Annotated in this window: 36 protein-coding genes and 2 pseudogenes (1 of these 38 running past the window's edge); 19 read left to right on the forward strand and 19 right to left on the reverse strand. The window is 72.9% G+C overall.

What is annotated here, in order from left to right:
* The first annotated feature begins 167 nt into the window (after positions 1–167).
* The 10 genes and pseudogenes from ACFYO9_RS36615 (at position 168) to ACFYO9_RS36660 (ending at position 12,906) form a co-directional block, all read left to right on the forward strand.
* Complete coding sequence (locus tag ACFYO9_RS36615) at positions 168–833, forward strand: HAD family hydrolase (protein ID WP_358710171.1); 666 nt, start codon at positions 168–170, stop codon at positions 831–833.
* 393 nt (positions 834–1,226) lie between these two features.
* Positions 1,227–6,176 (forward strand): NAD-glutamate dehydrogenase, encoded by a 4,950-nt coding sequence (locus ACFYO9_RS36620; protein ID WP_355816669.1) that lies wholly within the window; start codon positions 1,227–1,229, stop codon positions 6,174–6,176.
* 228 nt (positions 6,177–6,404) lie between these two features.
* Positions 6,405–7,481, forward strand: a pseudogene (locus ACFYO9_RS36625) (sugar phosphate nucleotidyltransferase); the annotation flags it as partial.
* A gap of 173 nt (positions 7,482–7,654) precedes the next feature.
* A complete protein-coding gene (locus tag ACFYO9_RS36630; protein ID WP_358778046.1) occupies positions 7,655–8,398 on the forward strand; it encodes a polyprenol monophosphomannose synthase in 744 nt (247 codons plus the stop codon).
* Complete coding sequence (locus ACFYO9_RS36635; protein ID WP_358778033.1) at positions 8,395–8,964, forward strand: GtrA family protein; 570 nt, start codon at positions 8,395–8,397, stop codon at positions 8,962–8,964. The genes ACFYO9_RS36630 and ACFYO9_RS36635 overlap by 4 nt, the downstream gene beginning before the upstream one ends.
* The gene (locus ACFYO9_RS36640) at positions 8,948–10,495 is read left to right on the forward strand and encodes a hypothetical protein (RefSeq protein WP_358778032.1); all 1,548 of its coding nucleotides are present in this window, start codon (positions 8,948–8,950) and stop codon (positions 10,493–10,495) included. The genes ACFYO9_RS36635 and ACFYO9_RS36640 overlap by 17 nt, the downstream gene beginning before the upstream one ends.
* An 84-nt stretch (positions 10,496–10,579) precedes the next feature.
* On the forward strand, positions 10,580–11,791 hold the full coding sequence (locus tag ACFYO9_RS36645; protein ID WP_355816677.1) for a helix-turn-helix transcriptional regulator: 1,212 nt from the start codon (positions 10,580–10,582) through the stop codon (positions 11,789–11,791).
* 94 nt (positions 11,792–11,885) lie between these two features.
* Positions 11,886–12,371 carry a hypothetical protein gene (locus tag ACFYO9_RS36650; protein ID WP_358778031.1) on the forward strand — a complete coding sequence of 162 codons (486 nt, stop codon included), beginning with the start codon at positions 11,886–11,888 and terminating at the stop codon, positions 12,369–12,371.
* 8 nt (positions 12,372–12,379) lie between these two features.
* Positions 12,380–12,643, forward strand: coding sequence for a hypothetical protein (locus ACFYO9_RS36655; protein ID WP_358778045.1), 264 nt, complete (start codon positions 12,380–12,382; stop codon positions 12,641–12,643).
* On the forward strand, positions 12,640–12,906 hold the full coding sequence (locus ACFYO9_RS36660; RefSeq protein ID WP_388667089.1) for a hypothetical protein: 267 nt from the start codon (positions 12,640–12,642) through the stop codon (positions 12,904–12,906). The genes ACFYO9_RS36655 and ACFYO9_RS36660 overlap by 4 nt, the downstream gene beginning before the upstream one ends.
* Before the next feature lie 15 nt (positions 12,907–12,921).
* Here the strand turns inward: ACFYO9_RS36660 and ACFYO9_RS36665 are convergent.
* The 7 genes and pseudogenes from ACFYO9_RS36665 to ACFYO9_RS36695 all read right to left on the reverse strand — a co-directional run.
* Positions 12,922–13,050 (reverse strand): annotated as a pseudogene (locus ACFYO9_RS36665) (GntR family transcriptional regulator); the annotation flags it as partial.
* The gene (locus tag ACFYO9_RS36670) at positions 13,047–13,559 is read right to left on the reverse strand and encodes a UTRA domain-containing protein (protein ID WP_358778044.1); all 513 of its coding nucleotides are present in this window, start codon (positions 13,557–13,559) and stop codon (positions 13,047–13,049) included. The gene ACFYO9_RS36670 and the pseudogene ACFYO9_RS36665, both read right to left, overlap by 4 nt.
* 377 nt (positions 13,560–13,936) lie before the next feature.
* Complete coding sequence (locus ACFYO9_RS36675) at positions 13,937–15,613, reverse strand: glycosyltransferase family 2 protein (protein ID WP_358778030.1); 1,677 nt, start codon at positions 15,611–15,613, stop codon at positions 13,937–13,939.
* On the reverse strand, positions 15,610–17,892 hold the full coding sequence (locus ACFYO9_RS36680; protein ID WP_358778029.1) for a CDP-glycerol glycerophosphotransferase family protein: 2,283 nt from the start codon (positions 17,890–17,892) through the stop codon (positions 15,610–15,612). The genes ACFYO9_RS36675 and ACFYO9_RS36680 overlap by 4 nt, the downstream gene beginning before the upstream one ends.
* On the reverse strand, positions 17,889–21,482 hold the full coding sequence (locus tag ACFYO9_RS36685; protein ID WP_358778028.1) for a bifunctional glycosyltransferase family 2 protein/CDP-glycerol:glycerophosphate glycerophosphotransferase: 3,594 nt from the start codon (positions 21,480–21,482) through the stop codon (positions 17,889–17,891). The genes ACFYO9_RS36680 and ACFYO9_RS36685 overlap by 4 nt, the downstream gene beginning before the upstream one ends.
* Before the next feature lie 101 nt (positions 21,483–21,583).
* The gene (locus ACFYO9_RS36690) at positions 21,584–22,408 is read right to left on the reverse strand and encodes an ABC transporter ATP-binding protein (RefSeq protein WP_358778027.1); all 825 of its coding nucleotides are present in this window, start codon (positions 22,406–22,408) and stop codon (positions 21,584–21,586) included.
* Entirely contained in the window at positions 22,401–23,342 is a 942-nt protein-coding gene (locus tag ACFYO9_RS36695) for an ABC transporter permease (RefSeq protein ID WP_358778026.1), read from the reverse strand. Before ACFYO9_RS36695 ends, ACFYO9_RS36690 begins: the two co-directional genes overlap by 8 nt.
* A 172-nt stretch (positions 23,343–23,514) precedes the next feature.
* Here ACFYO9_RS36695 and ACFYO9_RS36700 point away from each other — a divergent pair, with 172 nt between their 5' ends.
* On the forward strand, positions 23,515–24,135 hold the full coding sequence (locus ACFYO9_RS36700; RefSeq protein WP_358710181.1) for a TetR/AcrR family transcriptional regulator: 621 nt from the start codon (positions 23,515–23,517) through the stop codon (positions 24,133–24,135).
* Positions 24,136–25,959: 1,824 nt separating this feature from the next.
* On the opposite strand, the gene galE is transcribed toward ACFYO9_RS36700, so the two are convergent.
* The 4 genes from galE to ACFYO9_RS36720 all read right to left on the reverse strand — a co-directional run bounded on the left by galE (position 25,960) and on the right by ACFYO9_RS36720 (position 33,863).
* The gene (gene galE, locus ACFYO9_RS36705; RefSeq protein WP_358778025.1) at positions 25,960–26,943 is read right to left on the reverse strand and encodes a UDP-glucose 4-epimerase GalE; all 984 of its coding nucleotides are present in this window, start codon (positions 26,941–26,943) and stop codon (positions 25,960–25,962) included.
* 87 nt (positions 26,944–27,030) lie between these two features.
* Positions 27,031–28,692 (reverse strand): glycosyltransferase family 2 protein, encoded by a 1,662-nt coding sequence (locus tag ACFYO9_RS36710; RefSeq protein WP_358778024.1) that lies wholly within the window; start codon positions 28,690–28,692, stop codon positions 27,031–27,033.
* A 93-nt stretch (positions 28,693–28,785) separates the two neighbouring features.
* On the reverse strand, positions 28,786–30,351 hold the full coding sequence (locus ACFYO9_RS36715; RefSeq protein ID WP_358778023.1) for a hypothetical protein: 1,566 nt from the start codon (positions 30,349–30,351) through the stop codon (positions 28,786–28,788).
* Positions 30,348–33,863 carry a CDP-glycerol glycerophosphotransferase family protein gene (locus tag ACFYO9_RS36720; RefSeq protein WP_358778022.1) on the reverse strand — a complete coding sequence of 1,172 codons (3,516 nt, stop codon included), beginning with the start codon at positions 33,861–33,863 and terminating at the stop codon, positions 30,348–30,350. Before ACFYO9_RS36720 ends, ACFYO9_RS36715 begins: the two co-directional genes overlap by 4 nt.
* A 148-nt stretch (positions 33,864–34,011) precedes the next feature.
* Here ACFYO9_RS36720 and ACFYO9_RS36725 point away from each other — a divergent pair, with 148 nt between their 5' ends.
* Complete coding sequence (locus tag ACFYO9_RS36725) at positions 34,012–36,132, forward strand: bifunctional glycosyltransferase family 2 protein/CDP-glycerol:glycerophosphate glycerophosphotransferase (RefSeq protein WP_358778021.1); 2,121 nt, start codon at positions 34,012–34,014, stop codon at positions 36,130–36,132.
* Here the strand turns inward: ACFYO9_RS36725 and ACFYO9_RS36730 are convergent.
* From ACFYO9_RS36730 to ACFYO9_RS36755, 6 genes are all read right to left on the reverse strand, one after another.
* Positions 36,099–38,936 (reverse strand): stealth conserved region 3 domain-containing protein, encoded by a 2,838-nt coding sequence (locus tag ACFYO9_RS36730; RefSeq protein WP_358778020.1) that lies wholly within the window; start codon positions 38,934–38,936, stop codon positions 36,099–36,101. The genes ACFYO9_RS36725 and ACFYO9_RS36730 overlap by 34 nt on opposite strands.
* Positions 38,933–39,940: a hypothetical protein gene (locus tag ACFYO9_RS36735; protein WP_358778019.1), complete on the reverse strand. Its 1,008-nt coding sequence runs from the start codon at positions 39,938–39,940 to the stop codon at positions 38,933–38,935. Before ACFYO9_RS36735 ends, ACFYO9_RS36730 begins: the two co-directional genes overlap by 4 nt.
* Positions 39,941–40,101: 161 nt before the next feature.
* The gene (locus ACFYO9_RS36740; protein ID WP_358778018.1) at positions 40,102–42,354 is read right to left on the reverse strand and encodes a bifunctional glycosyltransferase family 2 protein/CDP-glycerol:glycerophosphate glycerophosphotransferase; all 2,253 of its coding nucleotides are present in this window, start codon (positions 42,352–42,354) and stop codon (positions 40,102–40,104) included.
* 124 nt (positions 42,355–42,478) lie between these two features.
* Positions 42,479–43,360: a carbohydrate ABC transporter permease gene (locus tag ACFYO9_RS36745; protein WP_358705834.1), complete on the reverse strand. Its 882-nt coding sequence runs from the start codon at positions 43,358–43,360 to the stop codon at positions 42,479–42,481.
* An 88-nt stretch (positions 43,361–43,448) separates the two neighbouring features.
* Complete coding sequence (locus ACFYO9_RS36750) at positions 43,449–44,729, reverse strand: sugar ABC transporter permease (protein ID WP_355816972.1); 1,281 nt, start codon at positions 44,727–44,729, stop codon at positions 43,449–43,451.
* 70 nt (positions 44,730–44,799) lie between these two features.
* Positions 44,800–46,194, reverse strand: coding sequence for an extracellular solute-binding protein (locus ACFYO9_RS36755; protein WP_358778017.1), 1,395 nt, complete (start codon positions 46,192–46,194; stop codon positions 44,800–44,802).
* A 114-nt stretch (positions 46,195–46,308) separates the two neighbouring features.
* Here ACFYO9_RS36755 and ACFYO9_RS36760 point away from each other — a divergent pair, with 114 nt between their 5' ends.
* Positions 46,309–46,431 carry a hypothetical protein gene (locus tag ACFYO9_RS36760; RefSeq protein ID WP_358705679.1) on the forward strand — a complete coding sequence of 41 codons (123 nt, stop codon included), beginning with the start codon at positions 46,309–46,311 and terminating at the stop codon, positions 46,429–46,431.
* On the opposite strand, the gene ACFYO9_RS36765 is transcribed toward ACFYO9_RS36760, so the two are convergent.
* Positions 46,410–49,964 (reverse strand): FHA domain-containing protein, encoded by a 3,555-nt coding sequence (locus ACFYO9_RS36765; protein ID WP_358778016.1) that lies wholly within the window; start codon positions 49,962–49,964, stop codon positions 46,410–46,412. The genes ACFYO9_RS36760 and ACFYO9_RS36765 overlap by 22 nt on opposite strands.
* A gap of 437 nt (positions 49,965–50,401) precedes the next feature.
* Here ACFYO9_RS36765 and ACFYO9_RS36770 point away from each other — a divergent pair, with 437 nt between their 5' ends.
* The 4 genes from ACFYO9_RS36770 to ACFYO9_RS36785 all read left to right on the forward strand — a co-directional run bounded on the left by ACFYO9_RS36770 (position 50,402) and on the right by ACFYO9_RS36785 (position 56,128).
* The gene (locus tag ACFYO9_RS36770) at positions 50,402–52,087 is read left to right on the forward strand and encodes a serine/threonine-protein kinase (RefSeq protein WP_358778015.1); all 1,686 of its coding nucleotides are present in this window, start codon (positions 50,402–50,404) and stop codon (positions 52,085–52,087) included.
* 146 nt (positions 52,088–52,233) lie between these two features.
* On the forward strand, positions 52,234–53,469 hold the full coding sequence (locus ACFYO9_RS36775) for a serine/threonine-protein kinase (protein WP_355816736.1): 1,236 nt from the start codon (positions 52,234–52,236) through the stop codon (positions 53,467–53,469).
* Between the two features lie 597 nt (positions 53,470–54,066).
* Complete coding sequence (prfB, locus tag ACFYO9_RS36780; RefSeq protein ID WP_355816739.1) at positions 54,067–55,173, forward strand: peptide chain release factor 2; 1,107 nt, start codon at positions 54,067–54,069, stop codon at positions 55,171–55,173.
* Positions 55,174–55,456: 283 nt separating this feature from the next.
* Positions 55,457–56,128, forward strand: a complete 672-nt coding sequence (locus ACFYO9_RS36785) for a hypothetical protein (protein WP_358778014.1) — start codon at positions 55,457–55,459, stop codon at positions 56,126–56,128.
* Between the two features lie 143 nt (positions 56,129–56,271).
* Here ACFYO9_RS36785 and ACFYO9_RS36790 read toward each other — a convergent pair whose 3' ends face one another.
* Positions 56,272–56,463, reverse strand: coding sequence for a hypothetical protein (locus tag ACFYO9_RS36790; protein WP_355816744.1), 192 nt, complete (start codon positions 56,461–56,463; stop codon positions 56,272–56,274).
* A 264-nt stretch (positions 56,464–56,727) separates the two neighbouring features.
* On the opposite strand from ACFYO9_RS36790, the gene ftsE reads away from it, so the two are divergent.
* On the forward strand, positions 56,728–57,417 hold the full coding sequence (ftsE, locus tag ACFYO9_RS36795; protein ID WP_055569411.1) for a cell division ATP-binding protein FtsE: 690 nt from the start codon (positions 56,728–56,730) through the stop codon (positions 57,415–57,417).
* A gap of 71 nt (positions 57,418–57,488) precedes the next feature.
* Positions 57,489–57,671: the start of a permease-like cell division protein FtsX gene (gene ftsX / locus ACFYO9_RS36800; protein WP_358705669.1), read on the forward strand. The gene runs 735 nt beyond the window's last position; only the first 183 of its 918 coding nucleotides appear in the window; it begins with the start codon at positions 57,489–57,491; its stop codon lies beyond the right edge, outside the window.

A 57,671-nucleotide genomic window follows, 5' to 3' on the forward strand; every position in this document is an offset into this window, starting at 1 on the left:
ATCCACTGTTCGCCACGCCTCGCGGACAACATTGCTACAGCGTGCTCGGTGCTCCGTGCGCACATACCCCCACGTCCCCTCCCGTCTCGTACGCGCGTGCCGGCCGGTGGATTCCGAGGCGCCGGGGCACCCCCCTCCTCGGGGGCGGGAGAGGGTAGCGTTTTTGTATGAAGATGCTGCGTGGGGCGCATATCGTGTGGGACTGGAACGGGACGCTGCTGCATGACATTCATGCGGTGATCGACGCCACGAACGCGTCCTTCGCGGAGCTCGGGCTCGAACCGATCACGTTGGAGCGGTACCGCGATCTGTACTGCGTGCCCGTGCCCCGGTTCTACGAGCGGTTGATGGGGCGGCTGCCGAGCGACGCCGAGTGGCAGGTCATGGACACCGTCTTCCACAAGCACTACTGGACGCGGGTGGACACCTGCTCGCTGGCCGAGGGGGCCTGTGAGCTGCTGGCCGGGCGGCGGGCCGACGGGCGGACGCAGTCGTTGCTGTCGCTCGCCCCGCACGAGCACCTGGTGCCGATCGTGCGCAGGCACGGCATTCACGAGTACTTCGTACGGGTCGACGGGCGGACCGACGCGTCCCACGACGGCAAGGCCGAGCGGATGGTGCGCCACCTCGCCGAGCTGGAGGGGGTGGACGTCGACCGGGTCGTGGTGATCGGGGACGCCCTCGACGACGCCGTCGCCGCCGCGCACGTAGGTGCGCGCGCCGTGCTCTACACCGGCGGATCGCACAGCCGGGCGAGCCTGGAGCTCGCCGGGGTGCCCGTCGTGGACAGTCTGGCCGAGGCCGTGGATGTGGCGGAGCGGCTGGTCGGCTGAGGGGTGCGGGCCGAGCGGGCGGGCGCACTGTGCAGACTGTCAAAGTTCGCCCCCTGCTTTTGTACACATACGGCTCATGACGGCTGCCCGGTGCGGAGCGATAGCCTTGTCCCGTGATCAGCGCGATATCCCGCGGAGGCATCGACGCCTCCGCCCTGCGCCCGGGGAACACGGACCACCGTGCCCGGGCCCTCGCTGACGCTTCTTCGCGGTGCGGCCGACCGGGCCGGGCGAGCCATCGGTCAGTGGAACCGCTGAAAATGGCGGAAAGCTGTCCGCTCTCCCATCACCGCGGCATAACGTCGAAGACGGCCGGAGACCCCGTGCCGCGGCGTTACGGCACATCACTTCCTTCTACGTCACGCAACGGCGCGCGACAGGAGTCAGAGGACAATGCAGACCAAGCTGGACGAAGCCAAGGCCGAGCTGCTCGCACGGGCCGCCCGGGTAGCTGAGAACAGCCCGGCCGGGGGACACCTCCCGACCGGGACGACGAGCGAGGCCACGCCGGACCAGGACATGGCTCTCGCGTTCCTCCAGCGCTACTACCTGCACACCGCCCCCGAGGACCTGGCGGACCGCGACCCGGTCGACGTCTTCGGAGCCGCCTTCTCCCACTACCGCCTCGCCGAGAACCGCCCCCAGGGGACGGCCAACGTGCGGGTCCACACCCCGACGGTCGAGGAGAACGGCTGGACGTGCAGCCACTCCGTCGTCGAGGTGGTCACCGACGACATGCCCTTCCTCGTCGACTCCGTGACGAACGAGCTGTCCCGGCAGGGGCGCGGGATCCACGTCGTCATCCACCCGCAGGTCGTGGTGCGCCGTGATCTGACCGGAAAGCTCCTGGAGGTGCTGGGCCGCGAGGCCGGCGCCGAGCTGCCGCACGACGCCCTCGTCGAGTCGTGGATCCACGTCGAGATGGACCGCGAGACGGACCGCGCGGACCTGAAGCAGATCACCGCCGATCTGCTGCGGATCCTCAGCGACGTCCGCGAGACCGTCGAGGACTGGGAGAAGATGCGCGACGCCGCGCTGCGCATCGCCGACGAGCTGCCCGCCGAGCCCACCGCGGGCGACCTGCCCGACCAGGAGGTCGAGGAGGCCCGCGAGCTGCTCCGCTGGCTCGCCGACAACCACTTCACCTTCCTGGGCTTCCGTGAGTACGACCTCACGGACGACGACTCGCTCGCCGCCGTCCCCGGCACCGGTCTCGGCGTCCTGCGCGCCGACCCCCAGCACGACGGCGACGACCACCACCCGGTCAGCCCGTCCTTCAACCGGCTGCCCGCCGACGCCCGCGCGAAGGCCCGTGAGCACCGGCTCCTCGTCCTGACCAAGGCCAACAGCAGGGCCACCGTCCACCGGCCCTCGTATCTGGACTACGTCGGCGTGAAGAAGTTCGACGCCGAGGGCAACGTCGTCGGCGAGCGGCGCTTCCTCGGGCTCTTCTCGTCCGCCGCGTACACCGAGTCCGTGCGGCGCGTGCCGGTCATCCGCCGGAAGGTCGCCGAGGTGCTCAAGGGCGCCGGCTTCTCCGCCAACAGCCACGACGGGCGCGACCTGCTCCAGATCCTGGAGACCTACCCGCGCGACGAGCTCTTCCAGACCCCGGCGGACGAGCTGCGGTCCATCGTCACCAGCGTCCTGTACCTGCAGGAGCGCCGCCGGCTCCGGCTCTACCTGCGCAAGGACGAGTACGGGCGCTACTACTCCGCGCTCGTCTACCTGCCGCGCGACCGCTACACCACCGGCGTCCGGCTGCGGCTCATCGACATCCTCAAGGAGGAGCTGAACGGCGCCAGCGTCGACTTCACCGCCTGGAACACCGAGTCGATCCTCTCCCGCATCCACTTCGTCGTCCGGGTGCCCAAGGGCGGCGAGGTCCCCGACCTCTCCGACGCCGACGTCGAGCGCATCGAGGGACGGCTCGTCGACGCCGCCCGCTCCTGGGCCGACGGCTTCGCCGAGGCGCTCACCGCCGAGTGCGGCGAGGAGCGCGCCGCCGAGATGATCCGCCGGTACGGCCACGCCTTCCCCGAGGGCTACAAGGCCGACCACACGCCGCGCGCCGCCGTCGCCGACCTCCAGCACCTGGAGCAGCTCAGCCAGGGCGAGCAGGACTTCGCGCTCTCCCTGTACGAGCCGGTCGGCGCCGGACCCGGCGAGCGCCGCTTCAAGATCTACCGCACCGGCGAGCAGGTCTCCCTCTCCGCCGTGCTGCCCGTGCTGCAGCGCCTCGGCGTCGAGGTCACCGACGAGCGTCCGTACGAGCTGCGCTGCGCGGACCGTACGCATGCGTGGATCTACGACTTCGGGCTTCGCATGCCCAAGTCCCCGCACGGCAACGGCGACTACCTCGGCGACGACGGCCGCGAGCGCTTCCAGGAGGCCTTCGCCGCCGCCTGGACCGGCGCCGCCGAGGTCGACGGGTTCAACTCGCTGGTGCTGCGCGCCGGGCTCAACTGGCGCCAGGCGATGGTCCTTCGCGCCTACGCCAAGTACATGCGCCAGGCAGGATCGACGTTCAGCCAGGACTACATGGAGGACACCCTCCTCAACAACGTCCACACCACCCGGCTGCTCGTCTCGCTCTTCGAGGCGCGGATGTCGCCGGACCGCCAGCGCGCCGGCACCGAGCTGACCGACGGACTCCTGGAGGAGCTGGACGGCGCGCTCGACCAGGTCGCCTCGCTGGACGAGGACCGCATCCTGCGCTCCTTCCTCACCGTCATCAAGGCGACGCTGCGGACGAATTTCTTCCAGAAGACGGAGAGCGGGAAGCCGCACAACTACGTCTCCATGAAGTTCGACCCGCAGGCCATCCCCGACCTGCCGGCGCCCCGCCCCGCGTACGAGATCTGGGTGTACTCGCCCCGCGTCGAGGGCGTCCACCTGCGCTTCGGCAAGGTCGCGCGCGGCGGTCTGCGCTGGTCCGACCGGCGCGAGGACTTCCGCACGGAGATCCTCGGCCTGGTCAAGGCGCAGATGGTGAAGAACACCGTCATCGTGCCGGTCGGCGCCAAGGGCGGCTTCGTCGCCAAGCAGCTCCCCGACCCCTCCGAGGACCGCGACGCGTGGCTGGCGGAAGGCGTCGCCTGCTACAAGACGTTCATCTCGGCGCTGCTCGACATCACCGACAACCTGGTGGCCGGCGAGGTCGTGCCGCCCGCGGACGTCGTGCGCCACGACGAGGACGACACCTACCTGGTGGTCGCGGCCGACAAGGGCACCGCGACGTTCTCCGACATCGCCAACCAGGTCGCCGAGTCCTACGACTTCTGGCTCGGCGACGCCTTCGCCTCCGGCGGCTCGGCCGGCTACGACCACAAGGGCATGGGCATCACCGCCCGCGGCGCCTGGGAGTCCGTCAAGCGGCACTTCCGTGAGCTCGGCACCGACACCCAGTCCGAGGACTTCACGGTCGTCGGCGTCGGCGACATGAGCGGCGACGTGTTCGGCAACGGCATGCTGCTCTCCGAGCACATCCGCCTGGTCGCCGCCTTCGACCACCGGCACATCTTCATCGACCCGAGGCCGGACGCCGCCACCTCGTACGCCGAGCGCCGCCGCCTCTTCGACCTGCCGCGCTCCTCCTGGGCCGACTACGACAAGGAGCTGCTCTCCGCGGGCGGCGGCATCTTCCCGCGCAGCGCCAAGGCGATCCAGCTCAACGCGCAGATCCGCGAGGCCCTCGGCATCGAGGGCAAGATCGCCAAGATGACCCCGGCCGACCTGATGAAGGCCATCCTGCAGGCGCCGGTCGACCTGCTGTGGAACGGCGGCATCGGTACGTACGTGAAGTCGTCGGCCGAGTCCAACGCGGACGTCGGCGACAAGGCCAACGACGCGATCCGCGTGGACGGCCAGGACCTGCGCGTGAAGGTCGTCGGCGAGGGCGGCAACCTCGGTCTGACCCAGCTGGGCCGCATCGAGTTCGCGCGCGCGGGCGGCCACGCTTCTCATGGACGCTGCAACACCGACGCCATCGACAACAGCGCGGGCGTGGACACCTCCGACCACGAGGTGAACATCAAGATCCTGCTCAACGCGGTCGTCACCGACGGCGACATGACCGTCAAGCAGCGCAACAAGCTGCTCGCCGAGATGACCGACGAGGTCGGCCACCTGGTGCTGCGCAACAACTACGCGCAGAACACCGCGCTGGCCAACGCCGTCGCCCAGTCGCCGTCCCTGCTCCACGCCCACCAGCGCTTCATGCGCAGGCTCGGCAAGCAGGGCCACCTCGACCGGGGCCTGGAGTTCCTGCCGAACGACCGGCAGATCCGCGAGCTGCTCAACTCCTCGCGCGGCCTGTCGCAGCCGGAGCTCGCCGTGCTCCTCGCGTACACGAAGATCACGGCGGCGGACGAGCTGATCCACACGACGCTGCCCGACGACCCGTACCTGCAGCGGCTGCTGCACGCGTACTTCCCGAAGGCGCTGCGCGAGCGGTTCCCCGAGCAGGTCGACGCGCACGCGCTGCGCCGCGAGATCGTGACGACCGTCCTCGTCAACGACACGGTCAACAGCGGCGGTTCGACCTTCCTGCACCGGCTGCGGGAGGAGACGGGCGCCTCGCTGGAGGAGATCGTGCGGGCCCAGCTGGCCGCCCGTGAGATCTTCGGCCTCAGCGAGGTCTGGGACGCGGTCGAGGCGCTCGACAATGTCGTCGCCGCGGACGTCCAGACCCGGATCCGGCTGCACTCGCGCCGCCTGGTGGAGCGCGGTGCGCGCTGGCTGCTCAACAACCGGCCGCAGCCGCTCCAGCTCGCCGAGACGATCGACTTCTTCAGCGAGGGCGTCGCCGAGGTCTGGGCCGAGCTGCCGCGGCTGCTCCGCGGCTCCGACCAGGAGTGGTACCAGGGCATCCGCGACGAGCTGACCGGCGCGGGCGTTCCCGACGAACTCGCCCAGCGCGTCGCCGGGTTCTCCTCCGCCTTCCCGGCGCTCGACATCGTCGCGGTCGCGGAGCGCACCGGCAAGGAGCCGATGGCCGTCGCCGAGGTCTACTACGACCTCGCCGACCGGCTTGCCATCACCCAGCTGATGGACCGCATCATCGAGCTGCCGCGGGCCGACCGCTGGCAGTCCATGGCCCGCGCCTCCATCCGCGAGGACCTGTACGCGGCGCACGCCGCGCTGACCGCGGACATCCTCGCGGCGGGCAACGGCACCTCCACGCCGGAGGAACGGTTCAAGGCGTGGGAGGAGAAGAACGCGCCGATCCTGAGCCGGGCGCGGACGACGCTGGAGGAGATCCAGAGCTCGGACGCGTTCGACCTGGCGAATCTGTCGGTGGCGATGCGGACGATGCGGACGCTCCTTCGCACGCACTCCTGATTTCTGCTAGGCGACAAGGGGGCGCCCCGAGCCGGTCGGCTCAGGGGCGCCCCCTTGTGCGTCCCTGAGTCTTCGGCGGGCAAATCGGTTGCCCGGGTGGCGCGGAATGGGTGATGAGATTCGCCATACCCCATCAATTCAGACATTCGGGCTAAGGTGGGTGAGATTGTCTGACGACGGTACGAGATCCGCAGCGCGGGAAGAACGCAGGAAGGTCGCGACAGGGCGATGACGGAAGCCATTCTGCTGGTCGGCGGGCAGGGCACCCGGCTGCGGCCGGTCACGGTCCACACGCCGAAGCCGATGGTCCCCGCGGCCGGGGTCCCCTTCCTCGCGCACCAGCTCGCGCGCCTGAAGGCCGCCGGCGTCGAGCACGTCGTGATGGCCACCTGCTACCTCGCCGAGGTCTTCGAACCGCACTTCGGCGACGGATCCGCGTACGGCCTGCGCCTGGAGTACGTCGTCGAGGACGAGCCCCTCGGCACCGGCGGCGCCATCCGGCACGCCGCCGCGCGCCTCACCGGCGCCGGTGAGGCGCCCGTCCTCGTCCTCAACGGCGACATCCTCAGCGGCGTCGACATCCGCGGCCTGATCGAGGGCCACGTGCGGCGGGACGCCGACGTCACGCTGCATCTGACGCGCGTCGACGATCCCCGCGCCTTCGGACTCGTACCGACCGACGAGCGCGGGCGCGTCCTCGCCTTCACCGAGAAGCCGCAGACCGCCGAGGAGATCGTCACCGACCAGATCAACGCGGGCGCGTACGTCTTCCGGCGCTCCGTCATCGACACCATCCCGCGTGGCCGTGCCGTCTCCGTGGAGCGCGAGACGTTCCCCGCGCTGCTCGCCTCCGGCGCGTATCTGCACGGGCAGGTGGCGGACACGTACTGGCTGGACCTCGGCCGCCCCGAGGCGCTCGTCCAGGCCTCCGCCGACCTCGTACGCGGCGTCATCACCTCGCCCGCGCTGCCCGGGGAGCACGGCGAGTCGCTGGTCCTGCCCGGCGCCGAGGTCGCCCCGGACGCCCGGCTCGCCGCCGGCACCGTGGTGGGCGCGGGCTCGCGCATCGGGGCCGGCGCGGTCGTGCACGGCTCGGTCGTGCTCGGCGGCGCGGAGGTCGCGGCCGGCGCGCGGATCCGCCGGAGCCTGATCGGGGCGGGGGCCCGCGTCGGACGCCGTACGGTCCTCGACGGCGCGGTCGTCGGGGACGGCGCGCGGGTGGGCGCCGACAACGAACTGCGGACCGGGGCGCGGGTGTGGTGCGCGGCGGTCCTGCCCGACGGGGCGCTCCGCTTCTCGCCGGACGTGTCACCGGATGCCTCGTCTCTCACGTCGCCATCGCCGACCATCGAAGGGCTTGAGCTGTGACCGTGAACCTCCCCAAGGACGCGTCAAAGACCCCTGGCGCGTCGGAGAACCTCCCCGAGAGCGCGGAGGGCCTCGCCGAGCGGCTGCCCGAGGACTGGGCCGCGACCCCGATGACCGTCGTCATGCCCACGTACAACGAAGCGGGCAGCCTGCCCGGCATGGCGGAGGCCCTGATGGCGCTCCCGCTGCCCGGCCTGCGCCTGCTCGTCGTCGACGACTCCAGCCCGGACGGCACGGGACAGATCGCCGAACGCTTCGCCGAGCGGTACGGCAGCGCCCGCATGAGCGTCCTGCACCGCACCGAGAAGGACGGCCTCGGCCGGGCCTACGCGGCCGGCATGGCGCAGGCCGTCGCCGAGGGCGCGCACTACGTCCTGCAGATGGACGCCGACGGCAGCCACCCCGTGGCCAAGGCCGCCGAGCTGCTCGGCGTCGCCCTCGCCACCGACGCGGGCGTCGTCATCGGCAGCCGGTACGTGCAGGGCGGCACGCTCTCCGACGCGTGGGGCGTCCACCGCAAACTGCTCTCCCGCTGGGCCAACGCCTACGCGGGCACCATCCTTGGCACCCGCGTCCGCGACATCACCGGCGGCTTCAACCTGTGGCGCGCCGACACGCTGCGCGCCATCGACCTGGCCTCGGTGGACAGCGCGGGCTACAGCTTCCAGGTCGAGATGAAGTACCGGGCGGTGCGGCGCGGCTTCGGCGTCATGGAGGTGCCGATCCACTTCGAGGACCGCACGATCGGCGAGTCGAAGATGAACCTGATGGTGCAGCTGGAGTCGATCGTCATGCCGTGGAAGCTGCGGCTCGGCGCGAGAGCCGGCCACCGGGGCGCGGAGGCACGCCGATGACGCCCCCCACGCTGCAGGAGACGCCCTCCACCTTGCAGGAGACGCCCCCCACCTTGCAGGAGACGCGGCCCGCGCCCGCCACCGCGCCGCCCGCCACCTCCTTGGCGCCCCCCGCGCCCCCCGCGCCCCCCGCGCCCCGCTTCCCCCTCGCGCGGCTGCGCGCGCTCTGCGTCGAGCTGGTGAAGTTCGGCCTGGTCGGCGGCAGCGGCGTCGCCGTGAACCTCGTCGTCTTCAACCTCCTCCTGCACGGCCTGGGCTCCCGCCCGATGACGGCGACCGTGCTGGCCAGCTGCGTCGCCATGGGCACCAACTACCTGGGGTTCCGCTTCTTCACGTACCGGGACCGCGCCTCCCGCACGAAGCGGCAGATCGCGCTCTTCTTCGTCTTCAGCGGGATCGGCGTGGCGATGGAGAGCGTCCTGTTCTACGCGGCGTACCAAGGCGCGGGCATGGACGGGCCGCTCGGCTCGAACATCGCCAAGGCGCTCTCGATCGTCCTGGCCTCGGCGTTCCGTTTCCTGGTCTGCCGGACGTGGGTCTTCCAGCACGATGCGCGTCGCCACTAACGCGGTCATACGGCCGTCCGCGCGGGCCGCCGCCCTGGCCGCCCTGGCCGCCCCGGCTCTCCTCCTCCTCGTCCTGCTCCTCCTGGTGATCGTCCGCCTGCCGTGGGCGGGCGACCTCGGCATCCACGCGGCGACGATCGAACGGCTGCGCCACGACCTCGCCGACCCGGGCAATCCCCTGGTCGACGCGGACACCCCGAGCCCGTACTACTCGCCCTGGACGCTGCTGCTCGGCTGCCTCGCCAAGGTCACCGGCCTGTCCGCCTTCGCGGTGCTGCGGGTAGCGGCGGTGGCGGGGCTCGCGCTGCTGGTGACGGGGGTACGGCACTTCGTCGGCACCCTCACCGACCGGCGCGGGGCGATCGCGCCGGCCCTGCTCGCCCTGCTCTGCCTGCTGCTCCTCTGTGGCCCCGGCCTCTTCACCTGGAGCGGCTTCCTCGGCCTCAACTCCCTTGCCCTGACGGTCTCGTACCCGAGCACGTTCGCGCTCGGCCTCTCCTTCCACTTCTGGGCGCTGCTGCGGAGGGCCCTGCGGGGTGCGGGGCGGCGGGGTGCGGGGTGGCGGGGCGCGGGGTGGCCCGGCTTCCTCGGCCTCGGTGTGCTGTGGTCGGTCATCCTCCTGAGCCACCAATTCACCGGTGTGGTCGCGTCGTTCGGGGGCCTCGCGATGGTGCTGGGGGCGCGGCCGTGGCCCACGCGGGGTGTGCTGCTGCGGCTGGCCGGCGCCCTGGCGCTGGGGCTGGCCGTCCTGCTGGCGTGGCCGTACTACTCCTTCTTCGACCTGCTCGGCGTGGGCGACCTGGAGGAGATCCACCGCTCCCTCTACCGGCACCTGCTGTCGCACTTCGGTCTGGCTCTGCTCCTGGGCGTCCCCGCGCTGGCGTTGCGATGGCGCCGCGACCGCAGGGACCCCCTGGCCCTCTTCTTCCTGCTCGGCGCCGCGATGTTCGCGGCGGGCGGCCTGACCGGCCACTACTCGTGGGGCAGGGTGCTGCCGGCGGCGCTGATCCCGGCGCAGCTCGCGGTGGCCCTGGAGGTCTTCGGGGCGGGGCGCGCGGGCGTGCGGCGCGGGTTCGCCTGGCTGCTGGGAGCGGCGCTGCTCCTCGGCGCGTGGACGCAGGCGGGCACGCTGGGTTACGTGGTGCCGCGCGATGCGCTGCCGGCGCCGGTCGCCGCCAAGTACCGTCCCCCGTGGCCGGGTTACCGCTGGATCACCCCGCAGGTGCGGTACGGGGACGTGGTCCTCGCCAAGACGTTCCCGTCCCGCCAGATCCCCGCGTACGGCCCCTACACGGTGGCCCCCGGCTACCCGGACTTCTTCCTCCCCGACCAGGAGGAGCGGGTGGCGGCGGTCCGCGCGTACTTCGCGCCGTCGACCCCGCGCGCGGCACGCCTGGACATCCTGCGGAGGTACGGGGTGCGGTGGGTCGTGGCGTACCCGAGCGATGGTGGGCTGCCGGCGGACGACCCCGCGCTGAGGCGGGCGGCCACCGGGCCGAGGGGGCAGGTGTTGTACGAGGTGCGGGGGTGAGAGGGCGGTGTTCGCCCTGGCCGTACGGGAGTTGAGGCCTACCATGGGAGTTCAGCAGCCCGAGCAAGACCCACTGGGGTGACCGTGAGCGACTGGGCCGACCTGACAACTGGTAAGCGCATCAAGCATCTGCGGGGTTCCGACCTGACGCAGCAGGGCCTCGCGGAGGCGGCGGGGCTGTCCCTGGCGCTGGTGCAGAAGGCTGAACAGAACCGGGGTGAGCTGTCGGTGGGCTCGCTCCTCCGTCTCGCCCACGCGTTGAACACGGACGTGTCCGTGATTCTTGGCCAGCAGGCCCCCCGGCGGGGCATGAACCGGGACGTCCGCGCCGCCCTGCGTCAACTGTCCGACGCCGTCCACGAGAGCGCCCTCGGCGAGTGGGAGGGCATCGACGACCCGAGCACCGTCGAGGAGCTGAGCGAGGTCCGCGACCTCGCATGGGCGGCCTACTGGGCGAGTGACACCGCGAGCGTGAGCGGGTATGCCGCGAAGGTCCTCCTGGAGGGGCAGGTCAGGTACACCGCCGCCACGGGCGCGGAGCGTACGCGGCTGGGCTCGATCCTCGCCAGCACGTACCGTGTGGCCGCGTCGTGCTCCACCGGCTTCGGCCACCGTGACCTCGCGCTGAGTGCGCTCACGTCGGCGAAGCACCTCGCGAAGGACGTCGACGACCCCGTGATGACGGCGCTGCTCGAATCCACGCTGTCCTGGATCTACCTGCGGGGCGCCAAGCTGCCTCGTGCCGTGGCCGTGGCCGAACGGGCGGCACTGGCGATCGAACCGTCGTTCAGCAGCGGGTCACGACCCCAACTGCTCGCGTACGGGCGGCTGATGATCTCGGCGGCCGTCGCGGCGTCGAGGCGCGAGGACGAGAGCGCGGCCGACGACTACATCTCGCAGGCGCATGCCGCGGCGGCGAGGCTGGGCCGGGAGGAGAAGCTGTACGGGACCAGCTTCGGCCCCACGGCAGCCAAGACCGAGGCGGTCGGGATCCACGTCGCGTTGAAGAGCTACGGGCGCGCGCTGGACCTCGCCGCCCAGCCCGACATGCGGAAGCTCCCCAAGTCCATGTCAAAGGTCGCCCGGAACCGGTACAAGCTCGACGTCGCCCTCGCCCAGTGTGCCGTCGGCCTGCACGACCAGGCGGCGGAGACCCTCGTCGAGGTCGCGCTCGACGCCCCGGAATGGGTCAAGCACCAGGCGCTGCCCGGCGTCATCGGCAAGCGCCTGGCAAAGGTGTCCACGGCCCGCGTGCGCACCATCAGCGAGTTGATCGGCATGCCGTTGATCGCGTAGGCCCTACGGGACGTAGGAGTCGGAGCAGGGTCGCTCCGCCCGATCCGACTCCCCGTCTCTTCACTCTGCGTGAGCGCTCCGACACCATGGACGCATGGTCAGCAGCGAACGTGATCAAGGGCAGGAGCCGCGCGCGGCTCGTCGTAGCGAGGGGGACGTGCGGCGGCGTCAGGCGCTCGCCGACGCGGCGGCGGGCGTCGCGCCGGGCGAGGCCAACGTGCGGGACGAGGCCGCGAGGATAGAGCGGTTCCGTTGTGTGATCTACCTGTCCGGGGCCGCCGGTACGGATGTGACGGCGCCCCGCGAGGAGTGCGTGGCGTATGCCGAGGCGTTCGGGTGGGAGATCACGGAGGTGGTCGAGGAGCGCACGGGGCTGCTGCCGCCGCGGGGCCGTGCGGGGCTTGGGCGGGCCGTCGAGGGGATCGAGCGGGGCGAGGCGGGGGCGGTTCTCACCGCGTGGCGTTCGATGATCTCGCCGGTGCCGCAGGAGTACGACGAGGTGGCGCGGGAGATCGAGAGGGCCGGTGGGTTCCTGCACGTCAAGGACGCCATGCGCGGGAGGCGGGGGGTGGCACGGTGACGCGGCGCGTGTTCCGTTACGTCCCGTTCGTCATCGAGCAGGACCAGTCGGCGGAGCCGGAGTACGAGGCCCGGTGCGTGTCCGGCGACGAGACCGAGTGCGGGGCCGAGTCCGGCTCGTACGGTGCGCCGGAGCCGGTCGAGGAGTGGCAGCGCAGGCACACGCAGGAGACGCGGCACCGGCGCTACCGCCGCAACTTCGGGGATTACGCGGTGCTGCGGCCGCTGAGGGAGCCCGCCGCGCTGTCGGGGGCGTACGAGGGCAAGGGGTGACGTTCCATCCGGCCGCCGCGCGCCCGTGGCGCGATGCGTGGCCGCTCGTCGCACAGACCGATGACGGCAACGCGTGGGTGGTCGGGGCCTGTTGGCTGTACTGCCGACGCGAAGGCGTGCGCGTGCTGTGGGTGGGTTCCGTGCACACCCCGGGAGCGGCGGGCGACGTGTATGGGTGTGGTCCGTGCGTCGCCGAGCTCGATCACATGGTGCGCGTCCAGGCGTGCGGCCGGGACATGAGAGCGATCAAGGAGGAGATGTGACGGCAGGCACCGAGGTGCGGGCGAGGGCAGCTTGGCGCCCGCCGCCAGTTCGCCGCTCATGATCTCGTCGCGGAGGTCCGCGGCGATCCGCTCGTGCAGGGAGCGCTGGTCGGCGGCGTCGGCATCGCTGTGGGGCACTGTCATCCGATCCTGATCTCGTAGCGCAGCTGTTGGCGGCGTGCGGGCATGACCATCAAGTCGGCCTGGACCGGCCTGTCTTCGCGGTCCAGCGTCACGCGGCTCAGCCGGAGGACCGGTTCACCGGATTTCAGGCGCAGGATCTCGCGTTCGTCGGCGTCGGGCATGCGGGCGGTCACGTCTTCGCGGACCCGCACGCCGATGTGGCCGAGCCGGGCGAGGAGGGTCACGGCTCCGCCGCGGATCTTGCCCGTCTCGGCGAGAGGCGTGCCGCGCGCGATGTCGCAGGGGTAGTAGGTGTCCGTCAGTTCGCACGGTTCACCGTCCAGTTCGATGACGCGTCGGCGCACCACGACCGGGTTTCCCTCGGCGATCCCGAGCAGGTCGGCCACGTCCGGCGGCGCCGGCACCTCGCCCGCGTGTGCGATGCGTTGAGTGCCCTTGCCTCCGCGCGCCGCGGCCTCAGCGCCCCACGCGTCGGGCTGGCCCTCTTCGCGGGGCTTCAGGTACGGCATCGAGGTGCTGACCCACGTGCCGGCACTGTCGCTCACGGTGTCCTCCCGGTTGGCCGGTGATGGTGAGACCTTGCACTTTGTACGTTAGGCACACCTTGCTGCTCCCTGCGGGACCGTGCGGAACGGCTGGGCGACAAGCTCTGCTCTGATGGGCGGAGGTGGGCGGAGGTGGGCGGAGGTGGGCGGAGGTGGGCGGTGCCTGAGGGGGTGACGGTCGAGCCGGGTGGCGGGGGTGGTGGGCGGGGAAGGGCGGCGCGCCGGCGGGTAGCGGCCGGGTGGTGTGTGGCAGTCGTCCGTGCCGGGGCGGTCACATGGTGTGTGGCCGTCGCTCGAGCCGAGGCGGCCGCACAGGGGCGCCGCCTCCGCTCACGGCGACGTCAGCGCGCCAGGCTCGCCGCCAGGCGGGCCGCCCTGCGGACTCGGGAGCCCGCCTTCGCTCCCGCCCTGCGGGCCAGCGGGCGTATCACCCGGGACGTCACGCCCACCGGGGTCCAGCGGAGTTGGAGGCGGCCCGAGGCGCGGCCCTCCGGTTCCACCGTGACCTCGTGCGGGAGCGCGCCGCCCCGGTAGTCCACCCGGGCCCGCAGCGTGGGGAAGGTCAGCGGAGCCAACAGCAGGGCCGTGTTGCGGAGTTGGCCCGACGTCAGCTGCAGCACCGGGTGGCGCGTCCCCGCGAAGCCGTTCAAGGGGAGCTGCGCCGCCGCCAGGTCCAGGCGGACCGAGCCCTCGAAGACACCGGGACGCACCGGGTTCAGACGGAACGGCGTCTTCATGCGGTGCCGCCCCGGGGCGATGAGAACCGTGGCCACCTGCGGGCCCACCGGCAGGCGCAGGCCCGGGTCGTACGTTCGTACCGTTAGGTCGACCGAGGCGCCGGGACCCCGCTCCACGCGCGTGATCTCGTGCCGGAACTGCGCGCTCGGGAACGGGCGCGAGTCCAACCCCTGGTCGGTGAGGTCGAGTTCCGTGCGGGCCGCCGCCGAGGCGGGGACCTCCGGCCCCCAGTACACGCGCCCCTCCGCGTCCATCGACGTCTCGCGAGGCGCGACCCCGTGCCCCAGACCCCGCGCCGCCAACTGCGCCTCGGCGAGGCGGCCGTCGCGGACCAGCTGGAGGACGACCCGCTCGGCGCGGGGCAGACGCGCGTACGCGCCCGGGGCGAGCCCAGCCAGATACGGGTTCACCGTCTCCGCGAAGCCGGCCAGCCACTCCTCGTCGCGGAACGGCAGGTCACCCGCGTACATCCGGAAGTCGTGCTTGAGGAACTTGTAGTCCTTCGCCTCCCGCACGCCCTCGTGCCCGCTCGACGTCAGGAAGTCGTCGATCAGCCGCTGCACGTGGATGCGGTCGCGGACGTTCGTCAGCTTGTGGCGCTGATTGGAGATCGACGCCGACTCCGCCGCCTCGTACGGGGCTATGTACCAGCGGTAGACGGGGTCCGGAATGATCGTGAACGCCCGCGCCAGGCAGTACGCCTGGGCCGAGAAGAGCTGGTCCTCGTAGTGGATGCCCTCCGGGAAACGCAGGTCGCACCGGTCGAGGAACGCGCGGCGGTACATCTTGCTCGTCGACAGGTGCTCGAAGAACAGCGCCGGCTCCGCCTCGATGCCCTCCACCGTGCGGCGCTCGGCGACCAGGTGCGGCATCCAGGTGGAGGTGCGGCCCGTGTCGACGCGGACCCGCTCCACCGCGCCCATCACGAAGTCCACCTCCCGCTCCCGGTGCGCCGCGAGCAGCAACTCGACCGCCCGCTCGGGCAGTTCGTCGTCGCTGTCCAGGAACATCAGGTACGGGGCGCGGGCCACCTCGATCGCGCGGTTGCGCGGCGCGCTGCAGCCGCCGCTGTTCTCGGGCAGCCGCAGATAACTGACGCGCTCGTCCTCAGCCGCCAACTGCCGGGCCACCTCAGGGGTGTTGTCCGTCGAGTGGTCGTCGCTGACGATGATCTCGATGTTGGCGTGCGTCTGGCGGCGCAGCGAGGCCACCGCGCGCGGCAGCCGCTCCGCGTCGTTGTAGACGATGACCGTCACGGTGACATCAGGGATGGTGGTCATCGCTGGATCGCCTCCTCGGGCGTCGGTGCCGGGGTCCGCTCGTCGACCGGGATCACGGGCGGCAGGGAGTCCTCGCTCTCGCCGAGGAAGACGCGGCGCACGACGCGTTCGGCGGCGCGCCCGTCGTCGTACTCACAGAAGCGCCTGCGGAACGCCTGCCGCGCCTTGGCCGCCGTGTCGTCGCGCCACGCCCCGGACGTGAACAGCTCCGTCAGCTCCTCCTGGGTGCGCGCCACCTTGCCCGGCGCCTGCTCCATCAGGTCGAAGTAGACGCCGCGCGTCTTGGCGTACGTCTCCCAGTCGTCGGCGTAGACCACGATCGGGCGGTCCAGGTTGGCGTAGTCGAACATGATCGACGAGTAGTCCGTGATCAGCGCGTCCGCCGCGAGCGACAGCTCCTCCACCGGGTCGTACGAGGACACGTCGATGACCCGGCCGCTGCGGCGCAGCCCGGCCAGCGGCGAGGCCGTACCGCCGTAGAAGTAGTGGCCGCGCACGAGCAGCACGGTGTCCTCGCCGAGCCGGTCGGCGAGGGTCGCCAGGTCCAGGCGCGGGGTCCAGGCCGCCTCGTAGTCGCGGTGGGTGGGCGCGTAGAGGATCGCCCGCTTGCCCGGCGCGATGCCGAGCCGCTCGCGGATCGCCCGGACGTCGGCGGCGCCTGCGCTGTAGAAGACGTCGTTGCGCGGGTAGCCGTGGTCCAGCGAGGTGTAGTGCGAGGGGTAGGCGCGCTCCCACATCTGCGTGGAGTGGCCGTTCGCGGAGACGCTGTAGTCCCACTTGTCGATGCGGGCCAGCAGGCTGTGGAAGTTGAGACCCTTGGAGGCCGCCGGGTAGTCCAGCTGGTCGAGGCCCATGCGCTTGAGCGGGGTGCCGTGGTGGGTCTGGAGGTGGACGGCGTCGGGCCGCTTCACCACCGCGTTGGGGAAGTTGACGTTGTTGACCAGGTACTTGGCGCGCGCCATCACCTCCCAGTAGCGGGGCGTGCCGGGCACGACGTGGTCGGTGCCGGGCGGCAGCAGCGGCACGTTGGCGGCCGAGACGACCCACACCTGGTGGATGTGCGGGGCGAGTTCGGCGAGCTTGGCGGCGATCGCCGCGGGGTTGCAGGCCACGCCCCGGTCCCAGTACGCCGTGAAGACCGCCAGATCGGGGTCGACGGGGCGCTCCAGGGCCCGGCGGTAGCGCAGGTCGCGCACCTTCAGCCCCACCTTGTGCTTGCGCGAGACCACCGCCGAACGCAGCTTGCGCCGCTGCTGGTTGGCCGTCTGGAAGGTGCGGTACCTGGTGTACGCGTCCTCTTCGAGGAGCCGGCGCCGCACGCCTTCGAGACCGCCGGGGCGCTGATGGCCCTCCGGACGCCAGGCGACGGCGGCCTTCGACGCGCGGCGGAAGAACTCCCTGCGCACCGCGTCGGGCAGCTTCTCGCGGGCGACGACGCGCAGGCAGTGGCCGACCATCACGTCGTAGAGCGCGGCCCGCGGCGGCGTCGGCAGGCCGCGGTCGGCGGCGAGCCCCAGCAGCGACTCGTAGCGGTCGATGACGCCGTACCGCTCCTCGGGGGCGCCCTTCGGCAGGCTCTCGGGGCGCAACTCCCGTACGTTCAGGGCGACCTGGTCGAGCGCGGCGAGCCGGCCCGCGAGCAGCAGCGCGGCGTACGCGGCGAACGTCTCGTCGTCGACGGCCAGCCGGTCGGCGTGCGCGCGCCAGAACTCCGCCCGCAGCACCCGGTTGCCGAGCAGCGGCGTGACCTTCAGGAGGTTCGGGCAGTCCGCGAGCGGCAGGTCGCGGCGGCCCTGCTTGGCCAGGTGCTTGCCGTCGGGGCCCGGCATCCCCTGGTGCCGCCACGTCGAGCGGACGTGGTCGACGACGAGGACGTCCACGCCGTCCGGGAGCTCGGCCACGCGGTCGGCGACCGCGCGCGGCGCGCCGGTCGGCACGGTGTCCTTGCTCTGCACGAAGTGCAGCCACCGTCCGGCCGCCCGCTCGGCGCCCGCGGCGCGCGCCGCCCCGTCGCCGGTGCCCTCGGGCAGTGGTACGACGGTGACGCCGGGCCGTCCCGCGGCGGCGGCCTGCGCGGCGGAGCCCACCGCGGCGACGATCACCTCGACGCCGGGCGAGGCCTGCGCGGCCAGCGCGTCCAGGCAGGCGCCCAGGTGGCCCTGGACGTTCCGGCCGTGGACGACGACGCTCAGCTCGCATCCCGCGCCGGCGTCCCCGGGGCCGGGTGCGGCGCTCTCACTCTGCTCGGGCACGGTGGCGCCCCCCTCTCGTGTGCTCATGCGGTGGCCGTCCCTCGGTGGGCGAGCATCCGGTCGACGACGCGGCGCGCGGCCTCGCCGTCGTCCAGGTCGCAGAACTCGGCACGGAACTCCTCGTACGCCCGCGCGTACGGCTCGCTCACCGTGTCCAGGTCCCGCAGCGCGCGGATCAGGTCGTCGGAGGTCGGGACCAGCGGGCCCGGCGCGCGCTTCTCGAAGTCGAAGTAGAAGCCGCGCAGCCGGTCGCGGTAGTGCTCCAGGTCGTACGTGAAGAACAGCATCGGACGGCCGGTCACGGCGAAGTCGAACATCACCGAGGAGTAGTCGGTGACCAGGACGTCGGAGATCAGGAGCAGGTCCATGATGTCCGGGTAGCTCGCCACGTCCCACACGAAGCCGTCGCCCGCGCCCGGCACCGGCTCCACGATGTGCGCGTGCGGCCGGACCAGCAGGACGTGGTCCTCGCCCAGCTCGTGCCGCGCCTTCTCCAGATCGACGCGCAGGTCGAGGAGGAAGCCGCCGCGGTGGCGCTGCTTGTCCTCGCGCCAGGTGGGCGCGTACAGGACGACCTTCTTGCCCTCGGGCAGACCGAGCGTCCTGCGCACCTCCTCGGCGCGCTTGGCGCGGTCCGGGGCGAGCAGCACGTCGTTGCGGGGGTAGCCCGCCTCCAGGAGCTCGCCGTCGACGTCGCCGCCGAACCGGAAGGCGCTGCGCATGATCGGCGTGCTGAACCGGTTGGGGGAGAGCAGCATCGTCCACTGGTGGCGCTCGCGGTCCAGGTCCTGGAGGTACTGGGTGCTCGCGAAGTGGTCGTTGTCGAAGTCGAAGCCGATGCGCTTGAGCGGGGTGCCGTGCCAGGTCTGGACGATCTGCTGGCCCTCGCGCCGCTCCAGCCAGCGCGGGAAGTGCGTGTTGCCGACGAGGTAGCGGGAGCGGGCCATCGCCTCGTAGTACTCGGGGCTGTGCACGCGGACCGCCCGCGCGGTGGCCGGCACGTCGCACTGGCCGTCCTTGACGACCCACAGGTGCTCGACGGGCAGGCCGCGGCGGACCATCTCCTCGTGGATGGCGCGCGGCGAGTCGCCGTACATGCGGCCGCCGAACACGTCGTACAGGACGGCCTCGCGCAGCGGCTCGTGGCGGGCGGCCGGGTAGGCCTCGGTGCGCAGCCGGGTCTGGCGGTGGCGGCTGCGCTCCTCGGGGCGCAGCTCGGAGTGGGCCATCAGGGCGAGCTGGTCGTACTGGCGGGCCTGCAGCTCGACGCGCTTGCCGTGCGCGGTCACCTCCAGGGGGAGGTCGGCGTGGGCGGGCGGGGCGAGCTGGACGGCGGTGCGGGAGCCGTCCGGCTTCTGCACGGAGGGCCACCAGAACCCCGCGCGCAGGGGGGTCGCGCCCGCGTGGGCGTGGGCGGGGGCGGGCACGAAGCGTGCCTCGAACCGGCCGTCCGACGCCGTCGCCGGGAACGTGTACTCGTGGCCGGACCAGGTCTGGCGGAGCACGAGGGCGAGCTCGTGGGTGCCCCTGGCCGGGTAGCTGCCGGTGAGGGTGACGGTGCCGTCGGGGTCCATGCTGACGCGGTCGACCAGGGGCTGGACGGGCTGGTCGCAGAGCTGGAGGTAGCCTCCCGGGCTGCGCCGGGCGTAGACGGTACGGGCGGTGTCCCCCTGCGCGAACTGGGCGCCGGAGAAACCTTCCCTGTCGTCCAGGATGAGGGCGAGACGGGTCGACGTGGGTTCGGCCGCCGCGGAGTCGACCACCTCCACCGACATGTCCCAGCGCGCCACCGAGCGTTCCGCCTGGGTCGGGCGGAGGCGTTCGTGGTCCTCGCGGACCTCCGTCAGCGCCGCCTTGTCCACGTGGGCCGTGAACGGGACGCGGCCCTCCCGCGGGGCGCCGAGGTCCAGCGGGACCGTCAGGATCGTGCCGGACTCGCGGTGCCGCATGCGCAGCCGGGGCGCGCCCTCGGGGGCGGTGCGCAGGATGCCGCGTACGAGGAGCCGGGAGCCCTCCGCGCGGACCTCCAGGGCGCGGGCGTGCGCCGTCTCCACGCGGACGGCCAGCTCGCCGTCCTGGATCTGCGGCGCCACCCGGACGTCCTCGGTCACCCAGTGCGCGGGCGGCGTCTGGCCGGAGCCCGTGCCCGCGCCGTACAGCGGCCCGCGCCGCGGCGTGGAGCCGGTGCCGGCCACGGCGATCCGCACGTACCACACGCCGTCGACCCACGTGCCGCGGTGCCGCAGCCGCGCGGGGTTCAGCAGGGCGCGAAAGCCCGCCCAGTCGGCGTGCCGGAACTGAGCGCCGGAGGCCACCGTCGCCTCGGCGTCGAGGTGGCTGCGGGCGGGCACGACGACCCTGCGACGGCTGCCCTTCTCCTTCAGGATCAGCGTCTTCAGCGCCTTGCTCCGCGACTCGGCGCCCAGCTGGCGCGGGAACGCCCAGCCGGACAGCCACAGCTTGCCGTCGTGCCAGGCGGCCTCGTCGAGCCGGCTGCGCAGCCGCAGCTCCTGGTCGAGGCGGAGCACCGCGTCCGGGATCGGGTCGGTGGGGTCGAGGAAGGGGTAGTCGGCCTTCGGGTGCAGCGTCCCGGAGACGGGGATCGAGCCGGGGTGCTCCTTCTCGAACTCCAGCTGCCCGATCAGCTCGTCCAGGCGCCGGTGCACGGTCAGGTACAGCTTCAGCTTGTGCGGCACGTGCAGCGCCCGCACCGCGTCCTGGCCGATCTCGCGGACGAGCCGGCCCACGTGCTCCAGGAAGGCCTCCTGGTAGGCGGCGTCCGAGCCGGGCAGCACCTTCCAGAAGAGCGGGATCTCCTCGGCGAGCGCGTTGTGGTCGTAGACCCGCAGGTGCTCCGCGTACATCGGGTCGCCGCCGACCCGGGCGAGCAGGAATTCGCGGACCATCCGGATCGACTTCACGCGGTCGATGAGGCCCTGCGGGTTGGTGCGGTTCTGCGTGATGGAGCGCTCGCCGATCTCGCGCTCGCGCCAGTTGTAGATCGGCTCGCTCAGGACGTCGACGGAGTCGGCGAGGTAGTGCGCGGGGACGCTGACGGGCGCGTCCTCGTAGAGCATGGCCTCGGGGTACGCGAGACCGTGCCGCTCCCAGAAGGAGCGGCGGTAGACCTTGTTCCAGGCGGTACGGTCGGTGAGCAGCGGCCGGAACTTCGACACGTGCGTCCGCAGCCGGGTCGCCGCGAAGGGCACGCGGTGCACCGGCGACTGGACGTGCCCGGCCGAGCGGAAGCGGGTCACGTTGCCCGCCGCGAAGTCCGAACCGGTCTCGTCGAGCGTCTCGATCATCAGCGCGTACGCCGTGGCGGGCAGCGTGTCGTCGCTGTCCACGAACGCGAGGTACTCGCTGTCCGGCGACATCTCCCGCACGCCCGTGTTGCGCGCCGCGCCCAGCCCCTTGTTCTCCTGGGATATCAGCCGGAAGCGCGGATCGGCCGCCGCGAAGGCCTTCGCGATGACAGCGCTGCCGTCCGTCGACCCGTCGTCGACCATGAGCACTTCAAAGTCCGTGAACGTCTGGGCGGCCAGGGACTCCAGGCACTCGTCGAGGTAGAGCTCGACGTTGTAGACGGGGACGACAACACTCAGCCGTGGCTGCACGCGTACTCCTTCTGTTGCTAAACGCTCCCATAGTGTAAGGATCCGCGTATTGATGCGACAAAAGGGATAGGCCCGACGGCTCGGGACACGAGGGGTGGGCTTTAACTCTTGCCGCCGCCGGTGAACCGCTCGTACTCCTTCAGGACGTCGTCCGTGGGGCCGTCCATCCGCAGCTCGCCGCGCTCCAGCCACAGCACGCGGTCGCAGGTGTCGCGGATCGACTTGTTGTTGTGGCTGACCAGGAAGACCGTGCCGGCGCGCTTGCGCAGCTCGCGGATGCGGGCCTCGGAGCGCTTCTGGAAGGAGCGGTCGCCGGTGGCCAGGGCCTCGTCGATGAGGAGTACGTCGTGGTCCTTGGCGGAGCCGATGGAGAAGCGCAGCCGGGCCGACATGCCCGAGGAGTACGTCCGCATGGGCAGCGTGATGAAGTCGCCCTTCTCGTTGATGCCGGAGAAGTCGACGATCTCCTGGTAGCGCTCCTGGATCTGCTCGCGGGACATGCCCATCGCCAGGCCGCCGAGGAGGACGTTGCGCTCACCGGTGAGGTCGTTCATCAGGGCGGCGTTCACGCCGAGCAGGGAGGGCTGGCCGTCGGTGAAGATCCGGCCCTGCTCCACGGGGAGCAGCCCGGCGACCGCCTTCAGGAGCGTCGACTTGCCCGAGCCGTTCGTGCCGATGAGCCCGATGGCCTCGCCCTTGTACGCGGTGAACGACACGTTCTTGACCGCGTGCACGGTACGCACCCCCGCCCGCGCCTCGGCCTTCCCGCGGCCGCCGATGATGCGGTTGAGGGCGGCGGTGGCGCTGCCGCGGCCCGCGCCGGTGCCGTGGACGCGGTAGACGATGTCGACCTGGTCGACGATGACGGTGGGGGCGGCGTCATGCGTGATCGTCTTATTTGGTTTCCTTGCTTCCGTCTCAGCCACGGCCGTACGTCTCCTCTGCCTTCCAGAAATAGATGAACCCGCCGACCCCGGCGAGCAGCGCCCAGCCCAGCGCCCAGGCCCACACGTGGTGGGGCAGCTGGCCGGCCCGGAAGGTGTCGATCAGCGCGAACCGCATGAGGTCGATGTAGACGGCGGCCGGGTTGGCCGCCAGGACGAGCGTGACGGCGTGCGGCAGGTTCTGGTCCTTGAGGACGGCGTCGATGGACCACATCACCCCGGACACGTACATCCAGGTGCGCAGCACGAACGGCATCAGCTGGGCGATGTCCGGCGTCTTGCTGCCGAGCCGCGCCATGACGAGCGCGAGGCCGGTGTTGAACGTGAACTGCAGCGCGAGGACCGGGACCACCAGCAGCCAGGACAGGGTGGGCGGGACGCCGAAGGCGAGCAGGATCACCAGCAGTGCGCACATGGAGAAGAGCAGCTGCTGCAGCTGTTGCAGGCAGTACGAGATCGGCAGCGCGGCCCGCGGGAAGTGCAGGGCGCGGACCAGGCCGAGGCTGCCGGAGATCGCGCGGGTCCCGGCCATCACGGACTGCTGGGTGAAGGTGAAGATGAAGACGCCGGTGACCAGGAACGGGACGTAGTCCTCGACGTGGTGCTTGGTGTTCATCAGCACGCCGAAGATGAAGTAGTAGACCGCCGCGTTCAGGAGCGGGGTCATCACCTGCCAGACCTGGCCCAGCTTGGCCTGGCTGTACTGGGCCGTCAGCTTGGCCGTGGCGAACGCGGTGATGAAGTGGCGGCGCTGCCACAGCTGCCGGACGTAGCCGGGCAGGGTGGGGCGGGCCCCGCTGACGGTCAGGCCGTACTGGGCGGCCAGCTCGGCGGCGGAGGGCGCGGGGGCGGGGCCGCCCTGGGCGGGGACGGTGGGGGTCGCCGGGGACGGCGGCGTGTCGAGGACCTGACTCACATCCGCTGCTTTCGCTCGGGGAGGCGGGGAGGGACGCGGGGACGCGCACGGTGGGCGCGCGACGTCTGACGTCACAGTACGTCGGGACGGGCCCGTATCGTCGCAACGCCGAGCGTAGGGTGTTGTGACGTCGGAACGCAACCGTATCGTCGTAACGCTTTATGATGGCCGTATGACGACGAGCAGGCCACAGGGTGAACAACCGCGCCGCAGGGCTCCCGCCGGGGCGGCCGTGCTCCGCGAGGACAAGACCGAGGCCATCCGGGCCGCCGTCTTCGAGGAGCTCGCCGCGGTGGGCTACGCGCGCATGTCGATCGAGGGCATCGCGCGCCGCGCGGGCGTCGGCAAGACGGCGGTCTACCGCCGCTGGCGCTCCAAACTCCACCTCGTGCTCGACCTGGTGTCGGCCATAGCGGTGCAGGGCCTGCCGGCGCCGGACACCGGGTCCCTGGAGGGTGACCTGCGGCTGCTCTACGAGGTGACGTCACGCGCCCTGCGCCACCCGGTCGCCTCCCAGATCATCCCCGACCTCCAGGCGGAGGCGGCCCGCAACCCCGACATCGCGGAGGCGCTGCAGAAGGCGCTGCGCGAGGGCCAGCAGGGGGCGGCGAGCGGCATCGTGCGGGCGGCGGTGGAGCGAGGCGAGATGCGGGCGTCCGCGGACGAGGACCTGGCACTGGACCTGGTCTCGGGCCCCCTGTACTGGCGCTCGGTGGTGGTGCGGGCGGAGTTGCCGGAGGGGTATGTGGGGAGGCTTGCGGGGGTTACGGCGGCGGGGTTGCGGGCGTTGTGAGGGGGGCGGGGGTGTCTTCGGTGGGCCGGTGCGGTTGCCGGTGGCCGGGTGCGGTCCGGCCCATCGTGGGCGGGGGCCACGGTAGGGGTGGGGCCTGAAGGTCAGCTTCGGCGGGCCGGCGACTTCGATTCTGGCCGGGGCCGCCCGGGGTTTTGCGGAGTGTGGCGCCTCCGGGCCGGCAGTAAAGGGCGCCCTACGGGCGTCGGCTTCGCCGATTCCGCTGCGCTCCACCCTTGACTCCCGTCCCTCCACCGCACGTTGACTTTTGACCCGGACGGCCAGGGGTGGGGCCGACGGGGTCCGGGGGTTGGGTCATCATGTTTCGCTGCCGGGTGCGGCCCGGCCCAACGTGGGCGGGCGCCCCGGTGCGGGCTCGGCCCACGGCCGGTGTGGTCGGGTCATCGGCTTTCGCGGCCGGGTGCGGACCGGTCCATCGTGGGCGGGCGCCACGGTATGCGCTCGGTCAGCCGCGCGGCCTCGCTGCTCGGGTCATCATCTCGCGCTGCCGGGTGCGGACCGGCCCAACGTCGGCAGACGTCACCTTCGATGCGCTGCCCAGGGACGAGGGAGCTGCCGCCTCGGGGGCTGTCACCTACTTTGGGAAAGTTGCGAATGAATATGCCGCACGCCCCCCTGTCACGCTCCAAGCGCCCCCGGAACCGTTCAATCCGCCGAAGGGAATGGGGTGGGTGGGTCCTCTGCGCGCCGTGGGGGTTGTGGGACTGGTGGGTTCTTGTGGCGCATGGGGTCTGCGGGGTGGATGAGTTCGGTGGGGCCATCGGGCTTGGCGGAGGGACTGGATCCTGCGATCGGGCACCCGCCGGGCGGCGCGCGGGGCGCGGCTGGGGGGCGCGCGGAGATCCGCTTCGCAACTTTCCCAAAGTAGGTGCCCGCCCCCCAGCAAAGTTGTCGTGGCCCATGAGGCCTGTGGGGCGGATGGCTTCAGTGGGGTCACCGGGTTTGGCGGAGGGGCTGGACCATGCGGTCGAGACCCGCTGGGCGGCGCGCGGGGTGTGGCAGGGGGCGCGCGGGCGTCTGCTTCGCAACTTTCCCAAAGTAGGTAACCGAGGAGGGAAGGGTGGGGCCGGACGGGCCGGACGTCCGAGAACGGGCTTACGTCCCCGGGGGCGCATCCGGTTGGTGAGGGGGCGCGCGGCGCCTCGCTTCGCAACTTTGCCGAAGTAGGTACCCGACCACGAAGGCTGAGGGCCCGCGCGGCGTGGCCGGGCGGCTGGCCGAGCGCGCACCGGGGCCGCCGCCCGCGATGGGCCGGTCCGCACCCGGCAGTGCAAGCCGATGCTCGGGCAGCGATGCCGCGTGGACGGCCGAGCCGCAACCCTGGCCCGCGCCCACGTTGGGCCGGTCCGCACCCGGCAGCGAGAGCCGATGACCCGACCACCTCGGCCGTGGCCGAGCTCGCACCGGGGCGTCGACGCACGATGAGCCGGGCCGCACCCGGCAGCGAAACGTGATGCCCCATCCCAGCAGAGTCCGCCGCCTCACCCCTGGCCGTCCGGGTCGAAGTTCAAGTCGCGGTGGAGGGACGGGAGTCAAGGGTGGAGCGCAGCGGAATCGGCGGAGCCGACGCCCGTAGGGCGCCCTTTACTCGCGGCCCGGAGGCGCCACACTCCGCAAAATCCCGGGCGGCCCCAGTAAGAATCGAAGGCACCGGGCCACCGAAGCGTGACCTCCAGGCCCCGCCCCTACCGTGGCCCCCGCCCACGATGGGCAGAGGCGCCCGCCAGCCCCGCCCCCGGCCGCCCGGGTCGCGAAGGGTGGCCTCCGGGCCGCGCCCGGCAGGGGTGCCGGTCCGGCGGAGGTGGCCTAGCTTCGTCCCGCCCCGGGATGCAACCGCAGCCACCCCTCCCACGCCGAACCCACCATCTCCCGCACATCCCGCTTCGCGGCCCAGCCGAGTTCCCTCGCGACGCGGTCCGCCGAGGCGACCACGCGGGCCGGGTCGCCGGGGCGGCGGGCCGTCACCTCGGCGGGGGTGTCGTGGCCCGTGACCTCGTTGATCAGGTCCGTCATCTCGCGGACGGACACACCCTCACCGCGGCCGATGTTGAGCGTGAGCGCCGTGCCGGGCGCGGCGGACGCCAGGGCGCGGGCCGTCGCCACGTGGGCCTCGGCCAGGTCGACGACGTGGATGTAGTCCCGTACGCACGTGCCGTCGGGGGTGGGGTAGTCGGCGCCGAAGATGCGCGGCGCCTCGCCGTCCGTGAGCTTCTCGAAGACCATCGGGACGAGGTTGAAGACGCCCGTGTCGGCGAGCTCGGGGGCCGCGGCGCCCGCCACGTTGAAGTAGCGCAGGGACGCCGTCGCCAGACCGTGCGCGCGGCCCGCCGCAGCGACCAGCCACTCGCCGGCCAGCTTCGTTTCGCCGTACGGGCTCATCGGCAGGCACGGCGTCTCCTCGGTGACGAGGTCGACGTCGGGCATGCCGTACACCGAGGCGGAGGAGGAGAAGACGACGTGGGCGACGCCCGAGGCGACCGCCGCGTCCAGGAGGGCGCGCAGGCCCTCCACGTTCTCCCGGTAGTAGTGCAGCGGGCGCTCCACCGACTCGCCGACCTGCTTCTTGCCGGCCAGGTGCACGATGCCGGTGACCGCGTGCTCGGTGAAGGTGCGGGTGAGGCGCTCCTCGTCGAGGACCGAGCCGACCACGAGCGGCACCCCGTCGGGGACGCGCTCGGCGACGCCGGTGGACAGGTCGTCGTAGACCACGGCTCGCTCGCCCGCCTCCGTCATGGCGCGGACGACGTGCGCCCCGATGTATCCGGCGCCGCCGGTGATCAGCCAGGTCATGGTCGTCTTGTCCCGTCTTGTCGCGAGTGTGGTGCGTGCAGTGGGTGGAGTGGAGTGCAGTGTCGCAGAGGGTCTGCCGGGGGCGTTTCAGCGGCCCGCCGTACCCCCGGCGGACCGCAGCAGCCTGGTCAGGCGGCGCTTGGCGACGCCGGCCACGCCCCGTATGCCGGGGGCGAGCCGCACCGAGAGGTTCCCCGCCTGGGTGGCGTACGGCTGGACGAGCAGCACCCCGCGCCGCCGGCTCGGCACCACCGTGCGGCGCAGCAGGCCGGGCCCGGCGACGGCGTTCGCGGTCGTGTCGCGGGCCGTGCCGTCGTCGAAGTGGAGCCGCAGCCGAAGGTCCCAGACCCCGTCGTCCAGCGAGCCGAGGTCGAGCAGGACCGCGGCGACCCACGTCTCGCCGGGGCGCTCCGCGCGGAACGCCGCCGTCCTGCGCAGCCCCGGCAGATCACCCTGCCGGTGCACCAGTTCGACGTCGACCGTGGCCGGGCCCGCGTCCGCCACCCGCCCGTACAACTCGCGCAGCCGCAGCGTGAGCCGCGAGCCGCCCGCGGCCGGGCGCAGCTCGCCGTCGACCGCGATGGGCAGCAGCCGCACCGGCCGTACGAGCAGGTGCTCCAGGGTGACCTGGGGGAGGTCGTCGGCCCAGACGGGCGTGGCGTCGGCCGCCCGCGGATAGGGCGGCGCGAGGCGGGCCGGACGCGCCGCCACCTGCTTCAGGCGGGTCAGGTCGCGCGGCTCCTCGGAGGCGAGGACGACGCGCGCGATGATGCGGCCGGGCGCGGGCGCCGCGTCCAGGTCGGCGGCGTCGAACGTCGCCAGGTACGCGCGCGTCAGAGCCCACCACTCGCGCTGGTAGGCGGCGCCGCGCGCGGTGAGTTCGCGGGTGTACATGCGCAGGCTGTGGTCGAGGAACTTGGTGCGGGCCGCCCGCGCGAGCCGCTTGCCGCCGGCGCCGCGCGCGTCCCGCAGGATCTCCACGGACTGGCGGTGTGCCTCTATGCGGGCCTGCCAGTTGGCGACCCCGGAGCGGTCCAGGGAGATCGACAGCCGGTCGGCGGCGCGCCGCACGTGCCAGACGTAGACCGTGTCGGGGACGAGCGCGATGCGCGGCGCGGCGGCCAGCATCCGCGCGGTGAAGACGAAGTCCTCGTAGATGAAGCGGCCTTCGGGGAAGCGGATGCCGTGCTCGCGCAGGAAGTCCGTGCGGTAGAGCTTGTTGACGCAGAGCGTGTCGTGGACGAGGCGGGGGCGCAGCTCGGGGCGGGCGACGAGCTGCGCCTTGCGGTAGAGCTCGGGCTGCCAGGGCACCTCGCGCCCGCCCGGCAGCTCGCGGCGCACGCACAGCCCGGAGGCGACCTCGGCGCCGTGCCGGTGCGCGGCGGCGAGCAGCGCGTCGGCGGCGCCGGGCGGCAGCACGTCGTCGCTGTCGAGGAACATCACGTACGGCGCGGCGGCCGCGTCGATCCCGTCGTTGCGTGGGGTGCCGCAGCCGCCGCTGTTGGTCGCGCGGCGGATCACCCGCAGGCGCGGGTCGGCGCGGGTGAGCGCGGCGAGGACGCCCGGGCTGCCGTCCGTCGAGCAGTCGTCGACGGCGACGACCTCGCGGACCACGGGGCCCTGGGCGAGCGCGGAGCGCACGGCGTCGGCGACATGGGCCGCGTCGTTGTAGCCGATCACGACGACGGAGACCTGGGCGGCTCGGGACGCCTGGTTCGGGGCGGGCGGTTGAGGCAGGGTGCGTTCCACGGGGGAAATTTTAGGGGCTTCTGGTAATTATCCGATTAAGGGGGCTTTCGTGGGCGGGGCACGCCGCCCGCCCGGAGCCCTTTCCGGCCCGCGTCACTTCCGGCCCGGCACCCTGGCCAGTACTTCCCCGGTTCGCCGGCTCCAGTCCACGACGACGGCCTCCGGCGGGACCTTCTGGTCGGGGGCGAGCAGCAGCCACCGCACGTCGTAGCGGCGCACGATCGCGGCGCGTTCGGCGCGGGTGGAGTCGGGGGAGAGGTAGGTGCGCACGGCCTTGAGGCGACGGTTGCGCACGCTCTCGTCGAGGGAGGCGTCCGGCCAGGCGGGCGCGACGAGGTTGGCGCCGTAGCCGGGTACGGAGCGGGTGGGCCGGTAGGAGTCGGTCAGGACGACGTCGCCCCGGTGCAGATGGCCGGCCGCCCACCCGTACCCGGGCCAGCGCGGCGGCTGGTCGAAGCCGACCGGGTCCAGGGCGCGCGGCACGACGGCGCCCGCCTGGATCTGGAAGAACCCGACGCAGGCGCCGAGCGCGGCCGCCCCGGCGAGCGCCCCGCGCCGCCACCCCCAGGGGTGCGGCGCCGCGAGCTCGATGGCGAGGGAGAACTGCAGGGGCACCAGGGTCAGCCCGAGGATCCGCCCGTAGGTGTAGTGCCCGCTGACCCAGCCGTACGCGACGACGGCGCACTCCAGGGCGAACATCAGGACCAGCGGATCCCTGCGGTCCCTGCGGAAGCGCAGCCACAGGGCGGGCAGCCCCAGCAGGGCCAGCCAGAACCGCTGGGGCATCTCGGTGTAGAGCTGACGGTGGATCCAGTCCACGGAGGCGTCCCCGACCAGGGAGAACACGCTGTAGTACGGCCAGATCGCCGCGACCGCCGCCGCCGTGACGGCCGTTGCCGCCCAGGGCCACATCCGGCGCCAGGACACCCGGCGCCCGGACGCCGCGAACGCGACGACCCCGATCACCGCCGCCACCGACGAGATCGGGTGGATGAGCAGGATCAGCCCGCACAACGCGCCGAGCCCCACATACGCCCACACCCCGCGCCCCGCACCCCGCCCGGCCTCAGTCCCGGCCTCGGGCCCCGCCCCCCGTACCAGCGCCCCCGCCCACGCCCACGCCCAGAACGCCAGGCCGATCGCGAACGTCGACGGGTAGCCGAGGTTGCCCGTCATCGACATCAGGCCCAGATAGCCGCTCCACCAGGCCGTCCGGGTCCCCCACAGCAGCACCATCGCGCCCAGCGCGAGCACCGGCGCCCACCGACGGGGCGTCAGGACGCGCACGAACCGGCCGATGCCGGTGAGCAGGACGATGAGGTTCAGCGGCCCGGAGATCTTCACGACCTGCCAGCCGGGCAACCCGGTGACCTTCGCGAACAGGCCCTGCGCCACGGCGTAGGGCGAGTAGTACGCGCTGCCCTGCCCCGGCAGGTCCGCCATCGGGTGCGCGGGGTGCAGGAGGTCGTCCCGCAGCCGTTCGACGACGGCCGCGTGCTGGCCGAAGTCGCAGCAGACCGGGACCCGCCAGAACGCCAGCGACATCACCAGCCAGAACAGCGTGCCGAGGACGAGGTAGGGGGAGGGCCGCCGCCGCGAGCGGCCGCCCAGCGCCGTCGAGCCGTGGCACACCCGGCGGGTCAGCAGCGCGCCGCTCACCGCATCAGCCTCTCCGCGACCCGGGCCGCGGCCCCGCCGTCGTCCAGATCGCAGTAGGACTCGCGGAACGCCGCGTACGCCTCCGCGTGCCGGGCCGCGATCGCGTCCAGGTCGCTCAGCGCCTCGACGACCTCGCCGGTGGAGGCGAGCAGCGGGCCGGGGGCGTGCGTCTCGAAGTCGAGGTAGAAGCCGCGCACCGTGTCGCGGTAGTGCTCCAGGTCGTACGCGTGGAAGAGCATCGGGCGCCCGGTGTGCGCGAAGTCGAACATCAGCGAGGAATAGTCCGTGACCAGTACGTCGGCGAGGAGCAGGAGTTCGGCGGCGCGCGGGTGGGCGGAGACGTCCCGGACGAAGGGGGCGCGGGCCCCCGGGAGCCGGCCCGCCGTCAGCGGGTGCTTGCGCACGAGCAGCACGTGGTCGTCGCCGAGCGCGGCCTCGGCGGCGCGGAAGTCGAGCGCGGGTTCGTAGCGGAACCTGCCCGGGGAGTACGCGAGATGGTCCCGGTACGTCGGCGCGTACAGCACGATCCGTTTGTCCGGCGCGATGTCGAGCTCGCGGCGGACCCGGTCGGCGACCTTGCGGCGGTCCTCGGCGAACAGCACGTCGTTGCGGGGCGAGCCGGCCTCCAGGACCTCCCCGTCGTAGGCGAGGGCGCGCCCCAGGTGGGGGGTGGAGAAGCGGTTCGGCGAGACGAGCACGTCCCACTGGCGGGAGAGCCGGGGCAGCGCGTCGAGGTGGCCGTGGTCGGCGTAGAGGGTGTCGGTCAGGTCGGTGCCGATGCGCTTGAGCGGGGCGCCGTTCCAGGTCTGGACGACGGTCTGGCCCGCGCGGCGCTCGAAGAAGTCCGGCAGGTGGCCCGCGGTGACGATGCGGCGGCAGCGGGCCAGCGCCTCGTACCAGTCGGCGCTGTGCTCCTCGACGCCCCGGGCGCCGGGCGGCACGTGGGTCTGCTGGTCGTGGGTGACCCACAGGTGCTCGACGTCGGCGCCGCGCCGCACCAGCTCCTCGTGGACGGCGCGCGGCGAGTCCCCGTCGAAGTACAGGACGGCGTCGGTCAGGGGCAGCGCGCGGCGGCTCGGGTAGTGCACGGTACGCAGCCGGTGGCGCCGGTACGCGCCGCGCTCGGACCGCGAGAGCACCGACCCGGCGGTGAGCAGCAGCCGGTCGCCGAAGCGCCGGTCGACGGTGAACTCCCGCCCCTGCACGGACCGGTGGAGCGGCAGCGTGACGGAGGCGGCGGCGAGCAGCCGTACGGGCATCCCGTCGTCAAGACGCCCGGCCCCCGCCCTCGCCCCCGAGCCCGCGCCCGCCTCCGCCACCGCACCCGGCTCCCCGGCGCGCACACCCCCGTCGGCCTCCCGCAGGAACACGTACCAGCGCCCCTCCCGCAGCACCCCGCCGCCCGGCGCGACGACCGCGCGGAACCGGTCGCCGTCCCGGGTGACCGGCACCGTGAGCTCCTCGTCGCGGCCGCTGTGCCGAAGCACCAGCTCGGCCGCGCCCCAGCTGGCCGCCGTCAGCGTGCCCGCCACGGTCAGCGTGCCGTCGGCGTCCCACGTGACCCGGTCGGCGATCGGCTGCCGGGTCAGCTCGACGACGAGGCCGCCCCGGTCGTTGGCGGTGGCGCACAGCTCCCGGCCCGCCCGGGAGGCGTACCGGCCCGGCGGCAGGTCGAGGGTGGCGGCGAGCGACTTCAGGGTGCCGTCGGGCAGGACCAGATTGGCCTGCCAGCGGTCGCCGTGCGGCGGCTCGACCTCCTTGGGCGCGCGGTGCGGGGTGGGCGGCACGCTCTCCAGGCCGTCGAGGGGCACCCGCACCTCGAAGCGGCCGCCCTCGATCCGCACCGGATGGTCGAGGTCCGTCGCCGTGGGCGCGTGGGTGAGGCGCAGGGCGGTGGGGCGGGCGCGCCCCGGCAGGGTGCCGGAGAGCACCACGTCGTCCCCGTCGAGCCGGTGGGCGTCCACCCGCGCCGCGTACTCCTGGATCCGCAGCACGAGCCGGCCCTTGCTGAAGCCGAGGACGAGCCGCAGCCCGTCGCCCAGCTCCCGCACCACCGACTGCGCGGACGCCCCCTCCGAGGCCCGCACCGCCGAGCGCCGCACCGTGCCGTGGCCCGCGACGACCACGCCGAACAGCCAGTTGCCGGGCCGCCAGCGGCCGCCGGTCTTCAGCTGCTCGGGGTCGACGGTCATCTCGAAGCCGGACAGGTCGTAGCAGTGCAGCTGCTGCCGCGACCGCTCGGTGGCCAGCGGCGCCGCGACCGTCCTGATCGGCACCCGGCGGATCCGGCGTCTGCTGTGCACCGCCCTGAGCAGCCCCGCCTTGATCGAGTGACCGGGCCGGGTCGCCGCCAGATTGCGCACGTAGGCGTAGCCGCTGATGCGCAGCTTGCCGTCGACGCCCCACCGGGCCTCGTCCACCCGTGCCACGACGGGCAGTTCGCCCCGGCCCACGCGCGCCAGCTTCTCGGGGAGCGGGCCGACCCCGGGGTAGGCGGCGCTGCGCCGCACCGTGCCGCGGACGTGGAAGGCGGTGCCGTTGGTCCGCTCGAAGGAGAGCAGCTCGACGAGTTCGGCGGTGCGTGACTCCCGTACGAGCTGCCACTTGATGCGCAGGTCGACGGGGAGCCGGGTGAGGACGGCCGGGTCGGCGCGGCGCAGGAAGGCGGCGGTGTCCGCCATGAACGCCGCGCGGTACTCCGGACCGCCCATCGGCAGCCCCTCCAGGAAGTACACGAAGTCGTCGCGCAGACAGGAGGCGTCGTACGTCTTCTTCATCTGCGGCGCGTGCGCGGCGAGGAAGGCGCTGACGTGCGCGCAGGCCGCGATCCGGTCGCGTACGCCCTTGACGTCGGTGCGCCGCCGGGTGATCGAACCCTCGCGGACCCGCCAGTAGTAGACGTGGTCGTCGAGCACGTCCACGGACCCGGCGAGGAAGTGCGCCGGGATCATCACGGGTGTGTCCTCGTAGAGCTTGCCCTCGGGGAAGGTGAAGCGGTGCCGGTCCCAGAAGGAGCGCCGGAACACCTTGTTCCAGGCGACCCGGTCGGAGAGCAGGTCCAGGTCGCGGGAGATGTGGGTGCGGGTGCGCGGCTCGGTCAGCCACTTGTACTGCCAGGCCTGGGAGCGGCCGCGTTCGGTGAGCCGCCAGACGTTGCCGCTCGCGAAGTCGGAGCCGGTCTCGTCCAGGCTGGCGGTCATCCGCGCGTAGGCGTCGTACGGGACGACGTCGTCGCTGTCGACGAAGGTCAGGAACTCGGCGGTGGGGGAGGCCTTGCGCACCCCGGTGTTGCGGGCGGCGCTCAGCCCGGCGTTGCGCTGCCGGACGTAGACGAAGCGGGGGTCCCGGGCGGCGAACTCGCGGGCGATGCTGGGGCTGCCGTCCGTCGAGCCGTCGTCGACGAGGATGCACTCCAGACCGGCGAGAGTCTGCCCTGCGATCGACTCCAGGCACTCCTCCAGGAACTCCTCGACGTTGTAGATGGGTACGACGACGCTGAGACGGGGCTGCACGGCGACCGGCCTTTCGTGGGGATAAGGGCATATTTATCCCCTCTGCCCGTCCGGGGCCCCGCACGGCCGTCCTCTTCGTCCTCCTCCACCCCAACGAGTGACGAACGGTCTTCGACAGGCGGTGTCCGGCTGACTACGGTCGGTCCCCATGACGCGCTTCTCGGTAGTCGTCCCCGCCCGTCGCGTCCAGGGATATCTGCGCGCGTGCCTGGACTCGGTGCTCACCCAGTCCTTCGGCGACCTGGAACTCGTCGTCGTCGACGACGCGTCGCCGGACGGCTGCGCCGCGATCGCCGCGGAGTACGCGGAGCGCGACCCGCGCGTACGGGTCGTCCGCGTCCCCGACCGCGCCGGCCCAGGACCCGCCCGCAACATCGGCGCCGACCGCGCCACCGGCGACCACCTCCTCTTCCTCGACGGCGACGACCTGCTCCTGCCGGGCGCGCTGGCCGCCGCCGACGCCGCGCTCACGGCCGCGGGCGAGCCGGACGTGCTGCTCTGCGCGCACGACCGCGTCGACTGGTGGGAGCACGTACGCCCCGGCGGCGACGACCTCACCGGCGATCCGCTGGCCGTCACCCCGGCCGCCTGGAACCGCTTCTTCCGGCGCGGCTTCTGGCACGGGGAGCGGCTCGCCTTCACCGACGGGGCGTACGAGGACGTGGTGCCGGTGCAGACCGCGACGCTGCGCGCGGGCGAGCGGCTCGCCGTCCTCGACCGGCCGTGCGTGCGCTGGCGCGAGCGCCGCGCCGGCAGCTTCGCCACGACGCCGGGCCGCGCGCACTTCGCCGTCGTCGAGCGGTACGAGCAGCTGCTCGCCGCCGCCGGACCCGGGGAGCGCGCCCGGCTGCTGCCGCCCGCCGCCGCCCACCTCCTGGCCGTCCTCACCGACCCCGGCCGCATCTTGGAGCGCGACCGGCCCGACTTCTTCCGCGCGGCGGCCCGCCTGTACCGCGCGTACGCCCCGACGGACGGCGCGCCCCGCACCGCGGCGGAGAAGACGCTCGCGGCCGGCTCGTACACCGCGTACGAGCGGCTGCGGAAGGCCGAGACGCGGCGCCTGCGCGTCACCCGGCAGCTGAAGCGGCAGAAGAAGAAGCTGCGGGCCCGCGCCATGCGCGCCGCCTACCGCGGCGACCTGCGCCGCGCCCTCGACCCGCACCTCGCTGTCTACGGCGCCTACTGGAACCGCGGCGTCTCCTGCAACCCGGCCGCCATCCACGCCAAGGCCCGCGAACTCGCCCCGCACATCCGGGGCGTGTGGGTGGTCTCCAGCCGCAACAGGCACCGGGTGCCGCCCGGCGTCGAGTACGTCATCGAGGGCTCCCGGCGCTACTGGCAGACCATGGCCACCGCCACGTACCTGGTCAACAACTCCAGCTTCCCCGGCGGCTTCACCAAGCGCCCCGGCCAGGTCTACCTCCAGACCCACCACGGCACGCCGCTGAAGACGATGGGCCTGGACCAGCGCCGCTACCCGGCCGGCACGCACGGCATCAGCTTCCAGAAGGTCCTCGACCACACCGACCAGTGGGACCTCAGCCTCTCCTCCAACCCGCACTCCACGGAGGTCTGGGAGCGCGTCTACCCGTCCGGGTCCTACCGCGCCCTGGAGGCCGGCTATCCGCGCAACGACGTGTACTTCTCGGCGGGTGAGGACGAAGTGGCGCGGATCCGCGCCGAGTTGGGCGTGGACGACGGCCGGACCGTGCTCCTGTACGCGCCCACCCACCGCGACTACCAGAAGGGCTTCCTGCCCCGCCTCGACCTGCGGCGCTTCGCCGAGCGGCTCGGCCCCGGCTTCGTCGTGCTGGTGCGCGCCCACTACTTCTACGGCGCCGACGCGGGCCTGGAGAGCCATCCGCAGCTCGTCGACGTCACCGGGCACCCGCGCGTGGAGGAGCTCTGTCTGGCCGCCGACGCGCTCGTCACGGACTACTCGTCGCTGATGTTCGACTACGCCTGCCTGGACCGCCCGATCGTCACGTACGCCCCCGACTGGCAGGCCTACCGGCTGGCCCGCGGCACCTACTTCGACCTGCTCTCCGGCCGCCCCGGCGAGACCCCGGGGGCGGTGGCCACCACCGAGGACGAGCTGGCCGGGCTGTTCCGGCTCGGCGGCTGGGACACCGAGGAGACGGCGGCGCTGCGGTCGGCGTTCCGGGACCGCTTCTGCCCCTTCGACGACGGGAAGGCCGCCGAACGCGTGGTCCGGCGGCTCTTCCTCGGCGCCGGTCAGCCGGCGGCGGCCGGCTCGCGCAGCTCGTAGGGCGAGCGCACCGGGAAGTACGCCGTCAGGAACGACCGGATGGCCAGCGCCATCTCCTCGTCCGTGACCCCGCCGTCCGGGGACTCCCCGATGCAGAACGCCGTCCGGTCGCGGTTCTGCAGCAGCCGGCCGAGCCGCGCGTGGTCGGCGCGGTCGCCGATGTCCACGAAGTCGTACGCGATGGTGCCGGGCACGGCCCGGCCGGTGAGGTACGCGTAGTGCTGGTGCAGCGACGAGACGAGCGCGATGTCGGTGCGCGAGCGGAACCGGCTGCGGGCCGTGGCGGCCAGCTCGTCGGGGAAGCGCTCGGTGATCTCCGCCAGGATGCCGCGCCGCAGCGCGTACGGGACGTGGAAGAAGCTGTGCGTCGTCGTCCTGCCGAACGCGCCGCGCAGCAGCTCGCGGTTGTTCTTCGCCGCCGCGAGGTATCCCTCGTCCCCGTCGCCGACCGGCAGCGCGGGCACGGACGCCGACGACCAGAAGAAACGGGCGAGCCCGTTGCCGAGGAAGAAGGTGTCCGGGGTGGTGGGGCGGCCCAGGAACATGTCGTCGTTGAAGTAGAGGAAGTGCTCCGACAGGCCCTCGATGCGGTGGAGTTGGGACTCGATGGAGTGCGAGTTGAAGGTCGGCAGGCACGCGTCCGGCTCGGCGAACAGGTCGCGGTGGTCGACGACCGTCACGCCCGGGTGGTCCCGGTCGAGCCAGGGCGGGACCTGGCCGGCCGTGACGAGGTACACGTGCCGGATCCACGGCGCGTACATCGCCAGCGACCGCAGGCTGAAGCGGAGTTCGTCGCGGTTGCGGAAGCGCACCGCGCCGTCGTCGGCGGAGGTGTCGCCGCCGCCGCGCGCCGCGTCGCGCCGGGCGCGCCACTCGGGGTCGGAGTCGTCGACCCAGGTGTAGACGGCGTCGATGGGGAAGTCGACGTCTCTGACGAGGAGTTGGGTGAACACGTCAAGGGTCGGGTAGTCGCGGTCGGCCACGCGCAGGGTCGCCGTCGGGGTGAGCGAGGGCAGCTCCACACCGGCGAGCGTCGAGCCGAACGGGGCGTGCAGGGTGCCCTCGGGCGTCCGCGTCCAGAACGCCACCGTGCAGGCGAGACCCGCGCCGTGCCGCAGGGACAGCGTGGTCGTGGTGACCGGCTTGAAGACCTTGACGCCCGCGAGCTCCCCGATGGCGTCGAGCCGTTCGGCGAGCACCGTGCCCGGCGGCGCGTCGCGCGGGTTGACCAGCTCGGCGTAGACGGGCTGCCCGCCGAGCGCCCCGGCCAGCGCCTTCAGCGCACGGCTGCGGTCGTCCTCGGCCACCGCCAGGGTGTGGGCGGTGCCGCCCTGGGTGCGCACGAGGACGTACGGGACGTCCTGGGCCGCCAGCGCGGCGGCGGTGATCTCCAGGTTCCAGTCGGCCATGCGCGGCGCGAGGACGTCGTCGCGGCGCTCGGCGAGCCGGCCCACGGACCGGATGAGCCGGCCGGTGGTGTCGGCGGCGAGGATCTCTTCTTCGCGGGCGTGCTCGTCCGCCCCGGCCGCCGCGTCGAAGGTGTGCGGGGCGGTGGGCCTGAAGCCGCTGCCGCCGGACGCGACGCCGAGCGCCACCCGGTCGGACCGGTCCCGAAGGCGCTCCGGCCGGTCGCGGCCCGCCACGAGCCGGGTGTACAGCTCCTCCCAGCGCGCGGTGACGTCCGCCGAGGAGAACCGGGCGTACACCCCCTCGCGGGCGGCCCGCGCGAAGCTCCGGCGCAGCGCGTCGTCACGCATCAACTCGTCCATGGCGACGGCGAGTTCACCGACCTCGCCGGGCGGCACGAGCAGCCCGTCGACGCGGTGCCGGACGATCTCGGCGGGCCCGGTCAGCACGTCGTACGCGACGACGGGCACCCCGGCGGCCAGCGCTTCGAGCAGCACCAGCGGGAACGCCTCGTTGTGCCCGGCGGTCATCAGGCTCAGCCCGGCCTTGGCCCACTCGGCGGCCATGTCCTGGCAGGGGCCGAGGAGTTCGACCCGGTCGTGCAGGCCGAACCCGTCGACCAGGCGGCGCAGATGGCGTTCGCGGTGGCCGCTGCCGAAGATCCGCAGCGTCCACTCCGGGTGCGCGTCGGCGACCTCGGCGAACGCCCGTACGGCGTGGTCCACGCGCTTCTCGCCGGTCAGCCGGGCCGCCATCACGATGACCTTGCCCTCGCCGTCCGCGCGCGGCCGGAAACCGTCGGGCACGGCGTTGGGGATGACGGCGAGCTCGGGGGCGGTGGCGCCCAGCGACTCGGCGATCCAGTCGCGGGTCCGTCCGGTCAGCGTGACGAGGGCGTCCAGGCGCGGCGCGTGCAGGAGCAGCGGTTCGCCGGACGGGCCGCGCCGTTGGGTGGGCCGGTGCTCCTGGTGGACGGTGACGACCCGGGCGGGCACCAGCGCCACGGCGGCGGCGAGCAGCGCGGGGGTGGTGGTGACGAGCACGTCGGTGTCGAGGGTGCCGAGCGCGGCGGTCATCTCGATGTCGGAGAGCCGGTCGAAGGTGTCCTCCCAGGCCGGCTTGATCAGCTCGCTGGGCAGCGCGGCGAGGGTGCGGCACGCGGCGTCGTCCAACTCACTTGCCCGTACGGGGCGTTCGGGCGTCACGGTGCGGTCCACCAGGTGCCGTACGGGCAGGTCGCGGGCCTCGGCGAAGAACGGCTCGGCGCGGGTGCGGAAGACCGAGACGACCTCGACCTCGACGCCGGGACGCTCGGCGAGGTGCCGGGCCTGGGTGTACGTGGCGAGCTCGGTGCCGCCCATCTCGTCGCCCCAGCCGAGCAGATACGTGATCTTCATGAGCTCTCCTCCGTGACGGCGGTGATGTCCCAGCACGTGACCGCGAAGGCGCCGGACGCGGTGAAGTGGGCGTGGGCCCGCACCAGTTCGCCGCCGGGCAGCGCGAAGACGCGGAAGGGGGTGGGATAGGCGGCGGACGGATCGCGCACGTCGGACAGCCATCGGCCCAGCGGATGCGGCCCCACCTGGAAGTCCCACACCCACTGCCCGGCCCCCGCCCCGGCCATCGCCCCGAGCGGCACCCGCAGTGTGAACGCCTCGCCCTGCCACGCCACTTCGGCCGGTACGACGATTCCGTCCCGCCGCCGCACGGCGTGCGCCCGCCCCACCCCGGCGCCCCCGGAGCCCGCAGCGCCCGCGACGAGCCGCCCATGCACCGTGATGCCGTCCGCGGCCGGCACGAACCGCACCAGCTCCGCGCGCGGCAGCGACCGGGTCGCCTGCAGCACGGCCCGCCCGGTGCGGCTCCGCACGACCCGCGCCAGGGTGCCGGTCAGCGGGTCGGGTGCGTGCGGCGCGGTCGGCGTCGCGGGCGGCGCACCGGCCTCGACGGTGGTGAGCCCGGCGCGCCGCACCCGCCCTCCGGCGTCCCGCGCCTCGACGGTGAGCCGCCACACGCCGTCCCGCAGGTCGCGCAGGGTGGCCGTGGCGGTGAGCAGCGGCGTGCCGCCGGTGTGCGGCTCGTGGACGAGGGGGACGGCGATCCTGCGGCGGCCGCGGGTGAGCAGCAGCCGGGCCTGACCGGGCCCGTCGAGGACGGTCCCGGCGGCGAGGGCGACGTTGAGCGTGCGGCTGTCGCGCAGGGAGAGGTGCACGGGGGTCAGGAGGGGGGACCGGAGCGCCGGCCGGTCCCGCCCGGCCACGGGCCCGGCGCCGCGCACCCGCCCCGCCACCGCCCTCTCCAGCCGGAAACGTGAGCTCCGCGCGGTGGCGCGCAGCCGCCGGACGAAGGGGGGCGGCGGTGGTCCGGGGCGGCGGGGCGGAGTGAACCACATCTGGTGCATCTGTCCACTTTGACCGCTCGCGCCCGGGAGCTCTCGCGCTGCTACGCCATTCTCGCCGGACCCGCCCCCGGGCCCGCCCCCGGACCTACCCCCAGGCCCGTCCGCGGACCCGCCCCCGAAGCCTGCTCGCAGCACGGGTCAGCCCCGCCGTTCGGGGCGGCTCACCGCTGCGGGGAACGCTGGAGGCCCTGGTACGGCACCCGGTCGGGCCGTGGCCCGACCGCGGGCGCCGGATACCGCTCGGCCTGCGGCACCACGGCCGGCAGCCCACCCGTCTCACCGAGCACCACATGGCGTACGACGCGCTCCGCCGCGCCCCCGTCGTCGTACGCGCAGAACCGCTCGCGGAACGCCCGCCGCAGCTGCGCCGAGCGGGAGCCCGCCCAGTGTCCGGTGACGAAGATGTCGGTCAGCTCGTCCTGGCCGCGCGCGACCGCGCCCGGCGGGAACTCCCGGACGTCGAAGTAGGTGCCGCGGGCCGCCTCGTAGGCCTCCCAGTCGTCGACGTACAGCACGATGGGCCGGTCGAGGCCCGCGTAGTCGAACATCAGAGACGAGTAGTCGGTGATCAGCGCGTCGGAGGCGAGGCAGAGCGACTCGACGCTCGGGTGGTCGGACACGTCGATGAGCCGGCCCGTCGGCTCGCCGGTGGTCATCGGCGCCCCGTAGCGGTGGTGCGCGCGGGTCAGGAGCACGAAGCGCGGGCCCAGCGCGTGCAGCATCCGCTCCAGGTCGAGGGCGTGCCGTTGGCCGCGCAGGTGGTCGCGGTGGGTCGGCGCGTACAGCACGGCGACCGCGCCGTGCGGGATGCCGAGGCTCGCCCGCAACCGGGTGACCTCGGCCGACGTCGCGCGCTGGAAGCGGTCGTTGCGCGGGGAGCCGTACTCCAGGGTCGTGTACCCCGCGGGGAACACCCGTTCCCACACCAGCGTGGAGTGGCGGTTGGCCGACACCACGTAGTCCCACTTGTCGGCGTTCCTCAGCAGGACGTCGAAGTCCGTGGCGCGGGCCGCCGCCGGGCGCTCCCGCAGGTCCAGGCCCATGTGCTTGAGGGGTGTGCCGTGCTGGGTCTGCACGAAGACCTGGCCGGGGCGCTTGACCAGTCCGCGGTCGAAGTCGGCGTTGTTCACCAGGTACTTGGAGCGGGCGAGGGCGCTCCAGTACGCGGCGGTGCCGGGCCGCAGCCTGCGCGTCCCGGTCGGAATCGTGTGGTGGAACCGGGGGTGGGCGATCCACGCGGTCCTGATCCCCGGCACGAGTTCGCGCATCGCGGTCTCCAGCGCCCCCGGGTGGCAGCCGTGCCCCCGTCCCCCGTACGCGGCGAACACAGCGTGGTTCGCGCGCACCGGCAGCCGCAACTGCACGCGGTAGTGCAGCTGGAGCAGGGCGCCCTTCACCCGGCGGCGCACGAGCCGCGCGGCCCGTCCGGCACGCCCGCGCAGCCGCGTCACCGCCAGGAGGCAGCGGTACGTGCGGTGCGCGCCGAGCCGCACCAGGGTGTGCCGCACCCGGGCGCCGGCCGGCGCCCGGACGCCGGGGGCGCGGTGGCGGCGGCAGCGGGCGCGGGCCGTGCGCAGGAACGCGGCGCGCGCGTCGCGCGGCGGCCCGCCCGGCCGGGCGAAGACCTCCGTGACGTGGCCGACCAGCTGCCGGAACAGCGTCGGCCGCCAGGCGGCGGACAGCTCCGGGTGCGCGTCGAGGAAGGCGAAGACCCGGTCGTACTGCTCGAAGACGTCGAAGTGGCGGCGGGAGGTGGCGCCCAGGGCTGCGCCGTGCCGGCGCAGCCGGTGGTGCACGCACACCCGGTCGAGGGTGGCGAGGGAGCCCGCCGCCAGCAGGACCGGGTACGTCCAGGCGACGCCCTCGTACAGCCCGGAGGGAAGGGTGAGGCCGGCGCGCGTCACGAAGTCGCGGCGGCAGGCCTTGTTCCAGACGTCGGGCCGCAGCCGCAGCAGCCCCGGCCGGTCGGCGAGGCGGAAGGGGGCGGTGTCCTCCTCGGTGAGGTGGCGCGCGTGCGGGTCGCGGACGGTCTCGCCCGACCAGTGGGCGCGCACGTGGTCGTAGAGCAGGACGTCCGGCTCGCCGGTCTCCTTGGCGCGGTCGGAGAGCGCGTACAGGGCGCCGGCGGTCAGGGTGTCGTCGCCGTCGAGGAAGACCAGGTAGTCGCCGGTGGCGCGCTCCATGCCCGCGGTGCGGGCCGGGCCGGGACCGGAGCGCCGGGGCAGGCGTACGGACGTCACGCGCGGGTCCCGCCCGGCGAACTCCTCGACGATCGCGCCGCACCCGTCCGGCGAGCGGTCGTCGACCACGATCAGTTCGAGGTCGGTGAAGGACTGCGCCAGCACGGACTCCAGACACGCGTGCAGCCAGGCCTGTGCCTGGTACACGGGAACGATGACACTGAACCGGGGCACGGCACATCCATGGGTCGGCGCGGGCGGACGGCCCGAGAACGCCGGACGGCGCGCGTCGGTTACGGCCGGTGCGGCAGACGGGGGACGGGTCCGCGGACGGATGTCTCCGCCCCCCGATGCGCCGCTACTTCACCGCTCCCGCCATCACGCCGGAGACGAACTGCCGCTGGAACGCGAAGAAGACGGCCAGCGGGATCACCATCGAGATGAACGCGCCGGGCGCCAGGATCTGCACGTTGTCGCCGAAGAACCGCACCTGCTGCTGGAGCGCCACCGTGATCGGCGGGTTCTCCGAGTCCGCGAAGATCAGCGCGATCAGCATGTCGTTCCAGACCCAGAGGAACTGGAAGATGCCGAGCGAGGCGATGGCGGGCGCCCCCAGCGGCATCACGACCCGCAGGAAGAGCCGGAGTTCGCCCGCGCCGTCCAGCCGCGCCGCCTCCAGGAGTTCGCGCGGGATCTCCGCGAAGAAGTTGCGCAGCAGGAAGATCGCGAACGGCAGCCCGAAGGCCACGTGGAAGACGACCACGCCGATGGTGGTCTCGAAGATCCCGATCTCGCCGAAGAGTTTCGACACCGGCAACAGCGCCACCTGTACGGGGACCACGAGCAGCCCCACCACGCCGATGAACCACCAGTCGCGGCCCGGGAAGTCCATCCACGCGAAGGCGTATCCGGCCAGCGCGCCGATCACCACGACCAGCAGCGTCGCCGGCACGGTGATCATGACGCTGGACAGGATCGAGTCGGTGATCGTCTCGTCCTTGAGCAGCGTGGAGTAGTTGTCGAACGTCATCTGCGAGGGTGCGCCGAAGACCTTCCACCAGCCGCTCTCGCTCATGTCGGCGGGCGTGCGCAGCGAGCCGATCAGCAGGCCGATGGTCGGCACCAGCCAGAACAGGCCGACCAGCACCAGGAAGACGCGCAGCGCGGTCCCGCCCAGGGCCCCGGCGATCCGCCCGCCCACGGACTGCTTGGCCTTGACGATCTCGGTGGGCGCCGTCATCGCCGAGCCTCCCGCCTCATCCGCCGAATGTTGCTGTGTTTTTCCGGGGGACGACCCCCGGACCCCCAGCCGAAAGACAGGTGCCAGGTCATCGCCGAGCCTCCCGCCTCATCCGCCGAATGTTGAACAGCATCACGGGGATCACGAGCAGGAAGAGCAGCACGGCGATCGCGCTCGCGACGCCCGCGTCCTGGTCGCCGAACGCCGAGTTGTACAGCTGCACCGCCAGCACGTTCGCCTCGTCCTTCGAGGAGCCCGGCGGGATCACGTACACCAGGTCGAAGATCTTCAGTACGTTGATCATGAGCGTGACCAGGACCACCGCGAGGACGGGGGCGAGCAGCGGCACCGTCACCCGGCGGAACACCTGCCACTCGTTGGCGCCGTCCACGCGGGCCGCCTCCAGGAGTTCCCGCGGCACGCTGGCGAGCCCCGCCGCGATCAGGACCATCGCGAACCCGGCCCACATCCACAGGTAGGAGCCGATGATCGCGGGCGTGATCAGGTTCGGGCCGAGCCACTCCACGCCGTTGTAGGCCTCCCGGAAGTTGGACTCGGGGAAGCGCAGCAGCGCCCCGTCGGCCTCCTTCGGCAGCGTGAACGTGCCATCCGCCGACGCCTTCGTCGACGCCACCACGTCACCGTTCTTCACCGCCTCGATGGTGATGCCCGCGTAGCCGAACTCGGCGGCGTCGGGGGCGTTCGGCTTGCCCCGGCCCTTGCCGCGCGTGAAGTCCTGCCAGGCCGTGCCGGTCACCTCGGCCGGGTCGGCCGCGGCGGGCGCCGCGGACTTCGCGTCGCCCGGCATCTCGCCCGGCGGCACACCGGTCAACGGCAGCGCCACCGGCGTGCCCGCCCGCACCGGCTCCTTGGTGACGAACGCCCCGCCGCCCGCCGACTTCAGCGGCGAGTTCATGGCCGGGTGCGCCTGCGGGAACGCCGACGCCTCCGCGAATGTGTCATGCACGCTCACCGCCACCGCGTTGGCCACGCCCCGGTCGGGATCGGACTCGTACACCAGCCGGAAGATGATGCCCGCGGCCAGCATCGAGATCGCCATCGGCATGAAGATGACGAGCTTGAACGCCGTTCCCCAGCGCACCCGTTCGGTCAGGACGGCGAAGATCAGGCCGAGCGCCGTCGCCACGGTCGGCGCGACGACCAGCCAGATCGCGTTGTTCTTGATGGCGGTGCGGATGCCGTCATCGGTGAACATCGTCTCGTAGTTGCCGAAGCCGGTGAAGTCGCCCGACTCGTCGAAGAAGCTGCGGAACAGCGAGTACCCGATGGGGTAGAGGACGAGCGCGCCGAGCAGCACCAGGGCGGGCAGCAGGAACAGCACCGCCACGGTCTTGCGGGTGCCCGTCACACTCTTGCGCGAGGTCGTGACCGGGGGCGCCACCTTGGCGGTGCCCCCGGCGTGTCCGGACGCCACCGCGTCAGTCCTTGTACGCCTTGGCGGCGGCCGTCTCCAGCACCTTCTGCGTGCCCGCCACGTTCTTCGGGTCCTTCAGGAAGTCCTGCAGCGCCTTCCACTCGCCCTTGCCCGGCGTGCCGCCGAAGGACTGCGGGGCCTGGTCCGACATGTCGAAGCGGATGTCGTCACCGGCCTCGATCAGCGCCTTGGCGATGCCCCGCTGCACGGCGTTGGGGTACGCGGACAGGTCCAGGCTCTTGTTGGGCGAGATGAAGCCGCCCGCCTCGGCCCAGATCTTCGCGGAGTTCGGCGAGCCGAGGAACGTCAGGAGCGCCTGCGCGCCCTTGCTGTCCTTCAGCGCGACCGCGGCGTCACCGCCGACCACGGCCGGGGACTCCGTGCCGACCGCCGGGAAGGGGAACACCTTGGCGTCCGTGCCCACCTCGGCCTTGGTCTCGGAGATCGCCAGGGAGACCATGTCGCCCTCGAAGACCATGCCGGCCTTGGGCTGGTCGCCGCCCCGGAAGGTCTGCTTCACCGAGGCGGGGAACTCGGTCTGCAACGCGCCGCTCGCGCCGCCCGCCACGAAGCCCTTCTTCCCGAACAGCTCACCGAGGGTCGTCAGCGCCTTCTTGACCGACGGATCCGTCCACTTGATCTTGTGGGCGGCCAGCTGGTCGTACTTCTCCGGACCCGCCTGCGAGAGGTAGATGTTCTCGAACCAGTCGGTGAGCGTCCACGCCTCGGCGCCCGCCACCGACACCGGCGGCACCCCGGAGTCGTAGACGGTCTGCGCGGTCTTCATGAAGTCGTCCCAGGTCTTGGGCGCGCTCACGCCCGCGTTCTCGAAGACCCGGGTGTTGTACCAGACCAGCGACTTGTTGGCGGCCTTGAAGTACACGCCGTACTGCTTGCCGTCGACGGCTCCGAGGTCCCGCCAGCCCTTGGCGTAGTTCTTGTCGAGCTGCTTCTGCGCCTCGGGGCCGACCGGCTTGGCCCACTTGTTCGCCACGGCCTGCTCGATCGCGCCGACCTGCGGCAGCATCGCGACGTCCGGCGGCTGCCCGCCCGCCACCTTCGACTCCAGGAAGCTGATGATGGGGTCCTGCGCGGGCACGAAGGAGACCTTGGCGCCCGTCCGCTTCTCGAACTCGTCGAGAACCTTCAGGAAGACCTTGCGCTCCGCGCCGCCCCAGACGGCGGCCACGGAGATGTTCTCCCCGTCCAGCTTGGGCAGTTGCAGGGAGGAGTTGGTGTCCTTGCCCCCGCCCTTGTTGCCGTCGCCGTCGTCCTTGTCGTCGTCCCCGCCGCAGGCGGTGACGGTGAACGCGAGCGCGCCCGCGACGACGGCCGAGGCGATCCTGGCGGTGGTACGCCGATGTAGCGGTGCCCTGCGTGTACGAAGAGTGCTGCGCATCACTGCCCCGTTCTCTTCCCTGGCGAGTCCCGTGCGCTCTGGTCTACGCCCGCGCGGGGAGGGGCGGCAAGATGGCCTGCGCTGTCAACTCGTCGATCGTGATGGCGTTGTGACGTGGCGTCATGGCCGACAGGCGCCGCCCGCGGGGAGCGGCGGCACCTGATCCGCGTCAGCAGGGACGGCACCGTCCGCGTCAGCAGGGACGGCACCATCCGTTACAGCAGGGACGGCACCTGATCCGCGGAGACCGACCGGGCGGCCCGCTCCAACGCGCTGGCCAGCAGCGCCAGATCGGTCGGTCCGTTCCCGAGCTCCCGCACCGGGCGCCGGGCCGGCGGGTCGCCCATCCGCTCCCACTCGAGCGGCACCACCGTGGGCCGCAGCGTGGCCGTGCGGGGGATCCGGCCCGTCACCCGGCCCGCCTGGAAGGCGGTGGCCCGTCCGTCGGGCGTACGGAGTTCACCGCGGCCCGGCGCCGGCTCCTCGGGGCCCGCGGTCACCGCGTCGAGCGCCACTCGCAGGGAGGCCCGCTGGCCCAGTTCGGTCTCCAGGACCCGCTCGCCGCTCGCCGTCGCCGCCACGAGGTGCACCCCGAGCCGCTCGCCGTCCCGCGCGACGGCCTCCAGGGCGCGGACCACCGACCCGGCGGCCGGCCGGCCCGGCGAGCCGAGGGCGGGCGAGAGCAGCGCGTCGAAGTCGTCGACGAGCACCACGAGCCGGGGCAGCGGCGGCCCCGGCTGCACGCTGTGGCGCGCGGCGACGGGCCGCAGCCGCATCGTCGAACTGGACGGCGCGTCGAGATCCCCGTCGGACACCTGGGCGGGCACCACGGCTCCGGACCCCACGGCCCCGGGCATCACGGCTCCGGACCCCATGGCTCCGGGCCCCACCGATCCCGGCCCCGCCTCTCCCGGCCCCCCGGGCGGCTTCGGCCCCGGAACGTCCGCCCCGGCCGCACCCGACCCGGACGCCGCACCGGCCACCGCGGCCGACGTCGACGAAGACGAGGTGGAGCGCTGGGCCACCATCCGCCCGGACACCTCCCGCTGGGTGTGCCACTCGGCGAACCCGAGCAGGCCGAGCAGTTCGGAGCGGCGCTTCAGCTCCGCGGCCAGGGACTGCGCGAACTCCCGCATCCGGACGGGGTCGTTGGCCACCAGATGCGTCGTCACGTGCGGCAGGTCCGTACAGACACCGAGCCCGCCGCCCTGCCGCGCCGCACCCGCGCCGACGCCGTCCCGGCCGTCGACGAGCACGATGCCGAGCTGGTCGGGCCGCTCCGCGGCGGCCAGGGACGCGGCCACCGACCGCAGCAATTCGGTGCGCCCGCTGCCCGCGGGACCCTCGGCGAGCAGATGCGGCCCGTCGGCGGCGAGATCGGCGACGACCGGACCGCGCGGTCCGGCGCCGAGCACCGCGAGGGCCCGGCCGCCGAGGGCGTCGGGGTCGTCGGCCGCCGCGGCCCAGCGCGCCATCAGCGAGGCGGGGGTGGCCCTGGCGAGTCCCAGTTCGTCCAGGAGCCGGGCGGCCTGGGGCAGCGGGGCGGACACGCGCGCGTGCCCCTCGCCGGCCGTGCCGTCCGTACGGAGCGGGGCGAGGGCCCGCGCGAACCGCTCGGCCCAGGCTTCGGAGACGGCGTCCACGGCCGCCAGGGTGCCGTGCCCCGCGGGGCGCCCGCCGGCCGTCCGCAGCAGCCGCACCGCGGTCGCCACGTCGCCGCTGAGCAACGCGGCGGCACCGCACGCGCGAAAGGGCGGGGTGACCGCGCAGGCCGCCTCGTACGTGTCGAGGACCGGGGAAGCGGGGGAGGCGGACGCCGTCTCGGCGAGGCACACCACGTGGATCCCGGCCCGCGCGCCGTCCGCGGCGAGCCGGACGGCGGCCTCGCGCAGCCCGGCGGAACCGGGGTCGCCGTCGACCACGACGACCGTGCGCGCACCGGTGCCCGCGCCGTGCGCGCCGCCGTCGGCGATGTGGTCGTCGAGCCGGCGGATCAGCTCGTCCGTACGGGCGGCGGCCTGGTCGCGGTCGTGGGCGAGGAGGAGCCGGCAGTCCTGGCCGTGGGTGGGCCGCAGATGGGGGAGCCAGCCGAGCCAGGCCCACTCGGCGGTGCGCTCGGCGACGGGACGCGCGCGGTCCGTGCTGATCAGCACGATCTCCAGGGTGTCGGGGGAGTGCAGCGCGGCGAGCTGCGCGACGACCGCCCTGGCCAGTCCGGCCAGCCGCTCCCGGGGCCCGGCGAGGCCCAGCGAACCGGCCTCCCGCAGGCCGACCGTGACCGGCACGGCGGGCAGCAGCCCGCGGGGTCCGTCGGGGGCGGGCAGGGTCCGGTCGACCGTGCCGAGCCGGACCGCGAGCGCCTCCGGGTGGTCGGGGCCGCGTTCCCAGAGACGGGGGCCGGGGCCGAGCGCGGTGAGCAGCAGAGCGGCGGGATCCGGCCACGACTCGGGCGTACGCGCGGCGGCGGCGACGGCGAGCTCCTCCGGGGAGGGGCCCGCCGCAACCGGTCCGCCGTCGGCGCCGGCGGCGGAGTCCGGGTACCCCGCGTGCGGGCCGCCGGACCCTTCGGGGCCCTCGTGTCCGTCCTGGTCGTACGCGTCGTAGACCTCGTAGGAACCGTCGCCCTGGCCGCCGTCGCGGCCCCCGGTCAGGCGCCGGGCCCAGGCCGTCAGGCCGCCGCGCCTGCGCAGCCGCGGCGGTACCGACGTGCCGCGCGCGGGCGTGCCGAGGCGGGTCCGCTCGGCGTCGGGCGCACCGCCCTGCTGCGGCACGACGGGTCCCTCACCGGCCGGTCCGCCGTGCGTCCCGTGGGCGGCGGGCGGTGGCTGATTTCCGTACCCCTGGTACCCCTGATACCCCTCGTACCCCTCGTACCCCTGGTACGTCTCGTGCCCCTGCTGGCCCTGGTAGCCCTCTTGTCCGTCGTACGTCCCCCGCGCCCCCGCGCTGCCGTACGCCGCGTCGCCGCCACCTGGGGCGCCGGTGCCGCCCGCCGCGCCCCAGCCCGCCGCGCCGTAAGCGTGGTGGGTGAGGCCGCTCTGCGGGGGCCGGCCGGCCGAGCCGGGGGCGGGCGGTGTGGTCCCCGCGGGGCGCCGCACGCGCACGTGTCCCTCGCCGTCCGGGGCGGTCGGGAGTGCGCCGCCCGCGCCGGAGGACGGGCTGCCGCCGCCGTCGGTGAGCCGGAGCGCGGACTCGCCGATGCGCAGCAGGGCGCCGGGGGAGAGCCGCGAGGGTTGGTCGGTGATCTCCTGACCGTCCACCGACGTGCCGTTCGTCGACCCGAGGTCTGTGACCGTGACGCGGCCGTCCGGGGCGAGCTCGACCGCGCAGTGCAGCCGGGAGACGTCCGGGTCGTCCAGCGGGACGTCCGCGCCGGCGGAGCGGCCGACCTGGACGCGGCCGCCGTGCAGCAGATGGACGCCGCCCGCGTCGGGCCCCGCCACCACGTGCAACTGGGCAGCCGCACCGGTCAGTTCGGGCCCCGGCTCGGCGGGGGCGCCCAGCGAGAGCACCGCCCCGTCGATCAGCGGGGGCTCACCGAGCGTGCAGCGCTGGGCGTCGAGGCGCTCCGGGCCCGCGTACAGCACGAGGGGGGCGTCGCTGCCCGCCACGGCGGTGGCGAGACCGGAGGCCACCGCGGCGAGCGCGGTGCCCGCGGGGGCGGTGATCAGGACGTCACAGGCGCCGGCGGCCCCGGACGACGCCGCGGGGCGGCCTTGCTGCTCGGTCTGGCCGCTGCGCGGCCCGAGGACGGTCAGCCGGATCTGCATCGCCGTCAGCGGTCCCTTCTGCGCTGGGCGCCCGGCACGGGGACACGCGCTGTGATTCCCCCCACCGCACACGGGCACGTCGGCCAGTACTGGAGGCATCCTCGCACCTGCCACCGACAACACGCCCGGCGGCCACCCGTAAGTGATCTTGATTGGTCGGCTCTGCTCGGAAAAGTGCCTGGTTGGACCATTGGGGATTGGAGTGCCGGATATCCGTCACGGGTCAATTCCGGACCGCTCGGCAACCAAGGGCCGCGGTCGGGCGTCTTTCCACCGAACAGCGATCCGGAATGCCCCGGAAAGAAAAGACCGGGCGCAATCCGACCCGCCGGAGCCCTGTTCGGCGGCATTACAGTGGGTCGGAACACCTTCGGACAGACCCCCGGACCGAACCAGCGTCCGGACGGGACCAGCCAGACCAGCAGGGAGCGCATGACGTGCGGCCGGTAGGCAGCAAGTACCTGCTCGAGGAGCCGCTCGGGCGCGGCGCCACGGGCACCGTCTGGCGAGCCCGCCAGCGGGAGACCGCGGGCGCCGAGGCGGCCGTTCCCGGCCAGCCCGGCGAGACCGTCGCGATCAAGGTCCTCAAGGAAGAGCTCGCCAACGACGCGGACGTCGTGATGCGCTTCCTCAGAGAGCGGTCCGTGCTGCTCAGGCTCACGCACGAGAACATCGTCCGCACCCGCGACCTGGTCGTCGAGGGCGATCTCCTCGCCCTGGTCATGGACCTCGTCGACGGCCCCGACCTGCACCGCTACCTGCGCGAGAGCGGCCCCTTCACGCCGGTCGCCGCGGCCCTGCTGACCGCGCAGATCGCCGACGCGCTGGCCGCGAGCCACGCCGACGGCGTCGTGCACCGCGACCTGAAGCCCGCGAACGTCCTGCTCAAACAGGACGACCAGGGCATGCACCCGATGCTCACCGACTTCGGCATCGCGCGCCTCGCGGACTCCCCCGGCCTGACCCGCACCCACGAGTTCGTCGGCACGCCCGCGTACGTGGCGCCGGAGTCCGCCGAGGGCCGGCCGCAGACCAGCGCCGTCGACATCTACGGCGCGGGCATCCTGCTGTACGAGCTGGTCACCGGCCGCCCGCCGTTCTCCGGCGGCTCCGCCCTCGAAGTCCTGCACCAGCACCTCAGCGCCGAGCCGCGCCGCCCCTCGACCGTCCCCGACCCGCTGTGGACGGTCATCGAGCGCTGCCTCGACAAGAACCCCGACCGCAGGCCCAGCGCCGAGAACCTCGCCCGCGGCCTGCGCGCCGTCGCCGAGGGCGTCGGCGTGCACTCCACCCCGGCGCAGATCGCCGCCGCGGAGGGCGTGGGCGCCCTGCTCATGCCGGACCCCTCGCCGGCCCAGGTGCCCGGGGCCCCCGGCGCCGCCGACCCCACCCAGGTGCTGCCGAGCAACGCGGGTTCGTACGACCCGAGCGCGCCGACCAGCGTCATGCAGAACACCGGCGGCCACGGGGCGGGCTCCCCGGACGCCGACCCGACGTCCGTGCTGCCGACCGGCCCCGGCGCCGCCGACCCGACCGCGGTCATGCCGCCGGTCCCGCCGAACGGCCCCGGCGGCCCGAACGACCCGCACCCCTGGCAGAGCCAGATGGCCGCGGCCCGCGACCGCAACGAACAGACCCAGTACCAGGCGCACCTGGACCCGAACGACGACCCGCTGCGCCGCCGCCCCCAGCGCCAGGTGGCCCGCCCCCAGCAGCCGCCGCAGCAGCGCCCCCAGCCGTACGCGCCGCAGCAGCCGCGCGGGCAGCACCAGCAGCAGTACGCCCCGGCGCCGCAGCAGCACCAACCCCAGCACCAACCGCAGCACCAGCCCCAGCAGTACGCGCCGCCCCCGCAGCCGGCCACGCCCCGGCAGGCCGAACCGCGCCCCGCGCGGGAGCCGCGCGAGCCCCGCAGGCGCAGCGCCAACCCGATGAAGATCCCGGGTCTGGGCTGCCTCAAGGGCTGCTTGTTCACGATCCTCATCCTTTTCGTCGCGAGCTGGCTGGTCTGGGAGTTCAGCCCGCTCCAGGACTGGATCGGCACGACGAAGGGGTACTGGGAGCAGCTGACGGACTGGTACCACACGGTCAGCGGCTGGATGGGCAAGATCGGCGGCAAGTAGCAGCGCACGGACACCCTGCCCGCACGGCAATCCCCGGACGACTTCGGGGATTTGTCGACATCTGCAGGGTGATTTCCGCTCCCGGAGTGAAGGTTGGCGGCAAGGCCGCGTAGTTTTGTCGCCAACACGCATCCGTAGGAGCAGTCTTGACGCGCAAGATCGGCAGCCGGTACACCGCCCACCAGATCCTGGGCCGTGGCAGCGCCGGCACGGTGTGGCTCGGCGACGGACCCGAGGGCCCGGTCGCCATCAAGCTGCTGCGCGAGGACCTGGCGTCCGACCAGGAACTCGTCGGCCGCTTCGTCCAGGAGCGCACGGCTCTGCTCAGCCTCGACCACCCGCGCGTCGTGGGCGTCCACGACCTGGTGGTCGACGGCAACGACCTCGCCCTGGTCATGGACCTCGTGCGCGGCACGGACCTGCGCACGCGGCTCGACCGTGAGCGGCGCATGGCCCCCGAGGCCGCGGTCGCCGTCGTCGCGGACGTCGCCGACGGCCTCGCCGCGGCGCACGCCGCGGGCATCGTGCACCGTGACGTGAAGCCCGAGAACGTCCTCCTCGACATGCAGGGCCCCCTCGGCCCCGGCGGCGCGCACCCGGCCCTCCTCACCGACTTCGGCGTCGCCAAGCTGATCGACTCCCCGCGACGCACCCGCGCGACGAAGATCATCGGCACCCCGGACTACCTCGCCCCGGAGATTATCGAGGGCCTGCCGCCCCGCGCGGCCGTCGACATCTACGCCCTCGCCACGGTCCTGTACGAACTCCTCGCGGGCTTCACCCCCTTCGGCGGCGGCCATCCCGGGGCCGTCCTGCGCCGCCACGTCACCGAAACAGTGGTCCCCCTCCCCGGCATCCCCGAGGAGCTCTGGCAGCTCCTCGTCCAGTGCCTGGCCAAGGCCCCCGCGTCCCGGCTGCGCGCCTCCGAGCTGGCCGCCCGGCTGCGGGAGCTGCTGCCGCTGGTCGCCGGGATGCCGCCGCTGGACGTCGACGAGCCGGACACGGAGTCCGCGCAGGACGAGGAGGCGTACGAGGACTCCGCCCCCGAGCCGCGCGCGAGCGCCCCGCGGCGGGGCGCCGTCCCCCTCGTCCCGGGTTCCTCCTCCGCCGACTCCAACCGCGACACCCACACCTCGATGCGGGTGCCGGGCCCCGACGAGCTGGCCGGCGGCGCCCGCGGCACGGCCCGCGCGCCCCGCGCCTCGGGAGCGGCCCGCCCCGGCTCCGCCAAGCACCGGGCCTCGGCGCGGCGGCGCCGGATCACGCTGGGCGTGGCGGGGGTGGTCCTGGTGGCCGCGGTGGGAGTAGGCACATGGATCGCCACGAGCGACGACGACGCGCCCCCGTCGGCGCCGGGCAACTCGTCCCCTCAAACCCCCTGAGCGACGGCGCGGTCGCGGGTGGGTGGGGGTTGTTTGCGCAGTTCCCCGCGCCCCTGGGGTGGTGGCTCGCTCGTGTCGTGTGCGGGTGGATGGTGGTTGCTCGCGCAGTTCCCCGCGCCCCTGGGGAGCCTGCGGGGGCCTGCGCTGGAGAACCGCGCCCTTGGGGAGTCTGGGGGGGGGGGGCTGCGCTGGAGAACCCGCGCCCCTGGGGAGTCTGCGGGGGTCTGCGCTGGAGAGGGGACGAGACCTCGCCGGGCAACCGAAGGCTGACCCAGGGGCGCGGGGAACTGCGCGGCTAGCCCATGACGGCCCGCAGGCGAAGGCTCAAGGGGCGCGGGGAACTGCGCGAGCAAGCCACGACCACCCGCGGGCGAACGGTTGAGGGGCGCGGGGAACTGCGCGAGCACACGAAGACGACCCGCAGGCGAAGGCTTAAGGGGCGCGGGGAACTGCGCGGCCAGCCCATGACGGCCCGCAGGCGAACGGTTAAGGGGCGCGGGGAACTGCGCGAGCAAGCCACGGTGGTCCGCAGGGGGAGAACGCCTGGCCCCGGAGGGGGCGCCGTTCCACCGTTGCCGGAACCGTTACGCTGGAGTCGTGGCAGTCGTCGATGTATCCGAAGAGCTCAAGTCCCTCTCCTCGACCATGGAGTCGATCGAGGCCGTCCTGGACCTCGACAAGATGAGGGCCGATATCGCCGTGCTCGAGGAGCAGGCGGCCGCACCGTCCCTCTGGGACGACCCCGACGCGGCGCAGAAGATCACCAGCAAGCTGAGCCACCTCCAGGCGGAGGTCAGGAAGGCCGAGGCGCTCCGTGGGCGCATCGACGACCTCGGCGTGCTGTTCGAGATGGCCGAGGAGGAGGACGACCCGGACACCCGCGCCGAGGCCGAGTCCGAGCTCGAGTCCGTCAAGAAGGCGCTGGACGAGATGGAGGTCAGGACCCTCCTCTCCGGGGAGTACGACGCCCGTGAGGCCGTCGTCACCATCCGCGCCGAGGCCGGCGGCGTCGACGCCTCCGACTTCGCCGAGAAGCTCCAGCGGATGTACCTGCGCTGGGCGGAGCGCCACGGCTACAAGACGGAGCTCTACGAGACGTCGTACGCGGAAGAGGCCGGCATCAAGTCGACCACCTTCGCCGTCAACGTCCCGTACGCCTACGGCACGCTCTCCGTCGAGCAGGGCACCCACCGCCTCGTGCGCATCTCGCCCTTCGACAACCAGGGCCGCCGCCAGACCTCCTTCGCCGGCGTCGAGATCCTCCCCGTGGTCGAGCAGACCGACCACATCGAGATCGACGAGAGCGAGCTGCGCGTCGACGTGTACCGCTCGTCGGGCCCCGGCGGCCAGGGCGTCAACACCACCGACTCCGCGGTGCGCCTGACCCACCTGCCGACCGGCATCGTCGTCTCCTGTCAGAACGAGCGCTCGCAGATCCAGAACAAGGCGACCGCGATGAACGTCCTCCAGGCCAAGCTCCTCGAGCGCCGCCGCCAGGAGGAGCAGGCGAAGATGAACGCGCTCAAGGGCGACGGCGGCAACTCCTGGGGCAACCAGATGCGTTCGTACGTCCTGCACCCGTACCAGATGGTGAAGGACCTGCGGACGGAGTTCGAGGTCGGCAACCCGGAGTCGGTGTTCAACGGCGAGATCGACGGCTTCCTCGAAGCCGGAATTCGCTGGCGCAAGCAGCAGGAGAAGTAAAAGCCGCCCGAGAACGGCTTTATCGACAAGGCAACTGCCGCCCAAGAGGCGGCAGTTGCCTTTTACGTCACAGTCACATGTCCGTAGGACGGTCAACTGCCCCCATATCGGGCATCGCGCCCGCAACGACCTTGACGCTGCTGCGAAATGCGGAAAAGCTAGCGCGCGGCATGCGTATTCCTGGGGCGCGTGGGATCTGTGGGGGCTGAGCGAACCGCCCCCGGCGGAACGCAGCCCCGGACGCTGCCTCTCTGACAATTGAGCTACTGGGGGTAGCAGCCAGATGACCAAGAAGACGCGGATCCGTGTCGCGCGAATAGCTGCGGGTGCGGTGATCGCCGCCGGCGCCTCGCTGACCGCCGCGGGTGCCGCCTCGGCCCTCGACGTCGGTGTCGACCTCGGGGGTGTGGGCGTCGGCGCCCACGCCGACGAGAGCGGCGTGGGCGTGGATGTGGGCGTGCAGCAGCCGGGAGACGAACCTACGTCGATCCCGGACGAGCCCACCGGGGAGCCCACCGACCCGGGGGAGCCGACCGGGGAGCCCACCGACCCGGAGGAGCCGACCGGGGAACCGACCGAGCCCACCGAGGACCCGGACCCGACGCAGCCCACCAGCGACCCGACCACGGACCCGACCGACCCGGGCAACGGTGATGGCGGCAACAACGGCAACGGTGGCGGCCACGGCGGCAACGACAACGACCCCGACGGCGGCGCCAACCCCGTCGAGCAGGGCAAGGGCAAGGACAGCCTGTCCGACACCGGCTCCAGGCCCGTGGAGCAGGGCGGCAACAACGCCGACCAGGCGGCCGCCAAGGGCAAGGGCGGCGAGCTCGCCGAGACCGGCGCCACCGAGACCACGTTCCTGCTGCTGGGCGCCGCGACGATGATCGCCGGCGGCATCGGCTTCCGCTTCCTGCCGCGCTTCGTCGGCAACCGCGGCGCCGCTGCCTGAACCAGGCGGTGACGTACGCCACGTACGCGTGAAAGAAGGGCCCGGAGCTCGATCGAGCTCCGGGCCCTTCCGCGTGACTCCGTCGGTGCGTGCCGTGACGCTCCGTGGCCGGGCGGCCGCGTCCTTGCGCGGTCTCCGCGCCGTTACGCGGTCTGGTGCGCCAGCAGCGCCACCGCCGCGATCAGCACCACGAGCAGCGCTATCAGGGCCGCGGGATTGAGGCCCGCGAAGGGCCCCTCCTGCTGCAAGCGCTCGCGATTGGCCCGGCACACGGGGCAGCGGCCTTCGTTGACGGGCGCTGCGCAGTTCGCGCATACCAACCGATCCAGGGTCATGCGCTTCTCCTCCCGCACAGTCTCAGCCTGCCCAACGCTGAGGGGGACCCAATCGTTCCCCCTACCACTGTGCCAGCTTCCGCGGATTTCGGCGCGGCCCGCCGCCTTCCGACGGTTTCCGACCGTTCCGCGCACCCGGCCGCCACTCTCGCGTTTCCCGGGCACTTCCGAGACAATTCGCGCAACTCAGGACGCCGACTGCGCTCGCACACCGCCTTCGCGTAGGGTCACGCTCACCTACCCCCGGCAACCCGTGGTGCATCCGTGATCCGATTCGACAACGTCTCCAAGGCCTATCCGAAGCAGACCCGCCCCGCGCTCAGGGACGTCTCCCTCGAGATCGAGAAGGGCGAGTTCGTCTTCCTGGTGGGGTCATCCGGCTCCGGAAAGTCCACCTTCCTGCGGCTCGTCCTGCGCGAGGAGCGCACCAGCCACGGCCAGGTGCACGTCCTCGGCAAGGACCTCGCGCGCCTGTCCAACTGGAAGGTGCCGCACATGCGGCGCCAGCTGGGCACCGTCTTCCAGGACTTCCGTCTCCTGCCCAACAAGACCGTCGGCGAGAACGTGGCCTTCGCGCAGGAGGTCATCGGCAAGTCCCGCGGCGAGATCCGCAAGTCCGTGCCCCAGGTCCTCGATCTCGTGGGCCTCGGCGGCAAGGAGGACCGGATGCCGGGCGAGCTCTCCGGCGGTGAGCAGCAACGCGTCGCGATCGCCCGCGCGTTCGTCAACCGCCCCAAGCTCCTCATCGCCGACGAGCCGACCGGCAACCTCGACCCGCAGACGTCCGTCGGCATCATGAAGCTGCTCGACCGGATCAACCGGACCGGCACCACCGTCGTGATGGCCACCCACGACCAGCAGATCGTGGACCAGATGCGCAAGCGGGTCATCGAGCTGGAGAAGGGCCGTCTCGTCCGCGACCAGTCGCGCGGCGTCTACGGCTACCAGCACTGACGGTCCCGTCCCGCCGACGGGCCCGCCCCCGCTCGTACCGTCTGATCCACCTGATCCACTGAAAGGCCGCCATGCGCGCCCAGTTCGTCCTGTCGGAGATCGGCGTCGGTCTCCGCCGTAATCTCACGATGACCTTCGCGGTTATCGTCTCCGTAGCGCTCTCGCTCGCCCTGTTCGGCGGCTCGCTGCTCATGCGTGACCAGGTGAGCACGATGAAGGGCTACTGGTACGACAAGGTCAACGTCTCGATCTTC

The sequence above is a fragment of the Streptomyces sp. NPDC005863 genome, assembly GCF_042871345.1.
In the GTDB taxonomy this organism is placed as follows: Bacteria; Actinomycetota; Actinomycetes; order Streptomycetales; family Streptomycetaceae; genus Streptomyces.

What these genes read in the sequence shown, in the direction of transcription:
- ACFYO9_RS36640 (WP_358778032.1), top strand. Translation starts at nt 8,948, where the DNA reads ATGCGCGTCGCCACTAACGCGGTCATACGGCCGTCCGCGCGGGCCGCC.
- ACFYO9_RS36745 (WP_358705834.1), bottom strand. Translation starts at nt 43,360, where the DNA reads ATGACGGCGCCCACCGAGATCGTCAAGGCCAAGCAGTCCGTGGGCGGG.
- ACFYO9_RS36730 (WP_358778020.1), bottom strand. Translation starts at nt 38,936, where the DNA reads ATGAAGATCACGTATCTGCTCGGCTGGGGCGACGAGATGGGCGGCACC.
- ACFYO9_RS36670 (WP_358778044.1), bottom strand. Translation starts at nt 13,559, where the DNA reads ATGCCGTACCTGAAGCCCCGCGAAGAGGGCCAGCCCGACGCGTGGGGC.
- ACFYO9_RS36755 (WP_358778017.1), bottom strand. Translation starts at nt 46,194, where the DNA reads ATGCGCAGCACTCTTCGTACACGCAGGGCACCGCTACATCGGCGTACC.
- galE (WP_358778025.1), bottom strand. Translation starts at nt 26,943, where the DNA reads ATGACCTGGCTGATCACCGGCGGCGCCGGATACATCGGGGCGCACGTC.
- ACFYO9_RS36785 (WP_358778014.1), top strand. Translation starts at nt 55,457, where the DNA reads ATGACCAAGAAGACGCGGATCCGTGTCGCGCGAATAGCTGCGGGTGCG.
- ACFYO9_RS36765 (WP_358778016.1), bottom strand. Translation starts at nt 49,964, where the DNA reads ATGCAGATCCGGCTGACCGTCCTCGGGCCGCGCAGCGGCCAGACCGAG.
- ACFYO9_RS36790 (WP_355816744.1), bottom strand. Translation starts at nt 56,463, where the DNA reads ATGACCCTGGATCGGTTGGTATGCGCGAACTGCGCAGCGCCCGTCAAC.
- ACFYO9_RS36735 (WP_358778019.1), bottom strand. Translation starts at nt 39,940, where the DNA reads ATGCACCAGATGTGGTTCACTCCGCCCCGCCGCCCCGGACCACCGCCG.
- ACFYO9_RS36675 (WP_358778030.1), bottom strand. Translation starts at nt 15,613, where the DNA reads ATGACCACCATCCCTGATGTCACCGTGACGGTCATCGTCTACAACGAC.
- ACFYO9_RS36630 (WP_358778046.1), top strand. Translation starts at nt 7,655, where the DNA reads ATGACCGTCGTCATGCCCACGTACAACGAAGCGGGCAGCCTGCCCGGC.
- ACFYO9_RS36680 (WP_358778029.1), bottom strand. Translation starts at nt 17,892, where the DNA reads ATGAGCACACGAGAGGGGGGCGCCACCGTGCCCGAGCAGAGTGAGAGC.
- ACFYO9_RS36620 (WP_355816669.1), top strand. Translation starts at nt 1,227, where the DNA reads ATGCAGACCAAGCTGGACGAAGCCAAGGCCGAGCTGCTCGCACGGGCC.
- ACFYO9_RS36615 (WP_358710171.1), top strand. Translation starts at nt 168, where the DNA reads ATGAAGATGCTGCGTGGGGCGCATATCGTGTGGGACTGGAACGGGACG.
- ACFYO9_RS36700 (WP_358710181.1), top strand. Translation starts at nt 23,515, where the DNA reads ATGACGACGAGCAGGCCACAGGGTGAACAACCGCGCCGCAGGGCTCCC.
- ACFYO9_RS36635 (WP_358778033.1), top strand. Translation starts at nt 8,395, where the DNA reads ATGACGCCCCCCACGCTGCAGGAGACGCCCTCCACCTTGCAGGAGACG.
- ACFYO9_RS36725 (WP_358778021.1), top strand. Translation starts at nt 34,012, where the DNA reads ATGACGCGCTTCTCGGTAGTCGTCCCCGCCCGTCGCGTCCAGGGATAT.
- ACFYO9_RS36650 (WP_358778031.1), top strand. Translation starts at nt 11,886, where the DNA reads ATGGTCAGCAGCGAACGTGATCAAGGGCAGGAGCCGCGCGCGGCTCGT.